The sequence below is a fragment of the Methylocaldum sp. RMAD-M genome, assembly GCF_017832375.1.
In the GTDB taxonomy this organism is placed as follows: domain Bacteria; phylum Pseudomonadota; class Gammaproteobacteria; order Methylococcales; family Methylococcaceae; genus Methylocaldum.
Map to the genome: position 1 here is coordinate 1 of NZ_JAFIBZ010000030.1, position 57,671 is coordinate 57,671.

The following is a 57,671-nucleotide window of genomic DNA, read 5'->3' on the forward strand; positions in this document are numbered from 1 at the left end:
TCCGCCCGCCGAAAACGCGAGCCAATCCGCGCATGCAGTGCGGTCAGCTCCGCGTCCCACTGTCGTATCGAGTCTTGCATGGCAGTCTCCTCAGTCGATTACCATGCTTGTTAGACCTAAATAAATGCGGCTGTAGTACTAAGCCATGGCAGGTTCCGCGGTAGATTTTGGCTGAGAGACTTCCTTGAGCACTTCCGCCGTCTGCTGGGTCGGGGCACGCCGGGCGATATCCGCCTGGGAAACCATTCCGCAGCAGCGCCCGCTTCGATCGGCTACCGGCACACGCCGGATTCGATGTTCTTCCATCACCTTGCAGCAGTCTTCCAGCGAAGTTTCGGGTGTAACCGTCACGCACGGGGTGGACATGCATTCCCGTGCGGTCATGCCCATTGGATTCTTGCCCTGAGCCAAGCTGCGGCAGACGATATCGCGATCGGTGACGACGCCGACCAGCCGCATCGATTCCTCGTTCTCGACGACCGGTATCTCGCCGCAGTCGTGCCGTACCATCAGTCGTGCGATAGCTTCCAAATGGGTGTCCGGGGTACAGCAGACTGGGTTGGGGGTCATGATTTCTCTTACTTCCATGGGGTTTCCCTCCGTTCTCGGATTTTCATCATGCTGACGATCAAGAACCGCCTGCTTGCGGTCCGTAACAGTGGGACAGGGCGAGCCGACGAAGGTTCGGCACGCGTCGGCAGTTTGGGAGCGATCGGCCCCTCACGAGTGAAAGGGTTTTGAGGCGCGTCTCCGGCGCCCGACGGCCTCTTCCAATTGCTCGGGCGAGGACGGTTCGGCGCCGTTCGAGCATTCGGCATTCATCGGTGGGTTGAACGGAGCAGACCTGGAACGGGAAGCGGAGCCGAAATGATAATGACGAGGGGGCGTGATCAGCGGATTTCTACCCTGCAATCTTTCGACGAGACCTAGGAGACGGTTAAGTCTGGCGCGGTTTCCCTGGGGATCGAGATAGATCATGTCGGCTGCATCCAATAAGCGTTGAATCAATTCCGGATGGTGGCACAGGCGATATTTTCTAGTCGCCATCGTTTCCCTCTGATTTCAAGATCTCATGTAAAAAACTGGCACCTAGTCTCTAGGTGCCGTCGATATTCGGAATTTCGGCTAGAAGGAGACCCACTCTGGTCGGAGGGGCTAGGAAAAGTTAAGGAAGCTCTGAACAAGTGGATTCCGTTCATGCCCTTCGACTTGGCTCAGGACAGGCCTGTCGAAGGACTTAATCAGAGCTTCCTTAACCTCTGCGGGGCTCCGACTTTCCGCCGAAGAACACTTGTGTGAGGAAGGTTCCCACGCCGGCATATTCGGGATAGCGACCGCGCCATGGGGGCTGCACCGGATGGTCAACCGTCACTGTCGATCTAGGCGTGAACCAACAGTAACACTTTCAATTTGAAATGAATTTGACATCAGTCACGAAATCTCCGTTTGACCGCCGCCATTAGCGGAGATCTACGTAAGAGCTCGCACGTATTTTTTTCGGCCGAAGCTCGGCGCTTAAATAAATCGCACTCGAAAGGGCGGTAGGGAAGCGGCATTCGAGCACAGAAATAGGGATGTCGCGTCGCCCCCCAGGAAGGGATAGGCCGACATCCCGCTAATTCATGTTACCACTGGCAACTGACCCGGCTAGCGGAAAAGCGAAGGGTTAAGGTTTTTATATTTCGATGGCAAAAAAGGCCGGCGGCGCGATGGCGCAGATCGGCCTTTTTTATGCGTTGATCTTTGTCGGCCGGGATAACGGCCGGCTTCCAGGCCGAAGCGGTTTTTAGTACCGGCGTCCACCCCCGAAACCACCGCGACCACCGCCAAAGCCGCCGCCGGATCTTTCCTCTCGCGGACGCGCTTCGTTGACGGTCAGACTGCGCCCGTCGACATCTTTGCCGTTCAGGGCGGAAATGGCGGCCTGAGCCTCTTGGTCGTTGCTCATTTCAACGAATCCGAAGCCTTTGGAGCGGCCGGTGTCGCGGTCCATGATGACATTCGCGGAGTCCACCGCGCCGTGCGTGGCGAACATCTCTTCGAGATCGCGGCTGCTCACGGTGTAGCTCAGATTGCCGACGTACAATTTCTTGCTCATAAAAAACTCCTAAAAGGAAAAATAAAAAATCAAAAGGATGGCTGCCGATACGGTCGATCAGCCGTTAAACGACGCCTTTTGCCGCCGCTTCGCCCACGGGGACGCTCTTCGCTGATACGAAGACAGTTGCCGCGCTGGGCGTACCTTTTCAGGACACTGATCGCGGCGCGGGCCTCGCGGCCCTTGATTTCAACGAGGCCGAAACCGGGGCAGCGGCCGCCGGAAGTGAGCCTTGCCAGTTCCATAGCCCGCACTCGGCGGTGCTGGCCGAACAAACCGGTGAATTCGTTTTCGGTGAAGTCGGACGGCGAATCGCCGGCATAGATTCCCTGCATTAATCGGTCTCCTCTCGGTAGCGCTCAGCGAGGTATCAAAGTGCGCGGCGAGGCGGGTTTGCAGTGCGATGGCGCGTATTCGCGCGGGCATTTGGACGCGGCATGGGCTTCGGCGGCGTGCGCGGAACCGCCTGCTCTGTCGTCATGGTCGACAGGATTTCTTCCGGCACCGGGTGGGCGGGCAATCGCCGACCGAGCAGGCGCTCGATGTCCCGCAACTGCGGAGCCTCATCCCTGCATACGAGCGAAACCGCGGCGCCGTCCGCGCCCGCACGGCCGGTGCGGCCAATGCGGTGCACGTAATCCTCGGGAACGTGCGGGAGTTCGTAGTTGACCACATGGGGAAGCTGCTGAATGTCCAGGCCGCGGGCGGCGATGTCGGTGGCCACCAGAATCTGCACGCGGTCCGCCTTGAAATCGGCCAGAGCCTGGGTCCTCGCGGACTGGCTCTTGTTTCCGTGAATCACCGCGACGCGAAAACCATCCCGGTCGAGCTGCTCCGCCAACTTGTTGGCGCCGTGCTTGGTTCGAGTGAAGACCAGGGTCTGACCCCAGCGCCCGCTGGTGAGAAGATGAGCGAGCAATACCTGCTTTCCCGTCTTCGGCACGTGATAGATCGACTGACTGACCATCTCGGCCGGCGCATTGCGCGGTGCCACCTCGATGCTCAGAGGCTGATGCAGGAGCCTCGCCGCAAGCGTGCGGATGTCATCGGAGAAAGTTGCGGAAAACAAGAGGTTCTGGCGGACTTTCGGCAGTAATCCCAGGATACGCCTGATGTCATGGATGAACCCCATGTCGAGCATGCGGTCGGCCTCGTCCAGCACGAGATACTCGATTCCGGCGAGGTTTGCGTGTTGCTGAGCTATGAGGTCCAGCAGACGTCCGGGGGTAGCGATCAGAAGATCGGCGCCCCGGCGCAGAGCGGCCACCTGCGGCTGAAACCCTACGCCGCCGAAAATTACCGCCGTCCGGATCCCGGTGTATCGGCCATAGATGCGCACGCTTTCGCTGACCTGCGCGGCCAATTCGCGGGTAGGCACCAGAACCAGCGCTCTAGGGGAGCGGTCCGGTCGATGATGGGTTCCGCTGCTTTCCGTCAAACGCTGCAGCAAAGGCAGGGTGAAGGCGGCAGTCTTGCCGGTTCCGGTTTGGGCCGCGGCGAGCAAGTCCCGGCCGTCGAGTACGGCGGGAATCGCCTGGGCTTGAATAGGCGTGGGGGCCGCATAGCCTTGTTCGGCCACGGCGCGCAAAAGGGCCTTGGAAAGCCCCAGAGAAGTAAAAGCCATTATCTTTTTTTCCTGGCTCTGGCCTGCCGCGTGAAACGCACGGCACCGGTTGAGCGTGAGCGATTGGGTTGAGGTGACCACAGGGTCGTCCGAAACGGACGCACCGCGTGCGGTTTGCAGGAGGAGGCGGGATTAACAGGTGCCTCGCGGCATGGACTGAGTGGGAAATTCCGTATCCTCGTGGCGAAGACCGGTCTTCAGCCGCGACAAACTAGCGTCAGGATACGCGCATTCTTCGGAATAACCTAATTAAATTTATTTCGCCCGTCTTCTGGACATTTCTCCGCCGAAAGCGCACTGTTCTAAGACCAAGGACAATTCGTACAGGAATGCTAGGGATCATTCGGAATGCCTTGGGCAAGCCTCCTCGGGCAGGCTGATGGCGAACCAAACTTCAGAGGTCGAGATGCTATCCACGAGTTCAACACCCTGCGATTCTTCTCTCACGGCCAGCAACTTCCAACAAACCTGCGGGTTTTGCGGCTGCGTGTTCCGTGTGGAAATCACGTGGCGAATATCCTATTCATATTCCTCCAAGGCCCTTCAGGACACACAAACTTATTCCTGCCCGGAGTGCCGGAGGGATTCCCAAATCAAAACGTCTACGGAGCCGCGTGTGAGCTTGATTTCAAGACGCACCGATGGCCGCAAGGGTCCCTGTCCGCTTAAATAAGGAGCTCAGCGCAAGACCGATGTATCTTTCGGCGGGTATCGGCGCCGGTTCCAGAGTGAAAACCCCATGAAGTTCTACGACTTGAGCCGACGCATGTGCGAGTGGGAGCGTCTCGACGAATGGCGCGGAAAGATACGAGCCATCCTCGCGAAAAGCGAGACAGGGATGATTTCGCCGTTTCACTTGCTGTCCCTGCCCGGCATGAGCGCGGGCGAGCAGCGCGCGTGTGCCGATCTCTGGATGAAGACGCGCATCGAGGCGTCCGCTGCGGAGCGGGCCGATCTGGCGTTTACGTTCCGCTCGGCGGCGAGGCCGAAAATACGTTTGGGGTACCTGTCCTGCGATTTTCACGAGCATGCCACGTCGCTGCTGCTGGTGGAGTTGCTCGAATCCCACGACCGGGAGCGCTTCGAGGTATTCGCCTATTCATACGGCCCGGACGACGGCAAGGGCATGCGGGAGCGCCTCAAGAAAAGCTTCGACCGATTCGTCGACATCCAGACTTTGTCCACGTCCGAGGCCGCCCAGGCGATTCATCAGGACGAAGTGGACATTCTCATCGATCTCAAGGGCTATACCCAGGCTACCCGCACCGCCATTCTTACCTTCCGCCCGGCGCCCATCCAGGTGAATTACCTGGGGTATCCCGGAACCTTGGGCGGCGAATTCTGCGACTACATCATCACCGATCCGTTTCTGACGCCGCCCGGCAGCGCGGACGACTACAGCGAAGCCTTCGCGTACCTGCCCAACACCTATCAGCCTCACGGCCGCCAAAGCCCGATAGGGGTTCGGCCCACGCGCGCCGAGGCCGGATTGGCAGAACAGGGATTCGTGTTTTGCTGTTTCAACCAGGCTTACAAAATAACGCCGGACGTTTTCGACATCTGGTGCAGGCTGCTTGCCGACGTGCCCGGAAGCGTGCTCTGGCTGCTTAAGAGCACACTGGCGGAAGGCAATCTCAGAAATGAAGCCTATCAACGCGGGATCTCGCCGGATAGGCTCGTTTTTGCGGATGACAAGCCGCAGGTCGAACACCTGGGCCGCCTGGGGCTCGCTGACCTGGTGCTGGACACGCTGCCCTACAATGCGCACACGACGGCCAGCGACGCACTGTGGGCCGGCGTCCCCCTGGTGACCTGCGCGGGCGAAACCTTTCCTTCGCGGGTGGCGGGGAGTCTCTTGCACGCGATCGGTTTGCCCGAGCTGATCGCCGACGATCTCGAAAGTTACTACGACCTGGCGTTCGATCTGGCCACCCGCCCGGAGCATCTATCCCGAATCAAACACAAACTTGCCGCGAATCGGCTTAGCGCGCCGCTGTTCGATATCCGGGCTTATACGGGCCATCTGGAAGGCTTGTTCGAAGCGATGTGGCAGCGGTATCGCGATGGCGAGACGCCGGCGCTCATAGGGGAGACAACCGATTGGCATGGCTGGTCATTCCGGCCTCACGGAGAGACGACGCCGTCGGAATGCGAAAGGGCGTGAAGCTCACGCAATATTCCACTTAAATTTCTCAAGAAGTATGTTCATGAAAAAGCAAGAGAAAACCTATCTTCAGTCTTCCAAGTACCGATGTCCTTTGTGCAAGCAAATGGTTTTGTCATCCGACTACCTATTCTTGCGTCGGCGGTCCGCAAGCGGTGCCTGGACCATCGTCGAGTGTTGCCGGAAGTGCAAGGATTCCGGTTGTTAGGAGGTTTCGGCATCTGAAACGGGGCGGCGTGAAACCGATTAGGCTTTTATCGTTTGCCTTGCGGTCCTTTCGTGTCGGTGGGCGTCGGTCTTTCGCTTAAGGAAAACTAAAGCAAATAACCAAAGCCCGATGCCTCCGCCGTCCCTCTTCAATGCTTTCCGCCGGGTACGCGATAACGTCGATTTTCCGGCTTTCGGATTCTTTTCTGAAGCGACAAAATAAGCTCGGAGACAGTCGCAGACTGTCCGAGGGGGCTGATTCACGAGGCTTTCCGATTTTCGCTTCATGCGGCGGTACATGGGACACGTCGATTTGACACCCTTTTGGATATCCCGCGCTATGTCCTGCTCGGATCGGCAATGATGCGCAAAGACTTTGTCGGCTGAATCGGCGGATTGCACGCAACCGGTGGGTTGTAGACTGGCTGGAGTCGGCCAATCTGAGCCCAGGACATGAAACGTCGCACTCCCGTAGAATCTACCGCGGACCCCATTGGCATCGAATGGAAACTTGTCTTGCAATCGCGGCGCACGCACGATATTCGCGGCGCCCTGTTTGGGGCTATTATTTTGGTTAATTCGGGGCAGGGTTTCCTTAGCGCGGCGACAAGCCGCGTGAGCCAAGGTCGGGCCTGTACCGGCCTTGGCGGCGGCCCGTAAATACCAGGAGGGTATGTACGGGCCTGATTGATAAATTCTTGGCGGGCGGGAGGACCTTTAGCTTATATGAGCCAACGCAGCGGCGCACTGTTCAGGATCACCGTTTGGAGCACGGCCGGGGCATTGCTGGCGCTCACTGCCATTTACATCTTCCAGGAAATCAAGACATCGGATTTCCAATCACGCTATTTCTCTTCGATCGACGAGCATCTGCGCTTCCAGGTGGAGCCGGGAGGTAGCGCCGCCATCCGCTATCCGAGCGCCGGGCCCTACGATGAACGGCTCGGGTACACGGCCCTTCCGAGCTTTCAGCAGCGTCTCCGGAACCTCGGCTTCTCCATAACCGCGCAGGCACGGTTTTCGCCGGAATTGCTGCGTGTGGTCGACAAGGGCTTTTATGCCACCTATTTCGAGAAGATCCAGGCCGGTCTCACGATCTTCGATCGCGATAGCGAAGTCCTGTTCAGTAAAACCTACCCCACCCGAATTTATCCCGATTTCGACGCCATACCGCCATTGGTGATCAAAACCTTACTCTTCATCGAGAACCGGGAATTGCTCGATGACCGTTATCCGCACCTCAATCCTGCGATCGAGTGGGACCGCTTCGCGCGGGCGACCATGGAGCTGATCGCACGCAAGCTCGGAGCCGACATCAACGTGGCCGGCGGCAGCACACTCGCCACCCAGATGGAGAAATACCGCCATTCCCCCGGCGGCCGTACGGACAACCCCATGGAAAAGCTGCGGCAGATGAGCAGCGCCTCGCTGCGCGCTTACCTCTTAGGCCCCGACACCCGGAAGGCACGGCGCGGCATCGTTCAGGCCTACCTGAATTCCATGCCGCTCGCCGCCGTACCGGATTCCGGCGAAGTGCACGGACTCGGCGATGGTTTGCAGGCATGGTTCGGATCGGATTTTGCTGCGGTGAACCAGTTACTCGGCGCCGCGAACCTGTCCACCGGCGAGGGGATCACCGCGGAACAGGCGCTGGCCTATCGCCAGGTGTTGTGCCTCCTGCTGGCGCAACGTCGCCCCGCGTATTATCTCCTGGCAGGGCGTGCCGACCTGGAGAACCTGGCCGACAGCCATCTGCGCGTGCTGGCCGCGCAGGGGGTCATCCCAACGGCGCTGCGCGATGCCGCGCTGAGCGTGTCAGGCGCTACGAGCGTCCAGGCCAATCTGACGCCCGCGGCACCCCTCATCGATCGGAAGACCGAAAGCGTATTGCGCGCCCGGCTTGCCACCGCCTTGGGTGTGAGCCGGATCTACGACCTTGACCGGCTCGATCTGACCGCCCGCTCGACCATCGATTACGACATTCAGCAGGCGGTAGCCCAGGCTTTGCGCAGATTGCGCGAGCCCGAGCAGGCGCGTGCCGCAGGGGTTTTGGGTTTTCGGCTCCTCAGCACCGACAGTGATTTTGGCGAGATCGTTTACAGCTTCGTTCTGTACGAGCGCAGCAGCCAAGGAAACCTGTTGCGGGTGCAGGCCGACAACAACGAGCAGCCGCTCGATGTGAACGAGGGCATCCGGCTGGACCTCGGTTCGACCGCCAAGCTGCGCACCCTGGTGCATTACCTGGAAATCATCGCGGAACTTTATGACCAGTATGCCGGCCAACCGAGCGAGACCCTGCGCCGGGCCGAGATTCACCCGCGCGATCATCTGTCGCGGTGGGTTGTCGATCAGCTTCTTGCGAACCGCAAGATCGGGTTATCAGCCATGCTCGAGGCGGCGCTGGAGCGCCGCTACTCGGCCAGCCCGGGAGAGGCTTTTTTTACCGGCGGCGGGCTACACACTTTCGCCAATTTCAATAAGGACGATAATTCCAAGATTATGTCCCTGCGCGTGGCACTGCAGGAATCGGTGAACTTGGTCTTCATCCGGCTCATGCGCGACGTGGTCTACTACCACCTGTATAAGCCCGATGGCGTGGCACGCTGGATGGACGCGAAGGACAGCGAAAAGCGGCAGCAGTATCTGGAGCGCTTCGCGGACCAGGAAGGGAAAGCGTATCTGCGCCGCTTTTATGCCAAGTACCGGAACAAAACCCCTCAGGAAGCCCTGGATATCCTAACCGGGAGCGTGCACCCCGTTCCCAAACGGCTGGCCACCGTATATCGCTCGGTCTACCCGCGTCGCGACGTTGCCGCTCTTCGGGATTATTTGCAGGCGCACCACGTGGGCCAAGGCCTATCCGCCGAAGACATCACGGACCTTTACGAAAAATACTCCACGGAGCGCTTCGACCTGCAGGATCGCGGGTATATCGCGCGTATCCATCCCCTTGAGCTTTGGTTGGTGAGCTATCTGGTCGAGCATCCGAACGCCACCCTTGGCGAGGTCGTCGGCGCCAGCGCACAGGAGCGTCAACAGGTGTATCGCTGGCTATTCAAGACCAGCCGCCGTTACGCGCAAGACAAGCGCATTCGCACCTTGCTGGAGAACGAGGCTTTTGCCCAAATCCACCGGGCGTGGAAACGGCTCGGTTACCCGTTCGGGGCTCTGACGCCTTCCTATGCCAGCTCCATCGGCGCCTCGGGAGACCGTCCGGCCGCACTCGCCGAATTGATGGGCATCCTGTTGAACGACGGCGTGCGCCTCCCGATGGTACGCTTCGACGCCTTCCACTTCGCAGCGGATACGCCTTACGAGACACTCATGCAGCTGACGCAGGCACAAGGCCGACGGGTGTTGTCGCCGGAGGTGGCGGCGGCTGCGCGCAGCGCCCTGATCGATGTCGTCGAGCGCGGCACTGCGATACGGGTCAAAGGCGTGTACAAGGGCCCCACGGGTACGCCCCTCGTCATGGCCGGCAAAACCGGGACGGGGGATCATCAACGCGAGATTTTCGGACCCGGCGGACGGCTGATCGCAACACAGGTCATCAGTCGTACGGCGACATTTGCCTTCATGCTGGGTGATCGCCACTTCGGAACAGTGACTGCGTACGTGACCGGACCCGCCGCCGCGCGTTATCGCTTCACGAGCGCCTTGCCGGTGCAAGTGCTCAAATCCCTCGAGCCAACGCTGACGCCGCTGATCGCGCGTGCCTATTCCGAGCCGCCGGAGTCTCGTCCTCACACTGTCACTGCCGCCACCGCCAAAGGCTTCGAGCCGGCGCCGATGACACAGCGATAGACCGTTTCCCCGAGGCTTTGGCTATACGGTTCCGAGCAGCACTTTAGAAGAACGAGCGTCCGCTCACGGCCGCCAGTCCGCGAACCAGCCACCGGTAGCGCCGGACGGCTGTCCAGTCGTCCCGCTCAAGGTGATCGTTCGGTCCGAAAGCGACGATTATCCGTCCTTCTTCGTCGCGGCTAGGGCGGCCCTCATCGTCGCGCGCGATGCGGTATTCGTAGGCGGTCGGCGGGCCCGCGGCGATAAGTTGTCGTCCCGTTTCCAGCAGTTTTTCGGCGAACCGGGCAGACCATACGGCGGCAACCAGTTCGCTGTTGAGGGCCATGCTGAGGGGGTCGAGGTTGTAAGTCCCCAACAGGCCGAGCTGATCGTCGATCACGGCGAACTTGCCGTGCAGATTATGGCGGTCCCCGGCGACGAACAGCCGCAGCGTCGGAACCCGCGCCAGGAGTTTCGGCCATTGCTCGAGGAAAAAAGCCTGGCTGAGGGGATTATCGCTGGACACGGGGCTGTTGGTGAGTACCGTGATTTCTACGCCGCGCCGAGCCGCATCTTCCAATACACTTACGGCTTGCTCCGAAAGCACCAAATACGGGTTGGCGACGAAAATCGATTTCTTGGCGCCGCGCACCAGCCGGCCAAGGCTGACTGTAATGGGATCGTCGGTTCTGATCAGGCGAGTGCGGCTGTCGAGAAAACGAACGGGCGCCTGCACCGATTCAGGGGCCGGTCTGGCCAGAGCGCCGTGGAGCATGGGACGAGCCTGAAGCTCGTCGATCCAGGGCAACCGGCGATCGCGAATCCGGGCTGACACGGCTTCGGGTATGGGTTCGCCCCGCAGCCAGTAATCCATAGCCTGGTAGGCGAGCAGCAAGTCACTGGTCGAATCGAGCAAGTCCACTGTTTCGCGGGTGACAGCATGAGCCTCTCCACCGTCGTATTGCGATTCGAACACGGCTTCGAGCACGGCTCCGGCCTCTCGTCCGGTCAATACCGCGTCCGCATCGCGAAACGCCTTGGGATCGAAGTTCAGGTCGGCAAAATACTCGGTCGCGATGTTCCGTCCTCCGATCAGGCCGTGAACGCCGTCCGCCAGGAGAATCTTGTCGTGGTCGCTGGCAACGATTGCCGCGGGATTCAGGGTGAGAAAGGCATCCTGGAAGCGATAGCGCAGCGGGCGGTACAGCTTTACGGTGACATTGGCCGTCTGTACCACTGTATCGAGGTAATCGTTCCCCTGGACGTCGCGCGACATCGTGGTGCCTATGGCGTCGAGCAGCACCCGGACCGTAAGGCCTTGACCGGCCTTGTGGACGAGATGGCCGAGAAAAGCGATGCCGAAGACATCCTGTTCCAGAATGAAATAGCTGATGTCGAGACGCTTTCGAGCGTTAGCCAACAGGCGCCAGCGTTCGACCCAGGCCATCACGTTATCGTCCAACAGGGTCACCTGGGACACGGTGGCGCCCTCGGCGGGCAAGGATTCGAAGATTTCGCGCATTGATCGATCCTCATCGTCGGGTCGCCCGGCATCCGTCGATGTAACGAGCGGATCGGGGAACTGGACGTCGAGCAGCAGATGACCGACCAGCCAGATCGCTATCACGCCGGCCAGAACAATTAAAACGATGCGGCCGAATCGATGGGTTCGGCGTCCATATCGATTCATGGTCATCCTTGCATTTTGCAGCGTATACCTCGTTGTTCCAATGAAACGGCGAAAAGGCGGGTTACGCGGGTATGCTAACCCGCCCTACCATCGTACTTCGAATGGCAAACGGGCGTTTTGCATATTATTAACCCGGCCTATAAATATAGGCCGGGTTAATCCGGGGCAGGGATGCCCCGGCGCGGCGACAAGCCGCGTGAGCCCAGGCCGGGCGTGTACCGGCCTGGGCGGCGGCCCGAAATACCAGGAGGGTATTTACGGGCCTGATTAATAGGATGCGATGCACGAAGGGACAAATCGGCAGGGCAAGACGCAACGCGACGAGGCCGATTTACTCGTCTCATCCATGAGACTCGCCCTTCGGGCCGTGCTTCCCACGTTCCAGTTCGCTCCCGGCGAACTGGTGCACGGTAAGTCCGCCCGTAGGGTGCCGGACCGGGATTGTCCGGCATGAGCCGCATCGATCGCGAACTTTTCGACATCCTCAAACCGGGGAGAAGGCAGACGATGCAACAACTTAGCCCCCGTCCTGAGGAGTATCCTTTGATCCTCCGCCGATGCCCGAGAGGATACTCACGAACCCGGTGTTCGTTTTCAGCCATTCGAGAACGCGGTGCTTGTCCGGAATGCGCTTCGGGACGTCGCAGTCGACGAGACGTGCCAGTTGGTGCTGACGCACGGCATCGTGCCAGCGGATGAAGGTCGACTTCGCTTCGGGCGTCAGCCAGCCGTAGGTGACCGACAGTCCGCGGTGATCGGATTCGTCGGCGCCGATCACCTGAACGGCTTGAGGTATCAGATCGGGTGTGGCGAACGATCCGTCCAGAGGCCATACCGGTGCAAGGGCCGGGAAGGTTGCCCAACCCGAAAAATCGTTGACGCCCTCGCGCGCTGCGACGACAACCCGCGCATCCGCGAGGTCGCCGCTGGTCAACACGTCGTGAGTGCGGTCGGCGGCGAAGTGAGGACGTTGGTATGTCAGGGCGGTCGGAACCGTGTTCATGTCGCCGAGGAGAATCGAAGTCCGGCCGGACTCGACGAACCGCTGCAGGAGATCGGCCGCCTGCGCTTCCCGGCGCGCGGGGTTGAAGGCCTCGAGGTGGGTAACCAGGAAGTCCACCGGCTGGCCGAAGAACCGAATGCGTAGGTGAAGCGCTCCGCGCGGCTCGTTCAAGATCCGGTCCAGAGCGCTCACCGGGAAAGCCGAGGCATAACTCGTCTTTTGCGTCTTTTCCAGAATCCGGGCATCCACGGCAAGCGCCGAGTGCCGGAACAGTACGGCGTTGCCGAAGCGGACCTCCAGGCCGGGTGTATCCCGGCGCCAGGTTTCGCCGCGTGCCACCGCGTAGGCATGGCCGGTGCGACGCTCGAGTTCGTCCGCCAGAAATGCGGCTTGATCGATCCAGCCGCTACGGCGCGAGCCGAAGTCCACTTCGTTAAGCGCGACGACGTCTATGGGCATTTCCGGTGATGCTCCCGCGATCCGGTCGGCAATGCCGGTGAGATTGCTTTCGACCTCCCGGCGGTCGGCAAAAACGCGCCAGCGAGGCCCGAGTCCGGAATGGAGGTTATACGTGACGACCCGGAGTTCAGGGAGGTCGCTACGGGTTTCCAGTTGCGGAAACGGGGCGGCATGCTCCCAGTCGGTCGACGGGACCGTGCAGGAAGACGGTGCGTCCGGACGCCCGAGTGTGCTGGCCAACTGATAGCCGTCCCAGAAATCGGTCAAGGTCGTCATGGTCAAAGCGCCGGACACGGCGGTCAATAGAGCGATTCGAAGAAGTCGGAACACGTATGGTTAGATAGCAAGAATGGACTGATTGCGCTGCCAGATCGCAGCATTCGACATCCGCGATGAACCGGGTATTCGGTCGATCATGCGGATTTATTCTTTGACATCGATGGCGGCCGTCCAGTGGGCAATGTTTTCGTGGGTCATTCGCCCCTTGGGTTGCAGGCGGGCGTCCTGGTAACCCCAGCGCATGATGTCGGTCAGATATTGTTCCCGTGAGAGCAGCGTACCCTGGCAGAGGCGCTCGGAAGGCGGTGCGCTGCGAAGCTCGTCGGCCAAAAGGGCCAGCAGCCGCTGCATCACCCAATCGGGAATGCGGCTTCTTTCGGCCGGGTAGATGAAGCCGAAAAGAACGAGATGGCTGAGCAGTACCCGCCAGTGGGCGCCGAAGCGGTCCATCAGCCTAGTCCAATTCAATCGGTCGGAACAGACACGGAGGATATGGGCGATGTCTGCGCCGTCGTAACGCTCCCGCTCCAGTACGAAGGATTTCGACCAGATGATTTCCTCTATCGGGCAAAGCAATACCGGCACGCCCAGTATGTCCCGTCGGGGGGCGTGCTCGAACCACGCTTCGTCGACGGCGCAAATGCCGTTTCCGGAACTGAAGATGATATCGATGAAGTATTCCCCGTAGTACGCCTTGGCGAGCCAGTGAGGATACGTGACGTCGGCTTGATAGCCCGCGCTTGCAAGAATTTCGATGATGCGATCCCGATCGTCGGGCCGCACGAAGATATCCAGATCCTTGGTGTGGCGCGAGATTCCGGTGTAGCACTCCAGTGCGTAGGCTCCTCCGACGAGAAACGGAACCCGGGCGTCGATTAAAAGCGTCAGCCCATGACAATAGAATGACCGCCCGGTCGGGTCGATCGGCGGTGGGCTGGTATCGGGCGCGGAAAACGGTGTGTCCATAAATATTGCTAGCCCTGTACGGGGTATGGTTTCTGGTTGAACGAGTGATGTTCCGTCTCGGCAGATGCTTCGACCGGAAGCTCGATCAGCCGGACCGGAGGTCGATCCGGAAAGGCGCGCCGCAGAAGCGGCAGGGCGACGTTGTAAACCGGAATATTGCCGCCGGTTTTTCCCGTGGGGTGTCCGCGATGGGCGTGCCCGTGAAACACCGCGGTTACCGAGTAACGATTCAAAGGTTCCTCGAGTCGGCTGGACCCCAGAAACGGATAGATTTCGACGGGTTCGCCCACAACCGTGGCTTTGACCGGAGCATAGTGAAGCAGGGCGATCCGATGCGGCATGCGCAATTTGGCGAGCGCCGACTCCAGCTTCAGTGATTCCTCCACGGTCTCGTGCACGAATCGCTTCAGCGTGCTTTCGCCCCATGGTTGCAGGGCATGCTCGCCGAAACCGCCGGCGAAGCCTTTGACACCGGCGAAGCCGATGCCATGCACTTCATGAGCGTCGCCATCGAGCAGGACGATTCCGGCATCGGAGAAAATATGCTGCACCTCGTGCACTTGGCCTGCTTCGTACTCGTGATTGCCGAGCACGCCGAGGATGGGAATCTTTACGCCGGCGGTCAGCTCCTTGACGAACAGCCGAGCCTCTTCCGCCCGTCCGTAGTCCACGATATCGCCGCAAAGCAACAAAATATCGGCGTTCTCGGAAACATAAGCACAAATGGTTTGAAGTATTCCCTGCGAGGACAGGGTGTAGTGAATATCGCCGACGGCCGCAATGCGGACCGTTTGTCTGTTCGAGGGCATGGCTGCTTATAGGTCTTGATTGCCGGAAGCCGGTGTCAATAAACCAAAGACAGCGATGCAGGGCAAAAGTGCCCACGCGAAGCAGGTTTGGCCCGCCTGATTTGGGAGGGGATTTCCGAGCTACTCGCCGGCGCAGGTCGGTAGGTCGGCAATCCTTTGCCGACGGATCTGCACGCCAACTCGTTTGTCGGGAAGGGATTCCCGACCTACTTGGCTAAGTCCTACTGCCGTGACGAATCGGCCGCGGCTGCGGCTTGTTCCGACGCAGGCGCTAAAGCGAGCGGTAGCTCGACGACGAACTCGCTGCCCTTGCCTGGACCGGCACTGAAAGCCTCTATGCGCCCGCCATGCAGTTCGACCAGGCGCCGAACCAAAGTGAGCCCGATGCCGAGGCCCCCTTGACTCCGGTCGAGAGAGCGCTCGCCCTGGATGAAGAGCTCGAAGACATGGGGCAATAGCTCGGGAGCGATGCCAAGGCCGGTGTCTCTGATACGGATGAGTGCCCGCTCTCCCTTGGCCTCGGTGCGGACCGAAATCGAGCCGCCTTCTTCGGTGTATTTCGCGGCGTTGTTCAAGAGATTGGCCACGACCTGGATCAGGCGGGTCGCATCCCCGACGATCAAGAGGGGTGCTGGTGCGACATCGACCGTTAGCCTGTGGCGCCGGGATTCGATCAAGGGCCGCGTCGCCTCGATCGCTCGCTCGACGACGGTATTGAGAGGTATGGGTTCCTTTCTCAGCGTCACCTTGCCCTGGGTGATGCGGGAAACGTCCAGCAAGTCGTCGACCAGGCGCGAGAGGTGAATGACCTGGCGGTCTATGATCTCCCTCGCACCCTGAAGCCTAGGCTCGTCGGCAGCGAGTTTTCGAATCAGCTGAGCGGCATTGCGTATCGGTGCCAGAGGATTGCGGAGCTCGTGGGCCAGCATGGCGAGAAACTCGTTTTTCCGTCGATCGGCATCGCGCAGCGCAGCCATGGCGCGGGCGCGCTCCCAAGCCATGGCGGTAAATAGGCAAAGCGTCCGCAGGAATTCGATTTCCTCCGGATCGAAATGCTCGCGCCGCGTACTCGCGAAGGAAAGCGTCCCGAGCGTACGGCCATCGCCCGCCATGAGCGGGTGGCAGGCATAGGCGCGCAAGCCCATGTTGCGAAGAAGGATGCTCTTGGGGTCGTTTTCGATGCGAGCGGTATCGGCGATCAGGGGAGTGCCCGTAGCGGCGACCGTGCCGCACATGGTGTCGCCGAGATCTAGCCTCTCCATGGCGGGAAGCAGCGCCTCGGAAATACCGTACGCAGCGATCAGGCGAAGGCTTCGGCCGTTCTCGTCAACCCGGTAGTTGAAACCTACGTCGGCATCGAGCAGGGCGTGTACTTTCTCGAAGACCATCCGGCTTAGTTCGACGTCGGTGGTTTGGCTGTCCAGCGCCGCACGGCTGATGGCCAGCAGCTCCGCCTGCCGTTCGTTATGGCGGCGCAAAGCCAATTCGGCCCTTTTGAGCTCGGTGATGTCTTGAGTGGTTCCGAATGCGCTCAGCACCTCACCTCGGTGGAATTCCAGCTCGGCTTTTTCGTGGACCCAGCGGATGTCCTTGCCGACCACGATGCGGTGTTCGATGTCGTAAGGCGTGCCACGGAGTGCCGCCTTCCATTGCCGGTCGACATATTTCCGATCGTCCGGATGGACGCAGCGGAGGAACGTCTGATAAGTCAGTGGCGTACCCTCGGGTATGCCGAAAATCCGATGGTTTTCGGCCGACCAGAGCAATTCGTTGCGCTGAACATTGAGCCGCCAGCTCCCGATCTTGCCGACCGCCTGGGCGCGGTTCAAATCGTGTTGGCTCCGCTGCAGCGCCTTTTCGGCCTCCTTGCGCACCGTGATGTCGTTGGCGATGCCGAGATAGCCGGTGATCGCCCCCTTTTCGTCGCGCATGACCGAAATCGAGACTTGGGCCGGAAACCGGCTGCCGTCCTTGCGGATCAGACTCCACTCCGTTTCGGTCGATCCGCAGGCTTCGATCAGCGTCGGCAAGAATTTGATGGACGATGTAGCGGGACGGCCTAGCGTATCGGCGAGCGCTTTCGCATGGGCCTCGAGCTCGGCGGGATCATGAAAGATCGCCGGCGTCTCCTTGCCGACGAGTTCTTCGGCGGAATAGCCGAGCGCTTTCGCCGCGGCTTTGTTGATGGTCTGGATGATGCCTTGCCTATTGACCGAGACGATGCAGTAATTGGCCCCGTCCAGAATCGCCTGCTGCAATCGGAGCGTGTCGCGCAAGGTTGCCGTGCGTTCGTCGACTTCCTTCTCGAGATGATTGCGGGCATCCTGCAACGCCGCCAGCGCTTGCCGCCACTGGTTCGCCAGGGCACCCAGCACAAGTACCGATATCGAGAACAGCACGACCAGGGACTGTACCAGGAGAGCCTGGACGGAAATCTCGAACTGCGCTCCCGCGAAAGCGCCTTGCCCCAGTGCCGTGTATCGCGCGGCGATGATTCCCAGGACGAGAATCGCGAACGAAACGCCGGGAATGCCGAAACGCACGCCTATCCAAAGCAGGGGTGGCATGATGACGTAGGTGAACGGAATGCGGTCGGTGAAAACAGCGAAGGTCAGTCCCGCGACCGACGCCAGGGCGGCTAGCGCTTCGATCCGCCTAGCGGGCGGCAGCTTGCGCCAATACGAGCGGGTAGCCGGCAGTGCGAGGCAAAGAGGAGCCGTCACCATGATCCCGGCGATGTCGCCGGTCCACCATGTGAGCCAGGCCGCAGCGAACGGTTCGCGGTCGACCAAAGCGATCGGCGCAGTCCCCGCCGTGGCGGCTATGGTCGCACTCAGCAAGGCTCCCAGTATGGTCAGCGCCACCACATCCTGTACCGTTTCCAGGCGTAATGGCATGCCGACCGTGCGTCCCAATAGCCATGCGCCCGTCAACGCTTCCATGGTGTTGCCGAGAGAAAAAGCGGCGGCAATTGCATAAGGCTGGTCGAATACCCATAGATTGACGCCGAAATTGACTGCGAGCGCCGTCATAACGAATGCCGGCCAAAGGGTCCGAGGACGGGTAGCGAGCGTAGATAGGTAAAACCCGCTAGGCAGCCAAAACGCGACAAAGTGGTAAGGCTTCGGGGAGATCCAGTGGCTGAGCAGAGCCAGACCGAAAAAGCAGACCGCAAACCCGAGCAGCGATCGGAACGACGGCCACCGCAGGGATGTTTCACAGCCTGATGAAAACCTTTCGCTTTGCATACTTACAGTAGTGTCCATACAATTCGACCAGTTCCATGGCGGTTTCTCTCAGGTCTCGATCGTTTTGGCGCGTCCCTTTCATCCTACGGATACCTTACGGCTTGCGCAATCCGCTGCTTACCGGAATCCGGCTAGAGCATTTTCCGATTCGGTGTCAGAGGGCCCGATAGTAGGTCGGCAATCCCTTCCCAATCGCAAACGGGCCTTTAATCGGCCCCTTCCAATCGCAAACGGTCGCTTTAGTCGCGACCCTTCCAATCGCAAACGGTCATCCGGGGAGCGCCCGAATGACCCTTCCAATCGCAAACGGCCGTCCTGGGAGCGCCAGGACGCCCCTTCCGGCAAGATCCTTTGCCGAGCCGATAAGACGGCAAGGGATTGCCGACCTACGTTCTTCCTGCCCGACACGAAGCCGTACACCGGGATGAAAAACGCTCTAGCCTTTCGGTCGACATCGCCGGTACATTGCCGGTAGCATGGTTTCGGTCGAATTTCCGGAAACATAGACAACTATCGAGACTCGGACAGGAGGGTCATATGGCGAAGATTACGGTAAAGAAGCTTACCGAATCCACTTTCGAGGTGACAGTGGAGGCGCAGGCCACGACGACGCACACGGTTACCGTGGATCCGGGATATGCCGCCAGGTTGACGGACGGAAGAGCGCCGGTCGAGCGACTGGTAAGCCGCTCGTTCGATTTCTTGCTGGAGCGGGAGCCCAATACCAGCATCCTGCGTCGCTTCGACCTGCCGGTGATCGGCCATTATTTCCCGGAATACGAGCGGACGATCAAGAACATGCTGGCCTGATCCGATTTACTCCAAATCGCTTTCAATCAGGCATTCATTTTGTAGATGGGTAGAGCGAAGCGAAACCCATCGATGGCGGGTTAGGCCGCGCGGCCGTAACCCACCGAGCGGCCTCGGACCTGTCCTGAGCCCAGTCGAAGGGTCGGTGGGTTATGCGGAGCCTGTCCTGAGCCCTTCGACGATGCTCAGGACAGGCTTGTCGAAGGGCCTGCCCCGAGCGGAGCCGAGGGGCTAACCCACCCATTAATGCTCACTCGAATGCCGAATGGAATTAGGCTGTCGCCGTCATTTTTTTAGGCCCAGCGGCTCGGGAGACGGCGGTAAAACCGTATCCAGCTCGTCCTTGAGCGCGACCCCGGAAATCCGGCGGCGCATGGCTTCCTCGGTCAGGTAGAGCAGTTTCGCGGCGGCGGCTTCGTAGCTCAATCCCTCCGGCGGACGGATATTGGAGATGCAGTTGCGCTGGGCGTCGGTACTGCCCGGCCGTGGCGCGTAGGTGAGATAGATGCCGAGGCTGTCGGCGGCGCTGAGCCCCGGTCGTTCGCCGACGACGATGACGGCCGCACGCGCGCCGAGGGTAAAACCGATTTCGTCCGACAGGGCCACCCGGCCGTTCTCGACCAGACTGATAGGCCCGACCCGGATGCGCCGTGACCGATATCGACCGATCACCGCCTCCAGCAGGGGCAGACCGTGCCGTTCGACGGCGGTGGATGACAGCCCGTTGGTGACGATCAATGCCACATCCATACCGCCGCCGTCCATGTCATCCAGCCGCGTGCGGGAACCGGAATCGAGAACGCGACCCCGATCGGGGCGACGGAGGTATTCGGCGCGACTTCGGATCGGCGTTCGCAAAATCAGACAATCTTCGCCCATTTCGCGCAAGCTTTCGGCGAACCCCTCGATGTCCCAAGGGAAGTGCACGGCATCCCGTGCTTGAGCGTGGGCGAGCTGAAAGTCGAGCAGGGCTTCGGTCGGAACGGCATGGCCCGCGCGTCCCAAGCCTATGCGGGCCTGGGTGAAACGCTTGAGGGCGAACCAGGGATCGGTCATGGGCTGTCCTCCGTCAGTGCGTCCATCGCATTGAGCAGGCGAGGGGGCATGGGACCGAGGCTCAGCGCATTGCGGCCGTCGAAAATGCCCATGCGGTCGAGCCATTCCTCGAATTCCGGGGCGGGCCGGAGCCCCAAAACCTTGCGAAGGTAAAGGGCGTCGTGAAACGAGGTGCTCTGATAGGCCAGCATGACGTCGTCGGCGCCGGGCACGCCCATGATATAGGTACAGCCGGCCACCGCCAGCAGCGTGATCAGATTGTCCATGTCGTTCTGGTCGGCTTCGGCGTGATTGGTGTAACACACGTCGCAGCCCATGGGCAGGCCCAGCAGTTTTCCGCAGAAATGATCCTCGAGCCCCGCGCGGATGATCTGTTTTCCGTCGTACAGATATTCCGGCCCGATGAAGCCCACCACGGTGTTTATCAACAGCGGCGAAAACGCGCGGGCGACGGCGTAGGCCCGCGCCTCGCAGGTCTGCGCATCGATGCCGTGGTGAGCGTCCGCAGACAGGGCGCTGCCTTGGCCCGTCTCGAAATACATCAGATTGTCGCCCAGCGTGCCGCGTTTCAGCGACAGCGCCATTTCGCGCGCCTCGCGCAGGAGGGAAAGATCGATGCCGAAGCTCCGGTTCGCGGCTTCGGTCCCGGCGATGGACTGGAACACCAGGTCCACCGGCGAACCGCGCCGCATCAAGTCCATGGTCGTCGTGACATGGGCGAGCACGCAGGACTGGGTGGGGATGTCGTGCTCGACGATGATCTCGTCCAGCAGGCGGAGCAGGGTGTCGATGTTCTTCGGACTATCTGTCGCGGGATTGATGCCGATAACGGCATCTCCGTTGCCGTAGAGCAGCCCATCCAAAATGCTGGCTGCGATGCCGCGCGGGTCGTCGGTCGGATGGTTCGGCTGCAATCGCGTGGAAAGCCGTCCCGAGAGGCCGATGGTGTTCCGGAACCGCGTGGTGACCGTGCAGCGCTTGGCGACGGCGATCAAATCCTGGTTGCGCATGATCTTAGATACCGCGGCGGCCATTTCCGGCATCAGGCCCGTGCGAATCCTCGCGATGGCTTCGTCGGCGGTGGTGTCGGAAAGAAGCCATTCTCGAAACTCGCCGACCGTCAGCGCCGAGATGGGCGCGAACGCGGCATTATCGTGCGTCTCGAAGATCAACCGGCTGACCTCGTCCTCTTCAGGCGGAATCAGCGGTTCTTCGAGGAAGCGGCACATGGGAACCTCGGCCAATACCCGTTGCGCGACGGCACGCTCCTCCTCCGACTCGGCCGCAATTCCGGCCAGTTCGTCCGCTGAGCGTAGGGGCGACGCCTTCGCCAGCAAAGTCTTCAGATCGGCGAAGGCATAGCCGCGTCCTTGGATGCTTGCGGTGTATTTCATGGTGGTTCCAATTTCCTTCTCGTTTCCATCCTAATCCTTAATGCTGTTAAGACACCTTTGTCGGCAAGGGATTGCCGACCTACCAAGCTTGCACGCACCACGCCGGAGTAGGTCGGGAATCCCTTCCCGACGCCTTCTGCCGCCTCACGTGGCAGACGATTTCGTCGGCACAGGATTGCCGACCTTCAACTGGCTTTCGATAGTTCCGCTGCCTTGCCTGGTGGGTTACGGCGCGCGGAAACACCATGGGAACTTTCCAGACTCGGTGCGATGCGCGCCTAACCCACCCTACAGCCGCGATAATGTCGTAGGGTGGGCAAAGGCCGATAGGCCGTGTCCACCGGAATTTGCTGGGCGTTGCCTCTACAGCGCCACGGTAACGGTCTTGACCTCGGTATAGTTCTCCAGGGCATAACTGCCGAGTTCGCGCCCGATGCCGGACATCTTGAACCCGCCGAAAGGAGCGGCCGTGTCGAAGATATCGTAGCAATTGATCCATACCGTTCCCGCCTTCAGTTCGGCCGCCAGGCGATGCGCCTTGCTGATGTCCTTGGTCCACACCGCCGCCGCCAGTCCATACATGGTGCGGTTGCCGTGTCCGATGACCTCGTCCACGTCCTTGAACGGAATCATCGACAGCACCGGCCCGAAGATTTCCTCGCGCGCGATTTTCATGTCCTCGCCGACATCGGCGAAAATCGTGGGCTCTATGAAAAAGCCCCGGCTGCCGATGCGGTTGCCGCCGGTCAGAAGCTTGGCGCCTTGTTCCTTGCCGGAGCGGATATAGCCCATGATCTGATCGAACTGCTCCTGGCTGACCTGCGGTCCCTGGGTAGTTTTCGGATCGAACGGATCGCCCACGACCTGCTTGCGGGTGCGCTCGACCAGCCTTGCGGCGAAGTCGTCGTAAATCTTTTTCTCGACGAAAACGCGGGAGCCGGCGCAGCAGCACTGACCCTGATTGAAGAAGAGTCCCAGGAATACGCCCTCGAGCGCCGCGTCCAGATCGGAATCGGCGAACACGATGTTCGGGCTTTTCCCGCCGAGTTCCAGCGTGACGCGCTTCAGATTGGAACGGCCGGCGGCCTGCATGATGAGCTTGCCCACTTCGGTCGATCCGGTGAAAGCCACCTTGTCGATGTCCATGTGCTCGGCGACCGCGGCTCCGGCGGTTTCGCCGAATCCCGGCACGATGTTGATGACGCCTTCCGGAATGCCGGCTTCGAGAGCCAGTTCGCCCACCCTGAGCGCGGTCAGCGGCGTCTGCTCGGCGGGCTTGAGCACGATGGTGCAGCCGGCCGCGAGAGCCGGGCCCCACTTCCAGGCCTGCATCAGCAGCGGAAAATTCCACGGAATGATTTGCCCCACCACGCCGACCGGCTCATGACGGGTGTAGGTGAAGAAGGGGCCGTTGATCGGAATGGTCTTGCCCTCGATCTTGTCCGCCCAGCCCGCGTAGTAGCGGTAACACTCGATGGTCAGCGGCAGGTCGGCCGATTTGCTTTCGGTGATCGGTTTGCCGTTGTTGAGCGTTTCCAGCGCCGCCAGTTCGTCGAAGTGCTTCTCGATCAGGTCCGCCAGGCGGTACAGGCAACGTCCCCGTTCGCGCGCGTTCATCTTCCGCCAGGGGCCTTCCTCGAACGCCTTGCGGGCGGCGCGAACGGCCTTGTCCACGTCCTCGCGGTCGCCTTCCGCGACGCGGGCGATCACCTCGCCGGTCGCCGGGTTGAGCGTTTCGAAGGTCTTTCCGCTGGCCGAATCGATCCACTTGCCGTCGATCAGCATTTTCGTTTGAGAGATCTTGATCTGGGACGGGTTGATCTGTTTTGGTTCCGCACTCATCTGCATTCCCTCGTCGGTTGAATTGAAACGGGTCCCGGTTCGACCCTGATTCTGACCACAGGTGTGCCGCCGCCTGCACCCATGGCTTTGACAGACGGCGCCGCTCCAAAAATCCGCGTTATCCGATTCCGGATGGCGCCCGCTTAGATTACACCCCTGGCCGGAAAAATCCTGCATCCGGCCTTTACAAGCGATTTTTTCGACGATCGAAAACCAGGGGCACCGTCGATTTGTTGTAGAACCGTAGGATGCGGTGAGGAACGAACCGCCCTTCGACTACGCTCAGGACAGGCATCGTTCGCGATTGGTGCGGTTCCTGTCGTCACCGCATCCTACAGGCTGGCATCTGTCGCGGACGCTGGCGACCCAAACCGGGATGACCAATCAATGGCTGAAACGCGGTAGGGCGCAATAGCGTTCCCGCGTATTGCGCCGCGTGGCGGCCAAATCCATCCGGCGGAAGGGTCGCGACTAAAGCGACCGTTTGCGATTGGAAGGGCGGCTTCGGCGCTCCCGAAGACGCCGTTTGCGATTGGAATACGGGAGTACCCTATTTCGCCCTACGCGAGCTGGAAATATTTCCAGTCCAATGGGCGGTTGCCGCCTTGACGTGTTGTTCTTTGAGTCCTTGGAGCCTGATCCATGCCTCGATAAAACTTTCCGCGACGTAGATTGCCTTTTCGGCATCTTTCGGGGTAAGGGAATCGAACACTGTACTGTCTACAAGACCCTTAATCGTGACATTCTCACACTGGTAAGTGTGGTAGTCGGAAGTGAAGTGCATAAGACGATTTCGCTTCTCGACGAGCGCCAAGAACTCCTGTCCAGCCCCTTGTGATAAATCAAGACCTTTTCCAAAAAATAGCTGTGGCCAAGTCTTAATCTTGTAAGTGATGAATTTTTTGTTCTTGATGTCATCTCGTATCTGGGTCGCATGGCTGAAATCGGTATCCTGCTCCACCCACATTCTCCCAAAGATGTTTATGTATGCTTCGACTGCCGCTACCGCCATAAGGAACACTACAGCAGATTTTGAACGTTTCACGCTGTCAGAGGATGACGTTTCCGCCTCATGAGCGATTAACCTGGCAATGTCAAAGTAGCTCCAGACAATATGATTATGTGACCCCAGTGAATTCATCGGTATCGAAGCCTGATGCAATCTAACGAGGCTGTAGAAAAACCCTATTTTTGGCCAAAATAGGGCCTTCAAGTGATTGATTTTTCATGAGTTGGTTTTTCGAATTGAGGGTTTTTCTACACCCTCAACGTTTGAGGTAACCGGCCATTGGAGCGCGAAGCGCGGAGGATACCCACCGGCACGCCGGTGGGCGGTCCCCTCGAGCCACGGGTTAGGCGCCTGCATGCTTTGCGACCGCAATAATATATGAGGCGTGATAGGTAATTGATTGATAATGCCCTGGCGACCATACATTTGACCTCGACAGTTCAGCTAAAACTCTCTCCGTCTTCTCGCAGTTCGCCCGGCGCCGCTTCCCGGACGATTGAGGCACAAAGAAGACCGTATTGCCTTCGACCTCAACACGAAACGGTTTGGACTGTGCTCCCGTGTGGAGGACAGTTCCATGGAGAGATTTGCAGTAGCTGACAAACGAGGCAAAAGATCTCAGCATAAGTTTTCCTTCTGGCGTTTCTTGGGAGTGGGTGACCCCGAAATGGCACCTAACGTAAAGGTGAGGGGCGCGAGCAGCTTTGCCCCGACGCGTCCCTCTCGACCGAAATGTTAGGTTTAGTGTTGAAGCTTAAGAAATGGTGAAAACATTTCATCAAGGACCTCATATTGCGCCATGAACCATTCCTTGATCTCAGCCTGAGCACGGACATTCTTTCTGCGTTCTTCGCCAACGGGTACGCCTTCCAGCTCAGCATCGAGTGTTTGTAAATCAATGGCCTTGTGGTAAAGCTGTTTGTCGAGATACTCGGCGACAGACTCGTTGAAAAGCCACTTGGCCTCGCGTGTTGCGACCATAAACTTGAAAACCTCTCCATCCTTGGCTTTACCGGTTGCCATAATGGAGGAGAGAAGTGTTCTTGCTGCTTCATAGACGGTGAGTCGGCGTTCAAAGAGATCCAATTTCAGTTTATTCTGCGCCAATCGCCATTGCCTGTAGGCAATAAAAGAACCTAGCACTGCAACAGTTGGGGTTAGCAGCGCCGAAAGGTATGTAGTCCAATGTGGATCTGGAGTCATAGGAACCTAATCAAAAGTCGACCTCAAAAATGAAATCGAATCCAAAATTCACCAATATCCAACGTTTTCTTTGCGTCATTCCTGAAATCTAATTCGGCCCGAGTAGGGCAGAATCGGGTGCTTCCTTATTCCAATCGCAAACGGCGTCTTCGGGAGCGCCGAAGCCCCCCTTCCAATCGCAAACGGTCGCTTTAGTCGCAACCCTTCCGACGCATGAAAACAATCCATTCGGCATGCCGCGCCAAGAGCTATGCACCCTGCGCGAATCGGTATGAATTCAAGAACATTAAAGAATCCCCGCCAAAGATAGCGCCCATTCATTCCCGTGTGTTCCGTAGTCGGAATCTCCGTCCAAGTTGAGCCGGACGTAAAACGGGCACGTTTTTCGACCTGAGGGGCGTCTTGACTCATGAGGCGGAGATACTTGAACGATAAAGCAGGAGCGTTGACTGAGTTACGGATAAATAACCCTAGCACAACCCACCGTATTTGCCGTTCTTATCAACCTGGAAATGCCGTTGGACGCGCCGGAATGCGCGCCGCACCTATTCGCATGTAAAGAAAGAAATGTCCGTTTTATCCGTCATTTACAAGCGGTTTTCGATGACCACAAACCAGGGTCTTCGAGCGACCGGTTGCAGATGGCCGTTCTTGTCGAGTTTCAAAATGTTCTTGGAAACGGAGTTTCTGACGTTTCCGCCGATGGCTTCCAAGGTCCGACCGTGTTTTTCGACGACGATGTCGCAGTGGAGTTTGGTGTGCTCTATGGTTTCGAGGAAAGGGGATTGTACGAAAGGAGGAGTGATCGAGGACCCCCGGCTTGCGCAAATCAGATCGCCGGGGCGCGGCGCGTAGTCGTGTATGCGTCTGGGCACGAAAACGGCGTTCGGCGACTCGGCGTTGCGAATAATCCGTGAAAGGTACATCCAGTGGGCTTCCGAAGGCGGAAACCGCTCTTTCGGAACGCCCGCAGTGGCCATGACCCAGCTGACGAAAGCCGCCGACCACGGTTGTTCGCAATTTCGGCCGGTACGTTCCGGCATGCCGACCGCTCGCCAATACTGGTTGATTCGTTGAGCGTAGGGGGATTCGTCCTCCCAGAACCCGACCAGCGGGATGCTTTCCTTGTCGCCGTCGTAAATGACCGATTGCCGACCGAAGTAGAACCATTCGCTGATGGCTAGCGCGAGAATTCGGTCTTTTGTGGGCGGAAGTTCGATGCCGGTGCTTAAGCGAGGGCTGATTTCAGCGTCGTGCGCCTGCTTTTTGGGCAGCCATCCGCAGGCCGATAAAGCGAGAAAAATAAGAACCAGTACGATTTTCATGGTTGCCGATCTTGGGCGATTTTCGGTAGGCTGGCGTACCGGGAACACGCTGCTCGTTTCGGGTTACGCCGACGATTTCACGGCAGGCCGTTATGAGTCCGTGTGGGCAGCTACGGGGCGGCAGCCGTTCCCGGCAAAGACTCTCATTCTCACGGATACGTACCAATGATTCACCATATTTCTATCGCCGCCAGGCACCCCGAGCACGCAGCGGCGGTTCTTGCGGAGTTGCTGGGGGGACGGTCATTTCCATTTCCCGTATTCTCCGGCAGCTACATTGCACTGACCGATGATCCGCACCGTACAGCGATCGAGGTTTATCCGCTCGGCACGGAGCTCAAGCCCGGCCTGGAGCACGAAGAGGTAAGCTCAATGAATAACGAGGCATCCTCGCCGTTCACCGCCACCCACGCCGCCGTCTCGGTCGATCTCACCGAACAACAGATCAAGAGCATCGCCGCCCGCGAGAGCTGGCGCGCCGTGACGTGCAACAGAGGGGGGCTTTTCGATGTCGTCGAATTGTGGGTGGAGAACCGCGTTCTGATCGAATTGCTCACTCCGGAAATGGCAAAAGCTTATCTGAATTCGATGTCTTCAAGACAATGGGCGGACTTTTTGAAGCAGAATGCGGGCACGGATTAGCCGGTGAGTTCATCCGGTGAAAGGCAGTGTTACACAATCGACCTAAAGCCGCCGGTCCGGCGCTGCTCTATTTTCACGATCCCATGTGCAGCTGGTGCTGGGCGTTTCGACCTGTATGGCAGAGTGTACGGACCCGGTTGCCGGATGCCGTGGAGATCGAACAGTTTCTGGGCGGTCTGGCGCCGGACAGCGCGGTGCCCATGCCGGCCGAGATGCGCGAAAACATTCAGGACATTTGGCGAACGATAGAACGTTCGGTGCCGGGCACCCGGTTCAATTTCGATTTCTGGACGAAATGCGTTCCAAGGCGTTCCACCTACCCGGCCTGCCGCGCCGTGATCGCCGCGCGCCGGCAGGGCGCCGGCTTCGAGGACGCCATGATCTTCGCGATTCAACAGGCCTATTACCTGCAAGCGCGAAATCCGTCGAACGACTCGACTTTGATCGAGCTGGCGGAAGAGATCGGTTTGGACAGAGGCCGCTTCGCGGCGGATCTCCGGCATCCCGATACTCACGTGGAATTGCTCGAAGAAATCCGCTGGGCGCGAGAGCTCGGGGTCCGCAGTTTTCCGACCTTGCTCCTGTCTCATGACGAAGGATACTCGGAAATGCCCGTGGATTACGGCGACGCAAATCGGATTTTGTCGGCTATTGCCGCCCATTTATAGTGCCGCCACATCCAAGTGATGTGAGCGTTTGTGGGAGCGAGCCTTTCGACATCGCTCAAGACAGGCTTTAGAGCGTTTTTCACCAGGGTTTAGCGATGTGGATCGGGAAATGGTAGCCGCTTTCTCGACCGTTGTGTCGGGAAAGGATTCCCGACCTACAAACTATCGCCGCGCGTTTATAGTGCCGCCACGCTCAAGTAGCGCGATTAATAGTAGGTCGGCAATCCCTTGCCGACAAACCCGCTTAGCAAGTTGTTAACGTCGGGAAGGGATTCCCGACCTACAACACTCTAACCGCGCCGAAGCCGTTGTCGCACATCGTTTTCCAAGTGCCGCCATTGCCCGCCGTTCAGCCATTTCTCGCACCAGTACGCCAATTGCGCCGGGTTGGAGCTCATGATCTTGTACTCCTGTTTGGCCTGATCCGGTCCTTCCGTCGGCCACCACGAAAGCGTGTCGAATTGCTGCTGAATATGGGCCTTGGCCGCTTCGAACGTGTCCGCATCGATTTGCAGGTGTCGTGTCGTCACAATGGATCTCCCGTAAAGTCAGTCATGAAATCGCGGTTTCAACTATTTTGACGCTCCATCTTAAATAAAATCGTTTTTCGCATTCACTCATCGAACAAAGGAGATGTCCATGAAAGCCATGCAATACACGGGCTACGGCGATCCGTCGAAAATTCATCCGGCCGAAGTGCCCGCGCCGAAACCGTCGTCCGACCAACTGCTCGTCAAAGTGGCCGCGAGTTCCGTCAATCCGATCGACTGGAAGCTGCATAACGGCAGTTTACGCTTTATCCTTCCGGTCCGGTTTCCGTCCATACCCGGCATGGACCTCGCCGGCGAAGTCGTGGAGATCGGCGCGAAGGTCACGCGTTTTCGGCCCGGCGACCGGGTGATGGCGTGTTTGCGCTCACGGGGTTTCGGAACGTCAGCCGAGTTTGCCGCGGTGGATGAACGCTTGGCCGCCTTGGCGCCGAAGACGATGAACGACCATGAAGCCGCGGCCTTGCCCTTGGCGGGGCTGACCGCTCTCCAGGCTCTGCGCGATCTCGGCCGCCTGAAGGAGGGCGGCAGGGTGTTGGTCGTTGGCGCTTCCGGCGGTGTCGGGCATTACGCCGTACAGATCGCCAAGGTGCTCGGAGCGGACGTTTCCGCGGTATGCAGCGGCGCCAACGCGCCCTGGGTACGTGAGCTCGGGGCGGACGAGATCATCGACTATACTCAGACGACCGAGTTCGGTCCCTTGGCCTCTTTCGATCTGATTTTCGATACCGTGGTTTCGGAGCCTTTCGGGCGTTATCAGGGTTTACTGAAACCGGACGGCATCTATGTATCCACTCTGCCCGCGATCGGTCTGATGGTTCGCTCAGTGTTGTTCCGGCTTTTTTCGAAGAAGAGGATCAAGACCGTCATGCTCAAGTCTAACGGGGAAGATTTGGCGTTCTTGAGCACACTGGCGGAACAGGGGCGGTTGCGTTCCGTCATCGACAGTGTGTTCCCGCTGTCCCAGTTGGATCTTGCGCATCGTCGGAGCCAATCGGGACACGCACGGGGCAAGATCGTCATCGACATACTCGGCGCATCTGCGGGATCGACCTGACACCTTCAACATCCGGGGATCGGTCCGCCGGGAATTATCGGAAAGACCCTATTCACTTCAATCGTTTTGGCTACAGATCTATGCGCATCGATTCATACGGCAACATGGAATTAACGGCGGAAGAAAACCAAGACCTCATGGATCGGCTGGACATACCGGAGAGCGATTACGACGATCCGCCCGTCGAAATCGAGTGTGTCGGAATAGAGAACGAGGTCGCCACGTTCAAGGCCACGAACACGAAAACGGGAAAGTCGGTTCAGATGGTATTCGACTTGATGGACGAGGAAGATTAGGTTTTTCGTCGCGTATAAGTCGGCCGAAATCGATATGAATCAGTAGCCGCCGGGCTGATGTCGCACCTCCTTCGCGGAACGCCCGGCGTTTGCCGCTTTCGCGGTATCGCAGCCGCGCTATGGCTTGCGTTGGGCCAAACGGCGGCTTATGCCGACTTCGTTCCTTTCGCCGATCAGATCGCGACTAACTTCTATTCCCTGCAATTGCGGGGCATTTCTTTCGAATCGGAAGGACAGCTTGCCGAGGTTTACGTGGCCGAGGGGACCATGGACCCCGCCTCGTTCGGTCACATCCGGATCACCGATTTAAGCGCCAACTCGATTCTTTTCGAGCAAACCTACGGAGATCTGGGGGGCATTTGCTGCAGTCCGCAGATCCGGGGCAGCTTTGCTCAGCAGCTCGTATTGCCCTATGCCACACCGCTCCAGATCGACATGAACGGCCAGGAGTTCAGCGGGATGTCGGTCCTCTACGGCAATACGGTGGTTGCATCGGGAAGAACATTTGACAATCAGTTCCCTTCCTTTTCGACAAGCTTGACGATTAATACCAACGTGCCGCCGACGGCAACCGACGATAGCATCGCCATCCCGCGCGACCAGGCGACGGCGATCGGGGTGCTGAACAACGATGGCGGAGCACAGCTCCAGCTCGCCGGCGTTTCGGCGCCGGCCCACGGCACCGCTGTTCCGAGTGGCTCGTCGGTGATCTATACCCCCGACGCGGGATACGTGGGTACGGATTCGTTCGTCTATACGGTGACCAACCCGGCAGGAAGCGCCAACGCGACCGTGACCATCACGGTCAATCCGCTCCCGCCGACCGCCGCCAGCCACAAAACCAGCACCACGACCGGGCAGCCGGTAACCGTCACGGTGGTGGAAAGCAATCCGGATCAGGTGGTCGTGACCTCGGTGTCCCAGCCCGCCAACGGCACCGCGACGGTGAGCGGAACCACCCGGGTGGTGTATACGCCGAGAGCGGATTTCGTGGGGGAGGACCGATTCACGTACACCGTCGCCAACTCGATCGGCGAGAGTACCGGCACGGTGACCGTGGTGGTCGGGGCCACTCTGAACACGGCCGGGGACCTGGTGCAGCAGGAATCCTTGGCCGGTACGCTTCAGAGCATCGTCAGTAGCAACAGCGCGTCCGAAGCCTTGCGGGAGCGCATTCGAGGGCTCACCGAATTGCTGAATCGACCCGGCGGGCTGGAACGGGTGGCGGAAGCCCTCAGCAGCATCAGTCCGGAAGAAACCGCCGCGCAGGCCCTCGGCGGCGGGCGGATCTCGCAGATTCAGGTCGGCAACGTCAACCAGCGGCTGGTGGAACTGAGAGCCGGAAGTTCGGGTTTCAGCGTGAACGGATTGACCCTGAATCTCGACGGGCAGACGCTGCCCGGCAATCTGCTGGCCGCTATGCTTCCTTTCGGCAGCTCCGGCGGAGCCAGCGGAGACGAGGACAGCGGATTCAGCAGGCTGGGCGTCTTCGTGAACGGCCAGTTCGAGTCGGGGGACCGAAACACCACGCGCTTGCAGCGGGGATTCAATTCCAAGGTTTACGGGTTCACGGCGGGCGTCGATTATTGGTTCACCCGGCGGTTCCTGATGGGCGTGTCCGCTGGTTACGGCTATACCGAATCGAATACCGTCCGAAAAGGAGGCGACCTCGAAATCGACGGTACGACGTTTTCCCTGTTCGGCAGCTATCAGCTCACCGACCGCTGGTATCTGGACCTGGTGGCCAACGGTACCTACAACCAGTACAGTTCGACCCGGAACATCGCCTATATCGACGCTTTCGGGCCGGTGCGAATGACCGCCAAGAGCGACACGGAAGGCTGGCAGCAGCGCTACAGCGTCAACAGCGGCTACGATTTTCCTCTTGGCGCGTGGACACTGGGTTTGCGCGGGCGCACGGAATACGGACGGACCACCATCGACGGCTATACGGAGCGGGGCGCGGACCCGCTCAATCTGGCGATCGACGCGCAGACGGTGGATTCGGTAACCACGGCCTTGGGCGGAATGGTGTCTTATACCGCCGGCACGGCCGTCGGTGTGTTCGTATCGCAGCTCGGTGTGGAATGGGAGCACGAATTCGCGAAAGACAGCCGTCTGATCGGCGCCCGTTTCGCCGACGACGCCGGCGGGCATCGATTCACCGTGAGCACCGACAGTCCGGACCGGGACTATGTCAATCTCAGAACCTCGGTTTCGGCGGTTCTCCCCCACGGCGGATCGGCATTCGTCCAGTACGAGACCCTGGTCGACAACCGCTTCGAAACACGCCATTCCGTCAATGCCGGCGTGCGGTTGGAGTTTTAGAGCATTTTCCGGTTGGGTGCGGAGGATGCGTCGGCAAGGGATTGCCGACCTACGCATCGGTGCCGCCAAGTAGGTCGGGAATCCTTTCCCGACACAGCCCATGGTAGGGCGGGTTAGGTGCGCACCATACCTTCCGCGCGTAACCACACGAGTCATGCGCGCACCGTAACCCGCCAAAGGACGGCGTGGCGGGTAACGGCGCACGCAAAGCGTAGTGGTCGATAGCTAGCTTGTGTTGGAGTGCGCCTAACCCGCCCCACGAAATCCGGTTTCGGTAAGCCATCGAAACGGGCGGGGCTCGGTTCGTTAACCTATTCAAACTCCAAAATCTTTTCTTCGATCGCTCGCCGGGAGATGCCGTGCCGATCCAGCAGTTCTTCCATCGTTCCCGATCGGGGCTCTTTGCTTACGGCGAGACGATGTACGGGTACCGTGGAATTCAAGGCCGCCGCGACCGCATCGCCGAGTCCCCCGTCGCGCCAGTGGTCCTCGACCACCACGACGCCTTGTGTTTCCCGCGCCGCCTGCTCCAGGGTCGCCACGTCCAGCGGCTTGACCGAATAGGCATCGATGACGCGCACCGATATTCCTCGCTGCTTCAGGCTGTCATGGGCTGCGAGCGCCTCGTGCACGGTGATGCCGGCCGCGACGACCGTGAATCGGTCGTCCCCGCCGGAGCGCAGGGCCTTGCTGCCGCCGATCGGAAAATCTTCATCTTCGGAATAGATGACCGGGGTTGAAGGGCGCGTGGTGCGGAGATAGACGATGCCCGGCGTCTTCACCGCCAGTTCGGTCAGGCGTTCGGCGCTGACGGCGTCGCACGGGTACAGCACGGTGCTGCCGGCCAGGGCGCGGAACATGGCCAGATCCTCCAGCCCCATCTGCGAAGGGCCGTCCTCGCCTATGGACACGCCGGCATGGCTGCCGCAGAACACGAGATGCGGCGGACGGCTGTGGCCCGCCATGCGGATGAAGTCGTAAGCACGCGAGAGAAAACAGGCGAAGCTGGCGGCGACCGGAATTTTGCCGGAAACGGCCAGGCCGAGCGCGGTTCCGACCAGGTTCTGCTCGGCGATATAGCTTTGGAAGAAGCGTTTCGGATAGCTTCGGGCGAAAAATTCGGTATACGTCGAGTTGCTCACGTCGCCGTCGAGCACCACGATTTCCGGCATGAGTCCCCCGAGCTTCTTGAGCGCATTCCCGAATCCCTTGCGCGTGGCGACTTTTTCGCCCGGCTGGTAGCCGATCTCGAGGGGCGGCGCCGGTTCGGGGTCGGAGCGCCGGATCTGGCCGACCCGCCGCGATTCCACCGTCATGTGCACGCCCGTATCGCCCAGTTCCTTGAGCGCCCTGTCCATCTCCTCCCGGCTCAGGGCCTTGCCATGCCAGCCGTGAGCGCCCTCCAGGAAGGGAACGCCGTGGCCTTTTTCGGTTCGGGCGATGATCGCCGTCGGACCGCCTTTTCGAGCCCGATACAAGGCGTCGAGAATGGCTTCCATGTCATGCCCGTCGATTTCGATGGTCGACCATCCGAAGGACTGAAAGCGGCGTGCGAATACCTCTGTGCGGTGGCCGTAAGGCGTGGGTCCGGTCTGGCCCAAACCGTTGACGTCGACGATCGCGACCAGCCCCGACAGCTTGTTGAGAGACGCGAACTGCGCCGCTTCCCACACCGAGCCCTCGGAGCACTCGCCGTCCCCCACGAGGCAGAAGACCCGGCTGGCGATGCCGTCCAGGCGGTTGGCCAGCGCGATCCCGTTGGCGGCGGCCAGCCCCTGACCCAGCGAGCCGGTCGCCACTTTGACCCAGGGATTGGTCGGCGTCGGATGGCCCTCGAAGGTGCTGTCGATTTTGCGCAGCGAACCCAAGTCCTCGTGACTCGCGCCGGACTCGTGGAGCGCGGCCCATAAGATCGGGGCCGCATGGCCCTTGGATAAGATGAAGGAGTCCACGTTGCGGGCGCTCGGGTCGCTCGGGTCCCAGCGCATTTCGTGAAAGAAGAGGGCGGCGACGATATCGGCGCAGGACAGGCTCGAGGTCGGATGGCCCGATCCCGCTTCGGTCGTCATCATGACGACGTCGCGGCGGAGTTGGCGCGCCATTTTCTGCAGGAGGGCGATGCCGCGGCGATTCGAGTATTTCTGGCACTTGTCCGCCAGGCTGTTCATCAGGGCGTCGTACGGTTCGATGAATTTCTGTACGCCCTCGTTTTCGAGCTGGGCGGTAACCAGGCCGAAATCGATTCCGAGCTTCGAAAGCCCCTCCATCACCCCTCGCGCCTCGTCCGAGCCTTCCTCGATCGTGTCGCGCACCGCGCCGTGATCGGCGAAGGCGTCGATGGTCGTTTCCGGCATGGTGTTGACCGTGTGGGGCCCGATCAGCGGTTCCACGTACATGACATCCGGGTAGTCCGGATTTTTCGTGCTGGTGCTGGCCCATAGCATGCGCTGCATACGCGCGCCCTTGTTTTCCAGAGCTTTCCATCGATCGCTCGCGATGATTCGCTTGAAGCTACGGTAAGCCAGCTTGGCGTTGGCGATCGCCGTCTTTCCCAGCAGCGTTTTCGGGTCCGGCTCGAGGTCGCGGGCAATCTCCGGGGAGATTCGCTGACTCAGGAGCTGATCCGCCAATACATCGATCCGGCTCAGAAAAAAGCTGGCCACGGAGGCGATGTTTTCCAGCGGGAGACCGGCCTCGGTCCTCCGTTCGAGCGCTCGGAGATAGGCCTCGGCGACGGCTTGGTAACGCTCGACGGAAAAGAGGAGGGTGATGTTGACGTTGATGCCCTCGAATAGAAGCTGCTCGATGGCCGGCAGGCCGGCGACGGTGCCCGGAATCTTGATGAACAGATTGGGCCGGTCCACGATGCGGGACAAATGCCGTGCCTGTTCGATCGAGGCCTCGGGGTAATGCGCGATGTGCGGAGACACTTCGAGACTGACGTAGCCGTCCAGTCCGGAGGTTTCGTCGTAAACGGGACGCAGGATGTCGCAGGCGTCTCGAATGTCGGTGGTCACCAGCGCTTCGTAGATCTCGCGCACGTCGGGGCATGGACGGCCGCCGCAGGTGAGGCTTTCGATTTGCTCGTCGTAATCCTTGGTTCCGGCGATGGCTTTCTGGAAGGTCTGCGGATTGGAAGTCACCCCGCGCAGGCCTTCGCGGCGGACGCGGCATTCGAGTTCGCCGCTGGTGATCATGCGCCGCGTGAGATTGTCGATCCAATAGCTTTGGCCGTGCTCGATGAGTTTTAGTAGAGCGTTCATTATGTCTTCCGTCCTATAAGGATAACGGCGCCGGATACTGCCGAAACGTTCTGGGGCGTGAGGCCGAAACAAGCTGTGGTCGGTCGGCAAATCCCTTGCCGACAAAGAGGCGGTGCGTCGGGCAGTTGTAGGTCGGCAATCCGTTGCCGACGAAGCGGTGCGTCGGGAAGGGATTCCCGACCTACTCCCGAGCTGTGGTAGGTCGGCAATCCCTTGCCGACGAAGGCGTCTCATCAAAGCCTTCCCTTCAGGCTGCGAGGGTCGATCGGGCCGGGTTCGGCAATCAGCTCGCGGGCTAAGTCGACGCGTTCCCAGACGTTCCATAACAGCACGCCTCTGACCCGACCGTCCCGCAGGTAATAGACGACGCCTTTTCGGTTCGGCTCCGACCAATCGGCGACTGTTTCGAGGCGGGAGTCGGTTTCTCCGACGGCTTCGTATCCCAGCTCGAACAGATCCGAATAGAAAAACGGAAGATGGTGATACGGAACGGTTTCCCCGGCCATGTTTCGACCGGCGTGCTTGCCCATGGTATTGGCATTGTCTTCATGTTCGACCCGCAAGCGTGTGTCCAGGGCCGGATTGTAGAAATTGGCGACGTCTCCGCTGGCATACACGTCCGGAGTACCGGCTTGCAGGAGGCCGTTCACCACGATGCCGTTTTCCACTCGAAGGCCCGCGCCTTTCGCGAGCTCGATGTTGGGGACGATACCGATGCCGGCCACCGCGGCATCCACGGAAATCGCCCGTTCGTTGGTGGTCTTCCCGTCGCGTAAGGTCAAGACGAGCTGGTTGTCCGACTTTTGAAGATCGGTGACCTGCTGTCCGGGCAGCACCTCGACGCCCTGCTGTCGATAGTAGTCGTTCAGGAACAGGCTGAGGTCGGGCGGGAACAGTCGCGCCCCTATCCCTTCTTCGGGAAAGACCATGACCACTTCCTTGCCGTTTATCGCCAGAGCGGCCGCGATCTCGGAACCTATGAATCCGCCGCCGATGACGGCAAAGCGCTGTTTTTCCTCGCTCAGCGCGCGAAGACGCTGATAGTCGTCGAGGGTTCGAAAATAAATGATGTCGTCGCCGCCGAAGGGGAGTCGCCGCGGGGTTCCGCCCGTCGCCAGCAGCAATTTATCGAAGGTGTAGGCGGTCCCTTGATCGTCGTCGATGCGCTTGGCCGCGAGATCCAGCGTGCTGGCGATCCGGCCGAGATGCAGAGCGACATTCCGTTCGACGTTCTTCCGCCAGATGCGCTCGAGCGGTTTTCCTTTCCAGAGTCCTTTGGAGAGGGGCGGGCGGTTGTAGGGAGGGTGCGCCTCCGCGCCGATCAGTCCGATCGTTCCCCCGGTATCGATCTCGCGTATGCCCCGAATCGCGGCGTCCGCCGTCATTCCGCCGCCGATGATGAGATAGTTGTAGTGCGGCATATCATTCGCCTCCGTCGGCGCCCTCGTCCGTCAAAGGTTTCGGCCGCGAGCGCCTTGAACTGTTTGGGCGCTAAACGAGCTTCGCCCTGAGCTTGATTTCGGCACCGGTGAGAAGCCGGGAGACCGGGCAATTCCGTTTCGCGTCGTCGGCGAACGTCTGGAATGTCGCTGCGTCGATTCCGGGTACGTCGCCCTCGGTATCCAACTCGATCGCGGTGATCTTGAACCCTTCGCCCACCTTTTCGAGGTGGACTTTCGCCGTCGTCGCAATGCGCTTGGGCGTGTGCCCGGACTGCGCCAAGCCGTGTGCCAGCGCCATGGAAAAGCAACCCGCATGCGCCGCGCCGATGAGCTCTTCGGGATTGGTGCCTTGCCCCTCTTGAAAACGCGACGAAAACGAATAGCTCCCGGTGAAGGCGCCGCTGCCCAATCGCATGCTTCCTTTTCCCTGAGCGAGATTGCCTTCCCACTCGGCCGATGCGCTTCGTACCGCCATGTTCCCTCCTTAAGATCTAGCTCTAAGACGGTGCGTGGGAAGCTACTGCGCGTCCCGATGGCGGCCCTTCGACTAAGCTCGGGATGAACTTATCCTCGGACCACTCGTGACGCTCCCCGCGCACCGTTTAAGGTATGAGACTTTTCTCCGAAAAGAGAGTTGCACGTTTGTTTTTCCGCATCCTTCCGGGGAGGGGCTATCATAAAGAACGCCACCGAGCCGCGATGCCTTTGCAAAACAATCTTCCCTGATAAGAAAAATGACAGATATTCAGCAAACGTCTGGTGATGATGCACTCGACAAAACCAGGATCTTGCCCTCGTCCGCCGGCAATCGTCCGGGTCCGGCCGCGGTTGCCGCAGACGACGATGCGGAAAAGACGCGGCTGGCGACCCTCGCCCCTGGGGTGCCGGAGGCGCCGCGTCCCGTCGCGGCTTCCGCGCCGAGCGATGATGGCGATTCGACTCGGCTGAGCACCCGGACCGGCCACAGTGTCCCGCCGCCGGTCGAATCCGCGTTAACGGTAAGGCCTTTGCAAATCGGCGACGTCCTCAAGGACCGGTTCGTGCTGGAGCAGGTGCTGGGCGAGGGCGGAATGGGCGTAGTGTTCAAGGCACTGGACCTGCGCAAGAAAGAGGCCAACGACAAAGAGCCCTATGTTGCTTTGAAGGTCCTCAACGAGGATTTTCAGCAAAATCCCGTTTCCCTGATCGCGCTCCAGAGGGAGACCAAACGGGCTCAGACGCTTTCCCATCCGAACATCATCAACGTATATGACTTCGACAGGGACGACCGGCACGTCTTCATGTCGATGGAATACCTCGAAGGCCAGCCCCTCAACCGATTGATCCGAGAGCTTCCCGAGGGGGGCATGCCGTTCAAGAAGGCCTGGCCGATCATACAGGGCATGGCGGAAGCGCTGGCCCACGCCCACAAGAAGAACATCGTCCATTCGGATTTCAAGCCGGGCAACGTCTTCATCGACGAGAACGGCGAAGTCAAGGTGCTCGACTTCGGCATCGCCTGCGCCGCGGGCCGAACGGACAAGAAGGGCGGCGACGCGACCGTATTCAATGCCCGCGATCTGGGGGCGCTGACGCCGGCTTATGCGAGTTACGAGATGCTCAAGGACGAGGAGCCGGACCCGCGCGACGATATTTACGCCCTGGCCTGCGTGACTTACGAACTTTTGGCGGGGAAACATCCGTACGCAAAAATTTCGGCGGACGTCGCGGTCGAACTGAAATTGCAGCCCAAGCCCATCTCCGGCTTGAACGGCAGGCAATGGAGAGGTCTCAAGAGAGCCCTCGCCCTCAAGCGCGAGGACCGTACCCCGACGGCCGAGGATTTCATCGGCGATCTGCAGAAGCGGTCGCCGGTGTTCTACGGAAGCTGGGCCGCCGCCACGGTTGTCGTCCTGGCCATCGGCAGCAATGTTTACATGGGCCTGCATAAAGCCAAGGAGCCGCCCAAGATCGCGACCACGCTCACCGCCGAGCAGCACGCGAAAGTCGCGGATCTGCTGGAACTGGCGGACATTCACTTCGAGGTCGGCTATTTGACCGCCCCGACCGGCGCCAATGCTTTGTGGGCCTACCGCGAGGCGCTCAAGATCGATCCCTACAACGAAAAGGCGGCCAGCGGCATACAAAAGATCGCGAACGCCCTGGAGCTGGAGGCATGGAAAGCGTTCGAGCAAGGCAACCGCGTCGATAGCCTGAAGAAAGTATTGGAGGGGCTGGAAGCCGTCCCGAATCACGATGGTCTGCTCAAACTCAAGGGCAAGCTTGAACGTTGACAATGGAGCGTCCCGCGTTTCCGCTCCGTTTCCGGATACGCGGTTCGGGCTCGCACGCTGAGCGCCGGTCCCGAGGGACGGCAAGTCTAGGCATTTGTCATCCCGTCTTTCCGCCATCTCCCGCTATTCCTTGACAGCATTTCAGAAAAATCCGGTCTATGCGCGGAAATGCCGGAGCTCTGTACGAACTATTGCGTATTTTTGGATAGAACGAAGGGCGGCCTGATCGAAATTATTGGATACGGAGACGTAAGTCCTCGTGTAGCGTCCTGGTAGCTTATCGGATTGGAGTGCCGTAACAAGAGCGGTCCGAGATAGGCGCGCAACTCCGAAAGTACGGAGTACCCTGAATCGAAGGAACGCAGAGGGTCGTCCCGCATGAATGACCGATGTTTTCGCCGAAAATTGCCGCTGGGGGCGCTGGCTCTGTCGGGCGTTTTCGGTTTGGGTCTTGTTGCCGGCTGCCGGGAAGAACGGGGCATAGGCGAGTTCAGGCAGGCGCCGCCGGCAGGGGGAACGCCCACCGGCGCGCCCATGGTTGATTTGCGCCCCGGCCCCGAGATGCCGGAGCTGCCGCGATTCCGAAATCCTTTCGCGGGGGACCGGCAGGCCATCGCCGAAGGCAAGGAGCTCTGGGACTGGTTTAACTGCTCCGGCTGTCATGCCAGCGGCGGCGGGGCAATCGGTCCGCCGTTGATGGACGACGAGTGGATCTACGGTCCTCACGACGACAACCTGTTCGCCAGCATCGTCGAGGGCCGGCCCAAGGGTATGCCTGCCTACGGCGGGCGGATTACCGATGTACAGGTCTGGCAGATCATCGCTTACATCCGCACGCTGCAACCCGAGTACGCGGCGACCGGCGCGCCTGAACCCAGGCGCCGGGAATCGGCGGATGAAAGCGGGAAATCGCCCGGCGAGCCGAAACGATGAACCAAGGCGCATGGAATCCGGGCCGGAGCGGGGGAGCGCGATGCCGGGTGAAGCGGGTCGTCCTTCCGGTTTTCGTCTTGCTGTTCGGCGGCTGTTCCGGGGTTCAGGACGCCACCAATCCGATGAGCCCGCAGGCACAGATGCTGGCCAACCTGTGGTGGGCCATGTGCATCGTGGCCACGCTGATTCTGCTGGCGGTCATGGTTGCGCTTCTGACCGGCGTGTGGCGCTCGCGGGGCCGGCGCGGGGAAGCGCCTCTGAATCGGCGCCAGAGCCGCAATCTGGTGCTCGCCGGCGGCGTGATACTGCCGGCTATCGTACTCCCGATCGTTTTGATTTCCAGCGTGTCGATTCACCGAGAACTTTCGGAGGAGCCGCCGGAAAATGCGCTGACCGTGGAGGTGATCGGACGCCGCTGGTGGTGGGAGATCCGTTACCTCGACGAACAGGATAGGGCGGTCGCGGTTACCGCCAACGAAATCCACATCCCGGTCGGCCGGCCGGTGAAATTCCTGCTCAAATCCAGAGACGTCATCCACAGCTTTTGGGTGCCCAATCTGAGCGGCAAGATGGATCTGATTCCAGGTCAGACCAACACCGCTTGGCTCACCGCCGACCGGGCCGGGGAATTTCGCGGCCAGTGCGCCGAGTTCTGCGGCATACAGCATGCGAACATGGCTTTTTGGGTGGTTGCGGAGCCGTCCGAAGTCTTTTCGAACTGGCTGGCTCGGGAGCGCGCTCCGGCGGTCGAACCCGCCGATCCGGTTCTCGCCAGGGGACAGCAGGTCTTTCTTTCATCGCCGTGCGTACTCTGTCACTCGATCCGCGGGACCGCCGCGCTCGGACGGGTCGCGCCCGATTTGACCCACCTGGCCAGCCGGCGGACTCTCGCGGCCGGAACCCTGCCCAATAATCGCGGCAACCTCGCGGGCTGGATTCTCGATCCTCAGCACGTCAAACCGGGCAACAAGATGCCTCCCGTCAATTATGACGCCGAGAGCCTGCATCCCTTGCTGAGTTATCTGGAGAGCCTGAAATGAAGGAGAAATTTTACACGCAGTCGCCGGCAAGGGATTGCCGGCCTACAAAGGCTGGCGCTTGTTTCGGCCTACATGCTCGCGCCCGAGGTAGGTCGGGAATCCTTTCCCGACAGCTTCGTCGGCAATGGATTGCCGACCTACGATCTTCCCGACTGCCTCGGGACAGGCTCCGTGTTCCCGGCATGGTGGCCTTCCCGCCGTTGATTGCCGGAAACGCTGACGCTTATTCCGGCCTACCAGCTTGCGCCCCAAGCAGGTCGGGAATCCCTTCCAATCGCAAACGGTCATCCGGGGAAGGGGCTGGCCGGCGCTCCCGGCCAGGCCGTTTGCGATTGGAGCACCCGAATGACCGTTTGCGATTGGAGCGCCGAAGCCCCCCTTCCCGACGCCACGTCCCGGCCGCGCGTGTTCGTCGGCAATGGATTGCCGACCTACGATCGAGAAGTTTACGGACAGGGGCATCCTACATAGGCCGAGATAAGCCCCTTGGCTCCAGTCGGGACAGGCTTCGCGTTCGCGACAAAACGAAAAGGGCATGCCCATGACCGCGAGCACCGAAACGGATCGGCCGGGAGTCGGGGAGCAGGCGTCGGAGCGCCCGGCGATTTCCCGTAAGGCGGAGGAACTCGACCGGACCTGGTATTCCGCGTCAGGCTTCGTCGGCTGGTTCACCCAAGTGAACCACCGCATGATCGGCAAGCGCTTCATTGTCACTTCCTTCATCTTCTTCCTGATGGCAGGAATCGAATCGCTGCTTCTGAGAACCCAGCTCGCGGTGCCGGAAAATTCGTTCCTCACGCCGGATCACTTCAACCAGCTTTTCACCATGCACGGCTCGACCATGATGTTTTTCTTCGCCGTGCCCATGATGGAAGGGCTGGGCATCTATGTCGTCCCGCTCATGATCGGGACCCGCGACATGGCTTTTCCCCGCCTGAACGCTTTCGGCTATTACGTATACCTGATCGCCGGAGTGACGCTCTACGCCGCGGGTTTTCTGGGCCATGCGCCGGACGGGGGCTGGTTCGCCTACGTGCCGCTGACGCTGACCCAGTATTCGCCCGGACTCGGTCTGGACTTCTGGGCGACGATGATCACGTTCATCGAAATCTCCGCGCTGGTGGCGGCGGTGGAGCTGATCGTGACCATATTCAAGCAGCGTGCGCCCGGCATGTCGCTCAACCGCATGCCGCTGTTCGTGTGGGCCATGCTGGTGACCATGTTCATGATCGTGTTCGCGATGCCGCCCCTGATGGTGGGCAGCGTCATGCTGGCTCTCGACCGCACGGTGAGCACCCATTTTTTCATGACTTCGGGAGGCGGCGAGCCGCTGCTCTGGCAGCATCTCTTCTGGTTCTTCGGCCATCCGGAGGTCTACATCATCCTGGTGCCGGCGCTCGGCGTCATCTCGTCCATCGTCGTGACCTTCGCGCGGCGGCCCATCTTCGGCTACACCGCCATGGTGCTCTCGGTGGTGGCCATCGGCTTCGTCGCCTTCGGGCTGTGGGTGCACCACATGTTCACGACCGGCCTTCCGGCGCTGGGCGTGAGCTTCTTCACGGCCGCGAGCGTGATGATCGCCGTGCCGAGCGGCGTGCAGATATTCTGCTGGATCGCGACGCTTTGGGGAGCGAGGCTGCGGTTCGCGACGCCGCTTCTGTTCGTGCTGGGTTTCTTCTTCATCTTCGTGCTCGGCGGGCTGACCGGCGTAATGGTGGCCTCGGTGCCGTTCGATACGCAGGTTCACGACACTTACTTTTTGGTCGCGCACTTCCACTACGTGCTGATCGGCGGGGCGGTGTTCCCGGTGTTCGGCGCGATCTACTACTGGTTCCCCAAAGTCTTCGGGCGCATGCTGAACGAGACCGCCGGCAAGTGGAGCTTCGTCCTGATGTTCGTCGGTTTCAACATGAGCTTTTTCCCGATGCACCAGCTCGGCTTGCAGGGCATGCCGCGCCGGGTCTACACCTATCTGTCCGAATCGGGGTGGTTCGAATTGAGCCTGCTGGCGACCATAGGCGCGTACGTCTTCGCCCTCGGCGTGCTCGTCACCGCGGTCGACGCCCTGCTGAGTTTCCTGCGAAAACCCGACGCACCGGACAACCCCTGGGGCGGGGATACTCTGGAATGGGCGACAAGTTCGCCGCCGCCCAATTACAACTTCGAGGATATCCCTGTGGTGCGCGGCCGTTGGGCGCTGTGGGAGCGCGGCGAGGAGCCGGCGGGAACGGTGGTGGGACTCCGCTCCGGGCGGCGCGAAGTGCTGGTCACGACGCTGCTCGATGCCGAGCCGCACGCCGTGGCGATTCTGCCGGGACCTACGATCTGGCCTTTTCTTTCCGCCGTCGCGGTGGCGGCGGGTTTTCTCGGCTTCATCCGTCATCCGATCTGGTTCCCGATCGGCTTGCTGCTGACCTTCGTCGGATTCGTCGGATGGCTCTGGCCGCGCGCGGTCGGAGGTTCCGCCGAGGAGGAGCAAGCCCGATGAACGCCGAAACCCGCTTCGATGCCGGCGAGCTTCCGCGTCTGCCCGCCGACTACAGAGCACCCTTGTGGTGGGGCATCGTCGGTCTCATCCTGGTCGAATCGGTGGTGTTCGCCACCCTCATCACCAGCTATTTCTATCTCGGCATCGATCAGCCGGAATGGCCGCCGGCGGGCACCAAGACGCCCGATCTGGTCAAGCCGACCCTGGGCACGCTGGTGCTGATGGCCAGCAGCCTGCCGATGCACTGGGCCGACCGCGGCATCACCCGAGGCAACCAAACGGCCCTGCGCTGGGGGCTGTTGCTGAGTATCGCGCTGGCGGTGACGTTCTTGGTGCTGAAATACATCGAGTACAGCGAAATGGGGTACCGATGGTATACCCATTCCTACGGCTCCATTTCCTGGACCATCATCGGCTTTCACAGCACCCATGTGGTTGCGCTGATCCTGAAGACGGTCGTGGTCAGCGCTCTCGCATGGATAGGCTACTTCAGCGAGCGGCGCAGTCTGGCGGTGAAGGTCAACGGGATTTACTGGCACTTCGTGGTGGCGGTCTGGGTACCGCTGTACGTCACGCTGTACTGGATGCCGCGCGTTTTAAAGTGAGGGAAGAAAGGTGTTGCAGGCCGATGCGGAACGGTATTTCTCGGAGCGTAGCGGTATCGCCGCGCTATGGGCCGGTTTGCTGGCGGGTCCCGTCGCCTGGGCCTTGCACCTTCAAACCAGTTACAGCATCACGCCGTTCTTCCACGGCACCGGGTCGACTCTCGCCCTGTATCTGGTGACTTTGGCGGCCCTGGTGATCGCCGCGGCCGGCGGGTTGATCTCCTGGCGGAATTGGCAAAGGGCAGGGGCGGCGTGGCCGAGCGGAGAAGGCGGGGTGATCGCGCGGAGCCGCTTCATGGCGGTTTCCGGGATGATTGTCAGCGCCTATTTCTTCGTGACCATCCTGGCGCAGGCCGTTCCGATCATGATGCTGCGCTCGTGAGGCCTGCCATGGCACGAAATCGTATTGCGCGCCGAACCGTCATTCCCTCCTTGTCCGCTGCGTTCGGTGTTCCCGCATGCGGACATGCTCACGAAGGGAGTTCGGCGATTTCCGGCTTTCAGTGGACCGCCTGGAATTTCGAGCCCTGGGTCCTGTTTTGTCTTGCGCTGTCGGCCGGACTGTTCATGGCCGGATTGCGGCGGCTGTGGCCGAAAGTCGGCGCGGGCCGTCGGGTGCTCATCCAAAAGGCGCTGGCTTATGCCGGGGGATGGCTGCTCATCGCTCTGGCCCTGATTTCGCCCCTGGATCGGCTTTCGAACGAGCTTTTTTCGGCACACATGGTCCAGCACGAGATCCTGATACTGCTCGCCGCGCCGCTGCTGGTCTTGAGCCGTCCGATCGCCTTTGCCCTGTGGGCGTTTCCGCGCGGGTGGCGGAAGTCTCTGACAGGCTATTGCAAAACCGGCTGGGTCGGGCGTTTCTGGCGCAGAATGACCGTGCCCTTGGCGGCCTGGACGATACACGGGGCCGTCATATGGATCTGGCATGCGCCGGTCTTTTTTCAGGCGGCGCTGAGACATGAGGACGTGCACACGCTGCAGCATCTGAGCTTTTTCGTTTCGGCACTGGTGTTCTGGTGGGCGATCATCCGAGGCGGCGAAGGGGCGAGAGGGTACGGGGCCGGGGTGCTATACGTGTTCTCCACGACGGTGCATACCAGCCTGCTAGGTGCGTTGCTGACCTTCAGCAGCCAGCCGTGGTATCCGGCCTACGGCGGCTCGGCGGCGGCCGGACTGAGCGCGCTCGAGGATCAGCAGCTCGCGGGGCTCATCATGTGGGTTCCCGCCGGCGCTATCTATCTGGTCATCGCCCTCGGGATGTTCGCCGCCTGGCTGGAGGCGATCGGAAAAAACGCGGGCGGCGCGGCGGGGCACAGCGGGAGCCCGCTCCCGAGGGGACCATGATGTTGAGGGAGTTTTGAAAAAGTTATTTCCCTTTGGAGGGTGTCATAAAAATAGGATGTGCTGAACGCAGTGAAGCGCGGCAATCGCGAACTCTGTAGCTCTGTAGGATGGGTAGAGCGAAGCGAAACCCATCGATAGTGGGTTGGCGAAGCGTAACCCACCCTACGCGGAGTGTGTCCGAGCGGAACGGGGCGTTATACAAGGAGGATTCGACATGGAGCAGCCAAAAACCGGTCAGAGTCCTGTGGCCTATGCTTTGCCCGGCAAGATCGGAACGCGTCTCGGTGTGATGCTCGTCGCGCTCGGCGGTCTGGCCGGGTGGCCGGGAGTCGTGTCGAGTCAAGTTCCCGAATCCCGGGTCCAGGCACAAGCCGTTCCGCCTGCCGAGGCGGAGGACGGCCAATGGACCATGCCGGCCAAGAACCATGCGAGCACCCGCTATAGCGGACTCGACCAGATTACTCCCGAGAACGTCGGGAATCTCAAGCTCGCCTGGTCCTTTTCGACCGGCCTGAACAAGGGGCACGAGGCGGCGCCGCTGGTGATCGGCGATACGATGTACGTCGTCACGCCTTATCCCAATGTTCTCTACGCGCTGGACCTCAAGGAAAAACCGGGCGCGATGAAATGGAAATTCGAGCCGAAACCGGCTGCCGCCGCGCAAGGGGTCGCTTGCTGCGACGTGGTCAATCGTGGGGCGGCCTACGCCGACGGCAAGATTTTCTTCAACACCCTCGACAACCATACTTTCGCGGTGGATGCGAAGACCGGAAAACAGGTCTGGAAGACCAAGCTCGGCGACATCAATCGGGGCGAATCCATGACCATGGCGCCCCTGGTGGTGAAGGGCAAGGTGCTGGTGGGCAACAGCGGCGGCGAGTTCGGCGTGCGCGGCTGGCTCACGGCGCTGGACGCCAATACGGGAAAAATCGCGTGGCGGGCCTATACCACGGGTCCCGACAAGGACGTGCTGATCGGTCCCGAATTCAAGGCTTTTTATCCGGAGGACAACGGCAAGGATCTCGGCGTCACGACCTGGCCGCCCGATCAGTGGAAGATCGGCGGCGGCGCCGTGTGGGGCTGGATTTCGTACGACCCGGAGCTGGACCTGATTTATTACGGCACCAGCAATCCCAGCCCGTGGAACCCGGAAATGCGGCCCGGCGACAACAAATGGACCTGCGGCATCTTCGCCCGCCGCCCCGCGACAGGCGCGGCGGTATGGGCCTACCAGTGGAGCCCTCACGATCTCTACGACTACGACGGCGTCAACGAGAATATCCTGGTGGATCTGCCGGTTAATGACCGGATTCGGAAGCTTCTTCTGCGCGCGGAGCGCAACGGGTACGTCTACGTCATGGACCGGACGACCGGGGAAATCCTGTCGGCCGACCCGTTCGTGCCGACCAATGTCACCCGCGGCATCGATCTCGAGACCGGACGGCCCATTCACGTCGAGGAAAAGAAGCCGCAGACGGGAAAAACCGTCACCGACATCTGCCCGGCACCGCCCGGCGCCAAGGACTGGCAGCCGGCAGCCTGGTCGCCGCGGACCGGTCTACTTTACCTTCCGCACAACAACCTCTGCATGGACATGGAGGGATTGGAGGCCAACTATCTCGCCGGCACTCCCTACGTGGGGGCACGGGTGCACATGCACGCGGGACCCGGCGGGCATCGCGGCGAGTTCACCGCCTGGGACCCCCTGAAACGGCAGGCCGTATGGAAGATCAAGGAGCGCTTCCCGGTGTGGAGCGGCGCGGTGGCGACGGCGGGCGACGTTGTTTTTTACGGCACCATGGACCGCTGGTTCAAGGCGGTGCACGCCCGTACCGGAGACGTTCTGTGGCAGTTTCAGGTCGGTTCCGGAATCATCGGCCAGCCGGTGACTTATCGGGGACCCGACGGCAAGCAATATGTCGCGGTGCTTGCCGGAGTCGGCGGCTGGTCGGGCGCCATCGTGTCGGGCGGGCTGGACCCGCGCGACGGCACCGGCGCGCTCGGCTTCGTCAACGCCATGAAGGACTTGCCCGAACACACCAACCCCGGAGGGACGCTGTATGTATTCGCCCTCCCGTAATGCCGGACGGGCGCTACCGGGAGAGGGGACGTGTCCGGGAAGCGGGATCGCCATGGTTTTCGTGTTGTGCCTGCTCGGAGCTTGCGGGGGCGGGAAAGAGTCCGACGCCATCGCCCTGACCGGCGGCAATCCGGAGCGGGGTAAGGACGCCATCCGCGCCTACGGCTGCCCGTCCTGCCACACTATCCCCGGCGTGTTCGGCGCGGATGGCCTGGTGGGGCCTCCTCTCGGCGGAATCGCCAAGCGGGTCGCCATCGCGGGCATTCTGCCGAACACCCCGGAAAATATGATCCGGTGGCTGCAAAATCCTCCGGCCGTCAATCCGCAGACCCTGATGCCGAACATGAATGTTCCGGAATCCGACGCGCGTGACATCGCGAGCTATCTTTACACGCTGCTCGATTGAAACGCTTGCGTGGCGGTGTCGCCGGCTGTGGATCGCTCTTCTTTTGTGCGGATGCGCGGCCGAGTCCCGGTTAGCGGATGAATCCGGGGGAAGCGGCGTCCGTCCGGCGGCATCGCTTGGTCTGCAATTAGAGAATTTTCCGATTCGGTGTCAGAGCGCCCGACCTACGTGCTTCCCGCCCGACACGAAGCCGTGCACCGGGATGAAAAACGCTCCAGGCGAGGCCGGCCCGCTGCGGACGGCGGAAGGCTTGCGCTGGAGCGAGGTGCCGGACAAGTTATATGCCGGTCCTTTTTCGAAAGGCGCCCTGACCGGAGAGCGCTTCGGGCTGTTGCCGAGTTCCTCCTTTCGGCTCGCCACCGGGCGGTGCACGGATTGTCCGGTGCCCGAGGCGGCGCTCTGGTATTTTCGCGACGAACTCATCGCCGTTCCTGATGGACTTCGGCCGATCACCGGCACGGCGCTTTTCGAGCCGGAGCGGAGCGAAACGCCCCGTCCGCCGCTGGTCTGGATAGGCGCTCCCGAGATCGTCGAACACGCGACCTTGTCCGAAGACGGACAGTTTCTCCGCGCACCGGCGGGTGAGATCGCGTTTGCGGTCACCCCGGCGATTCCCACCAATCGGGCCTATCTCGATCGTTCCACCGTGGCTTTTCTTTCGAAACGGCCGCTGCGCATGCGAGGCGTCACGCTGAGCCATCGGGGGGCTCCGGTTTTCGTCGCCCGGACGATCTGGCCGGAAGATACCCGTATCGACATCGATGGAGCCCGATTTGAGCCGTTGAAAGAGCGGGAAACCTTGACGACCTTGATCCGGGCACAGACCGGCGGCGTGACGGGCATCTACGCCGCGCGGGTGTTATGGGAGCGTCATCCGGGACAGCCCCGCCGCTGGGCGAGCCGCCCGGTGCTCGCCTTCGTGCTCGACGGCGCCCAGGGCGACGATGACGGCGCGCACGGCGGCCATCTCGCGCCCGCCGCCGGGATATTGGGCCCGCAAGGCGAATGGAGCGATTGGCTGGCCGCCAACTTCTATCCCATAGACGACAAGAACGCAAAAGGCATTCTCTCGGCCATGGTGCCCATGGACAATTACCTCGCGGATCTCAACAGCGGACAGGCCTGGTACCGTCCGAACTACATGCTCGTCGCGGTCATGCGCGATTCCCGAATTCCGCGCCGGGTGCAAGCCACCTTGCAACAGGTGCTACACGGCTATTACTGCCATGTCATCGGTTACGACCGGGCCGCCAACAACAGCACCGCGCTGGTCATCGATCCCTTGCGCTGGCTGGGCTGGAACATTCCGGAGACCGGTCCGACCAGCTATCTCGCCGCCGTGGCCGCTTTCCCGGTGGCGGCCCTGGTTCAGATGAGCCTCGCCGGCGGCAGGGATGTGTTTCGCACGCTCGCTGCGGAGAAGACCCGGCTCGTGCCCAGAGAGGCCTTCGAGACGATAGGCCGAGACCTTCTCGATCTCGTCGAGGGGAGCGCTCCGACGCGAGAGCTGACCCCTTTCGAGCAGATGCTCGCGGCCGATACCGAGGCTGTACTTTTCGTCCGGATACCGCAGATTCCGTCCAGCCGCCGCTTCGGAACCTATCCGGCGGGTTCCCTGACCGAACTCGCCGGCCGGGTGCCGTGGAGCCGGAATGAATGGGAAACCGCCCCGGACCCCGGCGAACAGCCTTTTCCGGAACGGCTGGTAGGCTCGTGCAGATGAGCAGCGACCGATTTGCCGGCGCGCATCCAGGCACGGCGCCCGGGGGGGCTATGGTCTCCCCGGGCAGTGGAAAAGACGGAAATCGGTCGGACCGAGAACGCTGTAGCACAGCAGGACAATCAGATGGATCTACTGAACTGGAACTGGAGCGAATTTCTGTCTCACGTGCTCAAGCTTGCAGGAGCGTTCGTACTCGCTCTGCCGATCGCCCTGGAGCGCGAAAGAACGACCCGCACCTTGGGATTGCGGACTTTCCCTCTGGTTGCGCTAGCAAGTTGCGGTTATATCCTGGTCGGGGAGTCGGTCGTCGGTACCGCTCAGGATGCGCAGGCGCGCATCATCTCCGGATTGATGACGGGTATCGGCTTTATCGGCGGCGGAGCGATTTTGAAGACGTCGACAGGTGTCCGGGGAACGGCCACGGCGGCTAGCCTATGGTCGACCGGCGCAATCGGCGCTTCGGTCGCCCACGGCTTGTATGAGATCGCCGTGCTGATCAGTACGATCAATTTTCTGACTTTGCAGTTTCTGACGCCGATCGAGCGTCGAATGGGCAAAAAGGATCGGCCGGATTTGGAGGACTCTTGATGCGCAGATCGACGTTTTCGGTCAGCCGCCGCACATTCTGACGTTGCAGAGACCGCTGGTTTGTGAGGGGCGGCTGGTGCGGAAGCGCTCCCGACGGGAATCGAGCGAGTCGATGTTTCCGGACAGATCGGATTCGTGATGGAATAAGCTCACCGCTTGATCGCTCGCTGCCGCGGGTGAGGTTTCGCGGCGGCGATCACGAATTTTCAAAAAAGAAAGTGGGGGGAAAGTTATGTTCGTGTTCGACAGGAAGGAGTTTTTCGAGGGCTATCGTTCCGCGTTCGGACCCATGACGCAATACCGGGTCGACGCGCTGGAGTCTCTGCTTGGCGAAATCGAACAGGATATCCGTTTCGACGGGACGGACACGGACCGGCAACAGTTGGCCTACTGCCTGGCGACATTCAAATGGGAAACGGCAAACACGATGAGGCCGATCGACGAGCACGGCTCGGCGGCCTACTTTGAATCCCGCTATGGATCGCATACCTCGGTAGGCCGGCGGCTGGGCAATCTTTACCCGGGCGATGGCAATCTTTTTCACGGGCGCGGTTTTGTACAGCTGACAGGCCGAAACAACTACGAGAGAGCGGGAAGATTTCTGAACGTGGATCTGATCTCGAACCCCGATAAAGCAAAGGAGCCCAAGCTGGCTTATCAAATTGCCGTCCAGGGAATGAAGGAAGGATGGTTCACGGGCAAAAAGCTCGGACATTTCATAAAAGACGGAGTATCGCCCGATTATGAGAATGCTCGAACCATCATCAATGGCCACGACAAGGCTACAACGATCGCCGACATCGCACGCCGATTCGACGGTCTCTTGCGGGCGTCCGCCCTTCAGCGATCATAGCGAAGATGGCATCGGTCGATTTGGGATTCCGTCGGATCGACGGCGCTGCCGTATGAGTCCATTTCGGGAATGTCATGGAGCGCACAGGGAGTTGGGATCGCTATGAAATTGTTCGGGTTCGGCATCACCGCCGCTTTTGTAGGTCTGTTTCTGGTTGCTTCGGGAGTAAAGGCCGGAGGCGATCAAAACAAGTCCGATTTGACTCGAGAGGAGCGAAGCGCCTGGTATCAGAGACTGAAATGGCCCGCCGACTGCGAGGAGAGCTTCCAAAGCCAAGCCGAGGATATTCCCGATGCCGGCCTTACCTTTCATCGCCTGAAGGACAAGCAGTATCTCGTGGAGATACAGTGCTACCTGGGCGCTTATCAACCCGGTTTTGTCTTCATGTTTTATGACGAAGCCCGGGCGAAAACGGCATTGTTGAAATTCAAACGTTATGAGCGCGAGACGGATGGCCGCGTCTCCCGCTATCTTGAAACGGAGCTGAGCGGATTTCCCGAATTCGACGACAAAACGAAGGAACTGAAAGTCTGGTCGAAATCCCGCGGCATCGGAGACTGCGGCTCGATCGTCGTTTACACTTTTCGGAACGGCCAGCCGGTCGTCGAGGAAGCTCGGGCTCAAGCCTGTCAGGACGACCCCGACGCTCCATTTGCGGAGCCGGAAGCCTGGCCGAGAGTCAGAAATCCTTAAAGCCTTCGGGCAGGAGACTTGCGAAGAAGGTTGAAGCCGAACGCCGGTGTCGGTGAGACGATCGCCATGGTCGTTGACGCTAAGTACATTCCGCAAATATTTGCGGAATCTCGACAGATTGGCTTGATTGGCGGGGTTGTCCTGCAGGTTGCCTATGCCGCAAGACTTCCCTGAATGTACTTAGAGCATTTTCATGCCTACTGTACGGGCATTCGCGCGTAGGTCGGGAATCCTTTCCCGACACCACGTCCCGGCCGAGCGTCTTCGTCGGCAAAGGATTGCCGACCTACGAAAGCTTGAGTCGATCTACCCTGGCCGAAGGCGCCAACGACTCCTGCCAGGCCTGTTTTGCCGTACGAGCGAGATGAAAAAGCTCTAGCCGGCCTGGACAAAATAACAACAACCGGACTTACGCATTTTGCCCTTTTTCCTTCGAGAGACGGAAGAAGAGTCCATTTTCGTAAGTCCTGAACAACGTCGAGACTGGAGGGGTGCCATCATGCTGAAATCGATCGATATCCTAATCGGGCTTTCTGTCGTCATGCTGATCGTCAGCATGGCTGTGACTCTGATGACTCAGGCCATGCTGGCTCTGCGTCAAAGTCGCGGAAAGCACTTGCTGGCCGGACTCGTGGACCTGCTCGAGCAGCTCGATCCCGGCGTGGAGCGGCGCTGCGCCGAGGAGATAGCGAAGATGATTCTACGCAGTCCAATCCTCAATGGCGGCAAAATATTCGGTTTGATCCGGTATGGCGAGGTGATTCACCGCGAGGAGCTCACCAAGATGCTGCTCGACCTGGCATCGCGAGACCCGAAGGACGTGACGATGACCGAGCTGCAACAGACAGCGCTCAAGGGATTGAAGAAAGTGATGGCGGAAAACGGTATCTCCGACCCCGACCAAACGCTGAAGAATATCCATATGGCGGCCCTCCAACTGGAGAAATCCAACCCCGAACTCGCCCACGACGTCCGCCAGAATATTGCCCTGTTGCAGGAAGCCGCCAGCCAATTCTTGGCGAAAATCAACTTGCGGTTTGATTCGGTCATTGATCGCGTCAGCGAACGCTTCACCTTCGGTGCCCGCGTTTGGACTTTCGTCAGCGCTACGGTGGTAGCCGTCGTGCTGCAACTGGACACGGTGACGCTGGTGAACCGATTTGCCATGGACGACGCCATGCGAACCGCTTTTGTCGAGGAGGCGATGAAGATCGATCAGGCACAGTATGTCGTAGCCAGCTTGGAGGCTCAATCCGCCACGCCGTTGCCCGTGTCGGACAAAATCGAGAGGCAGTATTTCACGTTCCTGGCCAAGCAGGGCGTGATATTGCCGCCTACCTCTCTCGAGCTATGGTTTGACAACTGGAAAAATGTGAACCTTCCGGGGCTGATGATCTCCATCCTGCTGCTCAGCCTCGGCGCGCCTTTCTGGTACAGCGTACTGAACAGGTCATTGCAATTGCGATCGGTCCTCGCGCGAAAAGACGATATACAGCGCGTCATTCGGCACACCACTCAGCCTGCGGGAGAGGTCTCCGACGGCGGTGTCGGCGCAAGCGGCGGCAGCCGTTCGAGCGGTCTGTAAAGGCGACGATGTTATCCGGTGCCCGGAACCGGCCCGTCGCTTTGAATAGTCGGGTACATCCCTTTGGGAACACGGTGTCGTAACACGTGATCAGCCGATCACGCTTCGCTCCCCGACACCGTGTTCCGAGGCGCGTCACTTTAGGAATCTCTGACTAAAGTCCTTCGACAGGCTCAGGACGAACGGAATCAATACGTTATTCCAAATTGCTTTCAATAAGGAATTAATTTTTGTAGGGTGGGTTAGGCCGCGAGGCCGTAACCCACCAAGCGGCCTCGAATCGGTGGGTTACGCTTCGCTAACCCACCCTACAATTAATGTTCACTCGAATGCCGAATGGAATTACCGTTCGTCCTGAGCCTGTCGAAGTGCGTGAACGGAATCCACTTGTTCAGAGTTTCCTTTACTGTGCGATGGTGATGCTCGGAACGCCCGGTTTCGGAAGTTCGGTCACCGTCATCTGAAAAATCTGCGAGAGCACCCGAAAGGCCGTTTGGTTCCACGATGTCCCGCGGCTTGGACGCACGGCGAAGCATCTCCCTCGATACTTCACTACGAAGTCCGCATCCGCGGGCGGCCTGTTGGATTCGGAAATCTCGATGACCGAGACCGGATTTTCGCCGACCGGCGGTGTTCGCGGATCCTTGGGAACGTCCCTTTCGGGTTCTGCGGCGAGGGTTCGGCCAATGAAATACATGATGTTGCTAAAGCTTCGCAGCCTGAATTTGCCGTGCAGCGGATATTCGCCGCCCGGATAGCCGGGACGAATATCGACCAGGAGGTCGTTGGGTGCATTTTTTTCGGCCTCGTCATTCAGCCGTATTCGCTCCTCATTGCTCAAAAGGAGGGGATCGTAGTTCGTCAGAACCGTTCGACCGACGACTTGCTTGGTCAGATGATAAATCGGCGTCGTTGAATCCGGCGCAATGGAATACTCCTGCTCCAATGCCTGAAATTCCTTTCCGCTAATCGACTCGGAAGGCAGCGTCCAGTGACGCTCGAAGGTCAGGGGCTCCGCGTACAACTGGTCACGATCCTGAATCGATGACAGGTGCAGCACGATGCGCCGAAAAGCGGCGTAATCGCGCCGGTTTCGAGGCCGATTGTGAAATACCGCTTCTTCGCCTTGAGTGCGAAATTCCAGCGTCACCAAACGCAGCAGATCGACATCGATATTCTGACGCAGCAGCAAGGTCAGCTTGTCTTCGGATAATGGCGTCAGCAATCGCTGCGTAAATTGTTCGCCTTCCATGGGAACGATACTGATGGTCGGATTTTCCGACGCCGAGCCGCCGAAAATGGGCATCAGCGTGGTGCCGCTATTCCCCGTAAACGGCGGGGTGGCCCCCGCATTGACCTGGAAATTCAGCGTCGCGGCAATATTCGAAATCCCGGAAAAATATATCGGCTGATTGAAGCGGGCACGCGCGATATCGAGCAGGAGTTGCCTCGACATCACGTCCGCACTGGATTCGTTATAGGCGATCGCCAGATGATCAAGCGCCATGGGTGACAGACAGCTCGAAAGTCCGGCCGCGAAAAAGGCTAAAGCGAGCAGGCGAAATAGCGGTGCGGCGCTTCGCAGGCCGCGAACTGCTGAACAGTCTCGCAGCATGATGACCGGCACAGGCTATGGATTCGGGAATTCATCAAGCCAGGATACTGTACGGATACTCTGAATCGAGGCCATTGATATTCGTCAGGTTCCGGCCGGGAGTGACTTGGTTCCCAATTTAATGAAGCGCATCCGCTTTGCCGCGTGAACCAATCCTCCACGAACATATGCCGACCGGCAGGAGTCGGCCAACCACTGCCCCGTAGCTGACGTTCGGCTCGAGATCGTTTTTCGGGTGGGATAACCGGCACTTCCGTGCCGAATGTGGCGGCGGACTGTCCTGAACGGATAGTTAGGGCCACCGAAGTGAACTTCTGCTGTTCGGCCATTTCTGCCGTTCGCATTTAGTTTTCAGCCGGCTTCGAATGTCGGCTTTATGGAACCATGAGCGAATTGGTACTGTCCGCTAGTGCAGGCCGCTCGCGGCAAATATTCCGGGAGGCTACGAGAGAAATCTCCGAGTGTCCCGGTCTAATTTAGCCAATCTCTCTATTTTGCTGCGGGAAGAAAACGTCATGAAAGGAAAGAAGCCCATGGGGCTGCCCGGCTTGCTGGTCGGTTTGACTGCGGTGTTTGGCACAGTTACAACAGGTATATCTCATGCGCAAAGCGGCACCCCGGATCCCGCCTTTGGTGTCATCGGACGGGTGCTCACGACCTTCGAGACCGCTACTGATCAGGCGTTTGCTGTGGCCATCCAGCCCGACGGCAAGATCGTGGCGGCCGGATTCACTACTTCCCCCATTGCCAATGGCGACAACAACTTCGCCGTAGTCCGCTATAACCCCGATGGCACCATGGATCCGACCTTCGGCACGGGCGGCGGAGTCATCACGAATTTCCGGACTGACGTACCCACGGGTGACCCCGATAGCCCCAGCAGAAACAGCTCGGATACGGCGCGCGCCGTCCTGATTCAACCCGACGGCAAGATCGTGGTTGGAGGGTTTTCCGACGCGCCCAATGGCGACAACAACTTCGCCTTGGTTCGCTATAACCCCGACGGCAGCGTGGATCCGACCTTTGGGGATAATGCCATCTTCCCAGGCACGACACTCACGGATTTTCGTCAATTACCCGATGGGACTCGTTCGCTTGACCAACTCAGAGCCCTCGCCCTCCAGCCCGACGGCAAGATTGTGGCGGTAGGTTTTTCGAATGCGCCTAACGGCGAGGGTAATTTTGCCTTGGTCCGGTACAATCCCGATGGCATCATCGATCCGACCTTCGGCGATAATGCCATCTTCCCAGGCACCGTGCTCACCGATTTTGGCAATCGTAGCGTGGATGACGCCTTTGCTGTGGCCATGCAGTTCGACGGTCAGCTCGTGGTGGCAGGCAGCACGTCCCCCGCCCCCGATTGTCCGGCGGCCTTCGGCCTCGTTCGATACAACAATGGCGTTCCGAATACCAATTTCGGGCCCAATAACCGGGTAGCGACCTGTCTTCGTGGCACAAGCGCCCAGGCCAGCGCGCTCGTCGTCCAGCCCGATGGCCGGATCGTGGCGGTCGGAACGACCAACGGTCCCAACGGGGATCTTAACTTCGGTTTGGCGCGGTACAATCTGGATGGCACCCTCGATCCGACCTTTAACGCCGACTCGATCAACCCTGGGCTCTCGATCACGGACTTTGATAACCGTGCGCTTGACGCTGGGACCGTCGAGCGCAGCGCTGACTTTGCGACTGCGGCCGCGATGCAGGCAGACGGCCGGATCGTGGTGGCAGGAACGTCCAACGCCCCCCTTGGCGTGGGCAATACCAACTTCGCCCTGGTCCGCTACGATCTGAATGGTGTCGCGATAACCGACTTCGGATCCAACAACCGGGTGCTGACCGATTTGGCCAACACGACCGGCGACCACGTCTTGAATAGCAGCACGGACCAGGTCCAGGCCATCGCCATTCAGCCCGATGGCCTGATCGTGGTGGCAGGCGGTTCTGACGCGCCTATCGCCGCTGTCGGCGGTCCCAGCTTCAACTTCGCCCTGGTGCGGTATCTCCCATAAGGGGCGTACGCTTGCGAGACAGCAACCGAGTGGCTGCCTATTGAGTAGTGTCCCGGAAGCCTAAGCTTTATCAGCTTACAGAAAGCGTCTATCGACCTTGCCGCAGTGCTGCAGCAGGCGATTGAAACCTGCCAGCCGCTCATTCGTAAGCGTCCGACGGTTACCGTCGTGACAGCCTCAAGCCGCCAACGGCTGGGTCAGTTCCGTCACCTGATCGGCC

General features: G+C 60.1%; 48 protein-coding genes. 26 read left to right on the top strand and 22 right to left on the bottom strand.

Going from position 1 to position 57,671, the window contains the following annotated elements:
• Positions 1-138: 138 nt before the first annotated feature.
• From JOD69_RS20410 to JOD69_RS20430, 5 genes are all read right to left on the bottom strand, one after another.
• Positions 139-588, bottom strand: a complete 450-nt coding sequence (locus JOD69_RS20410; protein WP_139840994.1) for a CBS domain-containing protein — start codon at positions 586-588, stop codon at positions 139-141.
• A 132-nt stretch (positions 589-720) separates the two neighbouring features.
• Complete coding sequence (locus tag JOD69_RS20415; RefSeq protein ID WP_077731107.1) at positions 721-1,047, bottom strand: hypothetical protein; 327 nt, start codon at positions 1,045-1,047, stop codon at positions 721-723.
• Between the two features lie 739 nt (positions 1,048-1,786).
• Positions 1,787-2,098: an RNA-binding protein gene (locus JOD69_RS20420; RefSeq protein WP_077731106.1), complete on the bottom strand. Its 312-nt coding sequence runs from the start codon at positions 2,096-2,098 to the stop codon at positions 1,787-1,789.
• A gap of 29 nt (positions 2,099-2,127) precedes the next feature.
• Positions 2,128-2,433 (bottom strand): hypothetical protein, encoded by a 306-nt coding sequence (locus tag JOD69_RS20425; protein ID WP_086133287.1) that lies wholly within the window; start codon positions 2,431-2,433, stop codon positions 2,128-2,130.
• Between the two features lie 35 nt (positions 2,434-2,468).
• Entirely contained in the window at positions 2,469-3,722 is a 1,254-nt protein-coding gene (locus JOD69_RS20430) for a DEAD/DEAH box helicase (protein WP_086133288.1), read from the bottom strand.
• Between the two features lie 739 nt (positions 3,723-4,461).
• On the opposite strand from JOD69_RS20430, the gene JOD69_RS20435 reads away from it, so the two are divergent.
• Both JOD69_RS20435 and JOD69_RS20440 read left to right on the top strand, forming a co-directional pair.
• Positions 4,462-5,886 carry a UDP-N-acetylglucosamine-peptide N-acetylglucosaminyltransferase gene (locus JOD69_RS20435; RefSeq protein WP_086133289.1) on the top strand — a complete coding sequence of 475 codons (1,425 nt, stop codon included), beginning with the start codon at positions 4,462-4,464 and terminating at the stop codon, positions 5,884-5,886.
• Between the two features lie 933 nt (positions 5,887-6,819).
• A complete protein-coding gene (locus JOD69_RS20440) occupies positions 6,820-9,897 on the top strand; it encodes a transglycosylase domain-containing protein (RefSeq protein ID WP_086133290.1) in 3,078 nt (1,025 codons plus the stop codon).
• 43 nt (positions 9,898-9,940) lie between these two features.
• On the opposite strand, the gene JOD69_RS20445 is transcribed toward JOD69_RS20440, so the two are convergent.
• Entirely contained in the window at positions 9,941-11,566 is a 1,626-nt protein-coding gene (locus JOD69_RS20445; RefSeq protein WP_168183733.1) for a phosphatidylserine/phosphatidylglycerophosphate/cardiolipin synthase family protein, read from the bottom strand.
• Between the two features lie 280 nt (positions 11,567-11,846).
• Between JOD69_RS20445 and JOD69_RS20450 the strand changes: the two genes are divergently transcribed.
• Positions 11,847-12,020: a hypothetical protein gene (locus JOD69_RS20450; protein WP_168183734.1), complete on the top strand. Its 174-nt coding sequence runs from the start codon at positions 11,847-11,849 to the stop codon at positions 12,018-12,020.
• A 63-nt stretch (positions 12,021-12,083) separates the two neighbouring features.
• Here JOD69_RS20450 and JOD69_RS20455 read toward each other — a convergent pair whose 3' ends face one another.
• The 4 genes from JOD69_RS20455 to JOD69_RS20470 form a co-directional block, all read right to left on the bottom strand.
• A complete protein-coding gene (locus JOD69_RS20455) occupies positions 12,084-13,358 on the bottom strand; it encodes an endonuclease/exonuclease/phosphatase family protein (protein WP_210024189.1) in 1,275 nt (424 codons plus the stop codon).
• Between the two features lie 93 nt (positions 13,359-13,451).
• A complete protein-coding gene (locus JOD69_RS20460; protein WP_077731099.1) occupies positions 13,452-14,273 on the bottom strand; it encodes a nucleotidyltransferase family protein in 822 nt (273 codons plus the stop codon).
• A gap of 8 nt (positions 14,274-14,281) precedes the next feature.
• Positions 14,282-15,082 (bottom strand): metallophosphoesterase, encoded by an 801-nt coding sequence (locus JOD69_RS20465; RefSeq protein ID WP_077731098.1) that lies wholly within the window; start codon positions 15,080-15,082, stop codon positions 14,282-14,284.
• 221 nt (positions 15,083-15,303) lie between these two features.
• Positions 15,304-18,348, bottom strand: coding sequence for an MASE1 domain-containing protein (locus tag JOD69_RS20470; RefSeq protein ID WP_077731097.1), 3,045 nt, complete (start codon positions 18,346-18,348; stop codon positions 15,304-15,306).
• Between the two features lie 519 nt (positions 18,349-18,867).
• Between JOD69_RS20470 and JOD69_RS20475 the strand changes: the two genes are divergently transcribed.
• Complete coding sequence (locus JOD69_RS20475; RefSeq protein WP_086133294.1) at positions 18,868-19,140, top strand: hypothetical protein; 273 nt, start codon at positions 18,868-18,870, stop codon at positions 19,138-19,140.
• 285 nt (positions 19,141-19,425) lie between these two features.
• On the opposite strand, the gene eutC is transcribed toward JOD69_RS20475, so the two are convergent.
• The 6 genes from eutC to JOD69_RS20505 all read right to left on the bottom strand — a co-directional run bounded on the left by eutC (position 19,426) and on the right by JOD69_RS20505 (position 26,969).
• Positions 19,426-20,196 (bottom strand): ethanolamine ammonia-lyase subunit EutC, encoded by a 771-nt coding sequence (eutC, locus tag JOD69_RS20480; protein ID WP_210024190.1) that lies wholly within the window; start codon positions 20,194-20,196, stop codon positions 19,426-19,428.
• The gene (locus JOD69_RS20485; RefSeq protein WP_210024191.1) at positions 20,193-21,590 is read right to left on the bottom strand and encodes an ethanolamine ammonia-lyase subunit EutB; all 1,398 of its coding nucleotides are present in this window, start codon (positions 21,588-21,590) and stop codon (positions 20,193-20,195) included. The genes eutC and JOD69_RS20485 overlap by 4 nt, the downstream gene beginning before the upstream one ends.
• Positions 21,591-21,953: 363 nt before the next feature.
• Positions 21,954-23,432 (bottom strand): aldehyde dehydrogenase family protein, encoded by a 1,479-nt coding sequence (locus JOD69_RS20490; protein ID WP_245245709.1) that lies wholly within the window; start codon positions 23,430-23,432, stop codon positions 21,954-21,956.
• 550 nt (positions 23,433-23,982) lie between these two features.
• On the bottom strand, positions 23,983-24,573 hold the full coding sequence (locus tag JOD69_RS20495; RefSeq protein ID WP_210024193.1) for a hypothetical protein: 591 nt from the start codon (positions 24,571-24,573) through the stop codon (positions 23,983-23,985).
• Positions 24,574-25,182: 609 nt separating this feature from the next.
• Entirely contained in the window at positions 25,183-25,644 is a 462-nt protein-coding gene (locus JOD69_RS20500) for a hypothetical protein (RefSeq protein WP_210024194.1), read from the bottom strand.
• Between the two features lie 587 nt (positions 25,645-26,231).
• Complete coding sequence (locus JOD69_RS20505) at positions 26,232-26,969, bottom strand: DUF2272 domain-containing protein (protein ID WP_210024195.1); 738 nt, start codon at positions 26,967-26,969, stop codon at positions 26,232-26,234.
• Between JOD69_RS20505 and JOD69_RS20510 the strand changes: the two genes are divergently transcribed.
• The 3 genes from JOD69_RS20510 to JOD69_RS20520 are packed head-to-tail and all read left to right on the top strand — an operon-like array spanning position 26,968 to position 28,279.
• Complete coding sequence (locus JOD69_RS20510; RefSeq protein ID WP_210024196.1) at positions 26,968-27,138, top strand: hypothetical protein; 171 nt, start codon at positions 26,968-26,970, stop codon at positions 27,136-27,138. The two genes, JOD69_RS20505 and JOD69_RS20510, sit on opposite strands and share 2 nt — an antisense overlap.
• Positions 27,135-27,611, top strand: a complete 477-nt coding sequence (locus JOD69_RS20515; RefSeq protein WP_077731089.1) for a hypothetical protein — start codon at positions 27,135-27,137, stop codon at positions 27,609-27,611. The genes JOD69_RS20510 and JOD69_RS20515 overlap by 4 nt, the downstream gene beginning before the upstream one ends.
• Before the next feature lie 26 nt (positions 27,612-27,637).
• Positions 27,638-28,279 carry a DsbA family protein gene (locus JOD69_RS20520; protein ID WP_240502566.1) on the top strand — a complete coding sequence of 214 codons (642 nt, stop codon included), beginning with the start codon at positions 27,638-27,640 and terminating at the stop codon, positions 28,277-28,279.
• Between the two features lie 290 nt (positions 28,280-28,569).
• Here JOD69_RS20520 and JOD69_RS20525 read toward each other — a convergent pair whose 3' ends face one another.
• Positions 28,570-28,809 (bottom strand): hypothetical protein, encoded by a 240-nt coding sequence (locus JOD69_RS20525; RefSeq protein ID WP_210024197.1) that lies wholly within the window; start codon positions 28,807-28,809, stop codon positions 28,570-28,572.
• 109 nt (positions 28,810-28,918) lie between these two features.
• Between JOD69_RS20525 and JOD69_RS20530 the strand changes: the two genes are divergently transcribed.
• The 3 genes from JOD69_RS20530 (at position 28,919) to JOD69_RS20540 (ending at position 32,508) form a co-directional block, all read left to right on the top strand.
• Positions 28,919-29,884: an NAD(P)-dependent alcohol dehydrogenase gene (locus JOD69_RS20530; protein ID WP_210024198.1), complete on the top strand. Its 966-nt coding sequence runs from the start codon at positions 28,919-28,921 to the stop codon at positions 29,882-29,884.
• An 80-nt stretch (positions 29,885-29,964) separates the two neighbouring features.
• Complete coding sequence (locus tag JOD69_RS20535; protein ID WP_077731086.1) at positions 29,965-30,180, top strand: hypothetical protein; 216 nt, start codon at positions 29,965-29,967, stop codon at positions 30,178-30,180.
• Positions 30,181-30,237: 57 nt separating this feature from the next.
• Positions 30,238-32,508 carry an autotransporter domain-containing protein gene (locus JOD69_RS20540; RefSeq protein ID WP_210024199.1) on the top strand — a complete coding sequence of 757 codons (2,271 nt, stop codon included), beginning with the start codon at positions 30,238-30,240 and terminating at the stop codon, positions 32,506-32,508.
• A 311-nt stretch (positions 32,509-32,819) separates the two neighbouring features.
• On the opposite strand, the gene JOD69_RS20545 is transcribed toward JOD69_RS20540, so the two are convergent.
• From JOD69_RS20545 to JOD69_RS20555, 3 genes are all read right to left on the bottom strand, one after another.
• The gene (locus JOD69_RS20545; RefSeq protein WP_210024200.1) at positions 32,820-35,771 is read right to left on the bottom strand and encodes a transketolase; all 2,952 of its coding nucleotides are present in this window, start codon (positions 35,769-35,771) and stop codon (positions 32,820-32,822) included.
• 233 nt (positions 35,772-36,004) lie between these two features.
• The gene (locus JOD69_RS20550; RefSeq protein WP_210024201.1) at positions 36,005-37,192 is read right to left on the bottom strand and encodes an FAD-dependent oxidoreductase; all 1,188 of its coding nucleotides are present in this window, start codon (positions 37,190-37,192) and stop codon (positions 36,005-36,007) included.
• A gap of 70 nt (positions 37,193-37,262) precedes the next feature.
• Positions 37,263-37,688 (bottom strand): OsmC family protein, encoded by a 426-nt coding sequence (locus JOD69_RS20555; RefSeq protein WP_077731082.1) that lies wholly within the window; start codon positions 37,686-37,688, stop codon positions 37,263-37,265.
• Positions 37,689-37,947: 259 nt separating this feature from the next.
• On the opposite strand from JOD69_RS20555, the gene JOD69_RS20560 reads away from it, so the two are divergent.
• The 12 genes from JOD69_RS20560 (at position 37,948) to JOD69_RS20610 (ending at position 50,696) form a co-directional block, all read left to right on the top strand.
• A complete protein-coding gene (locus JOD69_RS20560) occupies positions 37,948-39,486 on the top strand; it encodes a serine/threonine-protein kinase (RefSeq protein ID WP_210024202.1) in 1,539 nt (512 codons plus the stop codon).
• Positions 39,487-39,864: 378 nt separating this feature from the next.
• Positions 39,865-40,419, top strand: a complete 555-nt coding sequence (locus JOD69_RS20565) for a c-type cytochrome (protein ID WP_077731080.1) — start codon at positions 39,865-39,867, stop codon at positions 40,417-40,419.
• Positions 40,416-41,459 carry a cytochrome c oxidase subunit II gene (coxB, locus tag JOD69_RS20570; protein ID WP_245245710.1) on the top strand — a complete coding sequence of 348 codons (1,044 nt, stop codon included), beginning with the start codon at positions 40,416-40,418 and terminating at the stop codon, positions 41,457-41,459. Before JOD69_RS20565 ends, coxB begins: the two co-directional genes overlap by 4 nt.
• A gap of 345 nt (positions 41,460-41,804) precedes the next feature.
• Positions 41,805-41,930 (top strand): hypothetical protein, encoded by a 126-nt coding sequence (locus JOD69_RS25160; protein ID WP_276205403.1) that lies wholly within the window; start codon positions 41,805-41,807, stop codon positions 41,928-41,930.
• A 70-nt stretch (positions 41,931-42,000) separates the two neighbouring features.
• Positions 42,001-43,947, top strand: coding sequence for a cytochrome c oxidase subunit I (gene ctaD, locus JOD69_RS20575; protein WP_210024203.1), 1,947 nt, complete (start codon positions 42,001-42,003; stop codon positions 43,945-43,947).
• The gene (locus JOD69_RS20580; RefSeq protein ID WP_210024204.1) at positions 43,944-44,552 is read left to right on the top strand and encodes a cytochrome c oxidase subunit 3; all 609 of its coding nucleotides are present in this window, start codon (positions 43,944-43,946) and stop codon (positions 44,550-44,552) included. The genes ctaD and JOD69_RS20580 overlap by 4 nt, the downstream gene beginning before the upstream one ends.
• A 10-nt stretch (positions 44,553-44,562) precedes the next feature.
• Complete coding sequence (locus JOD69_RS20585; RefSeq protein ID WP_210024205.1) at positions 44,563-44,934, top strand: hypothetical protein; 372 nt, start codon at positions 44,563-44,565, stop codon at positions 44,932-44,934.
• An 8-nt stretch (positions 44,935-44,942) separates the two neighbouring features.
• A complete protein-coding gene (locus tag JOD69_RS20590; protein ID WP_210024206.1) occupies positions 44,943-45,899 on the top strand; it encodes a cytochrome c oxidase assembly protein in 957 nt (318 codons plus the stop codon).
• A gap of 214 nt (positions 45,900-46,113) precedes the next feature.
• Positions 46,114-47,979, top strand: a complete 1,866-nt coding sequence (locus JOD69_RS20595; protein WP_210024207.1) for a methanol/ethanol family PQQ-dependent dehydrogenase — start codon at positions 46,114-46,116, stop codon at positions 47,977-47,979.
• A complete protein-coding gene (locus tag JOD69_RS20600; protein ID WP_210024208.1) occupies positions 47,960-48,385 on the top strand; it encodes a c-type cytochrome in 426 nt (141 codons plus the stop codon). Before JOD69_RS20595 ends, JOD69_RS20600 begins: the two co-directional genes overlap by 20 nt.
• A 202-nt stretch (positions 48,386-48,587) precedes the next feature.
• Positions 48,588-50,108 carry a hypothetical protein gene (locus tag JOD69_RS20605; protein ID WP_210024209.1) on the top strand — a complete coding sequence of 507 codons (1,521 nt, stop codon included), beginning with the start codon at positions 48,588-48,590 and terminating at the stop codon, positions 50,106-50,108.
• A gap of 123 nt (positions 50,109-50,231) precedes the next feature.
• On the top strand, positions 50,232-50,696 hold the full coding sequence (locus JOD69_RS20610; protein ID WP_077731073.1) for an MgtC/SapB family protein: 465 nt from the start codon (positions 50,232-50,234) through the stop codon (positions 50,694-50,696).
• Positions 50,697-50,717: 21 nt separating this feature from the next.
• Here the strand turns inward: JOD69_RS20610 and JOD69_RS20615 are convergent, their stop codons facing one another.
• Complete coding sequence (locus tag JOD69_RS20615) at positions 50,718-50,906, bottom strand: hypothetical protein (protein WP_210024210.1); 189 nt, start codon at positions 50,904-50,906, stop codon at positions 50,718-50,720.
• Positions 50,907-50,928: 22 nt separating this feature from the next.
• Between JOD69_RS20615 and JOD69_RS20620 the strand changes: the two genes are divergently transcribed.
• The 3 genes from JOD69_RS20620 (at position 50,929) to JOD69_RS20630 (ending at position 53,827) form a co-directional block, all read left to right on the top strand.
• Positions 50,929-51,549, top strand: coding sequence for a glycoside hydrolase family 19 protein (locus JOD69_RS20620; protein WP_156879966.1), 621 nt, complete (start codon positions 50,929-50,931; stop codon positions 51,547-51,549).
• A 102-nt stretch (positions 51,550-51,651) separates the two neighbouring features.
• On the top strand, positions 51,652-52,242 hold the full coding sequence (locus tag JOD69_RS20625; RefSeq protein ID WP_210024211.1) for a DUF1176 domain-containing protein: 591 nt from the start codon (positions 51,652-51,654) through the stop codon (positions 52,240-52,242).
• A gap of 499 nt (positions 52,243-52,741) precedes the next feature.
• Positions 52,742-53,827, top strand: coding sequence for a hypothetical protein (locus JOD69_RS20630; protein WP_077731070.1), 1,086 nt, complete (start codon positions 52,742-52,744; stop codon positions 53,825-53,827).
• A 403-nt stretch (positions 53,828-54,230) separates the two neighbouring features.
• Here JOD69_RS20630 and JOD69_RS20635 read toward each other — a convergent pair whose 3' ends face one another.
• Positions 54,231-55,334 (bottom strand): hypothetical protein, encoded by a 1,104-nt coding sequence (locus JOD69_RS20635; protein WP_210024212.1) that lies wholly within the window; start codon positions 55,332-55,334, stop codon positions 54,231-54,233.
• A gap of 623 nt (positions 55,335-55,957) precedes the next feature.
• Here JOD69_RS20635 and JOD69_RS20640 point away from each other — a divergent pair.
• The gene (locus JOD69_RS20640) at positions 55,958-57,451 is read left to right on the top strand and encodes a delta-60 repeat domain-containing protein (protein WP_210024213.1); all 1,494 of its coding nucleotides are present in this window, start codon (positions 55,958-55,960) and stop codon (positions 57,449-57,451) included.
• The last annotated feature ends 220 nt before the right edge of the window (positions 57,452-57,671 follow it).

Excerpts from the sequence above, each read along its gene's own strand:
- JOD69_RS20640 (WP_210024213.1), top strand. The coding sequence starts at position 55,958 with ATGAAAGGAAAGAAGCCCATGGGGCTGCCCGGCTTGCTGGTCGGTTTG.
- JOD69_RS20470 (WP_077731097.1), bottom strand. The coding sequence starts at position 18,348 with ATGGACACTACTGTAAGTATGCAAAGCGAAAGGTTTTCATCAGGCTGT.
- JOD69_RS20485 (WP_210024191.1), bottom strand. The coding sequence starts at position 21,590 with ATGAAATACACCGCAAGCATCCAAGGACGCGGCTATGCCTTCGCCGAT.
- JOD69_RS20590 (WP_210024206.1), top strand. The coding sequence starts at position 44,943 with ATGGCACGAAATCGTATTGCGCGCCGAACCGTCATTCCCTCCTTGTCC.
- JOD69_RS20410 (WP_139840994.1), bottom strand. The coding sequence starts at position 588 with ATGGAAGTAAGAGAAATCATGACCCCCAACCCAGTCTGCTGTACCCCG.
- JOD69_RS20415 (WP_077731107.1), bottom strand. The coding sequence starts at position 1,047 with ATGGCGACTAGAAAATATCGCCTGTGCCACCATCCGGAATTGATTCAA.
- JOD69_RS20555 (WP_077731082.1), bottom strand. The coding sequence starts at position 37,688 with ATGGCGGTACGAAGCGCATCGGCCGAGTGGGAAGGCAATCTCGCTCAG.
- JOD69_RS20460 (WP_077731099.1), bottom strand. The coding sequence starts at position 14,273 with ATGGACACACCGTTTTCCGCGCCCGATACCAGCCCACCGCCGATCGAC.
- JOD69_RS20515 (WP_077731089.1), top strand. The coding sequence starts at position 27,135 with ATGATTCACCATATTTCTATCGCCGCCAGGCACCCCGAGCACGCAGCG.
- JOD69_RS20420 (WP_077731106.1), bottom strand. The coding sequence starts at position 2,098 with ATGAGCAAGAAATTGTACGTCGGCAATCTGAGCTACACCGTGAGCAGC.
- JOD69_RS20445 (WP_168183733.1), bottom strand. The coding sequence starts at position 11,566 with ATGAATCGATATGGACGCCGAACCCATCGATTCGGCCGCATCGTTTTA.
- JOD69_RS20450 (WP_168183734.1), top strand. The coding sequence starts at position 11,847 with ATGCACGAAGGGACAAATCGGCAGGGCAAGACGCAACGCGACGAGGCC.
- JOD69_RS20565 (WP_077731080.1), top strand. The coding sequence starts at position 39,865 with ATGAATGACCGATGTTTTCGCCGAAAATTGCCGCTGGGGGCGCTGGCT.
- JOD69_RS20535 (WP_077731086.1), top strand. The coding sequence starts at position 29,965 with ATGCGCATCGATTCATACGGCAACATGGAATTAACGGCGGAAGAAAAC.
- JOD69_RS20630 (WP_077731070.1), top strand. The coding sequence starts at position 52,742 with ATGCTGAAATCGATCGATATCCTAATCGGGCTTTCTGTCGTCATGCTG.
- JOD69_RS20620 (WP_156879966.1), top strand. The coding sequence starts at position 50,929 with ATGTTCGTGTTCGACAGGAAGGAGTTTTTCGAGGGCTATCGTTCCGCG.
- JOD69_RS20600 (WP_210024208.1), top strand. The coding sequence starts at position 47,960 with ATGTATTCGCCCTCCCGTAATGCCGGACGGGCGCTACCGGGAGAGGGG.
- JOD69_RS20465 (WP_077731098.1), bottom strand. The coding sequence starts at position 15,082 with ATGCCCTCGAACAGACAAACGGTCCGCATTGCGGCCGTCGGCGATATT.
- JOD69_RS20550 (WP_210024201.1), bottom strand. The coding sequence starts at position 37,192 with ATGCCGCACTACAACTATCTCATCATCGGCGGCGGAATGACGGCGGAC.
- JOD69_RS20635 (WP_210024212.1), bottom strand. The coding sequence starts at position 55,334 with ATGGCGCTTGATCATCTGGCGATCGCCTATAACGAATCCAGTGCGGAC.
- JOD69_RS20530 (WP_210024198.1), top strand. The coding sequence starts at position 28,919 with ATGAAAGCCATGCAATACACGGGCTACGGCGATCCGTCGAAAATTCAT.
- JOD69_RS20605 (WP_210024209.1), top strand. The coding sequence starts at position 48,588 with ATGAAAAACGCTCCAGGCGAGGCCGGCCCGCTGCGGACGGCGGAAGGC.
- JOD69_RS20440 (WP_086133290.1), top strand. The coding sequence starts at position 6,820 with ATGAGCCAACGCAGCGGCGCACTGTTCAGGATCACCGTTTGGAGCACG.
- JOD69_RS20580 (WP_210024204.1), top strand. The coding sequence starts at position 43,944 with ATGAACGCCGAAACCCGCTTCGATGCCGGCGAGCTTCCGCGTCTGCCC.
- JOD69_RS20560 (WP_210024202.1), top strand. The coding sequence starts at position 37,948 with ATGACAGATATTCAGCAAACGTCTGGTGATGATGCACTCGACAAAACC.
- JOD69_RS25160 (WP_276205403.1), top strand. The coding sequence starts at position 41,805 with ATGACCGTTTGCGATTGGAGCGCCGAAGCCCCCCTTCCCGACGCCACG.
- JOD69_RS20505 (WP_210024195.1), bottom strand. The coding sequence starts at position 26,969 with ATGAAAATCGTACTGGTTCTTATTTTTCTCGCTTTATCGGCCTGCGGA.
- JOD69_RS20500 (WP_210024194.1), bottom strand. The coding sequence starts at position 25,644 with ATGACTCCAGATCCACATTGGACTACATACCTTTCGGCGCTGCTAACC.
- JOD69_RS20435 (WP_086133289.1), top strand. The coding sequence starts at position 4,462 with ATGAAGTTCTACGACTTGAGCCGACGCATGTGCGAGTGGGAGCGTCTC.
- coxB (WP_245245710.1), top strand. The coding sequence starts at position 40,416 with ATGAACCAAGGCGCATGGAATCCGGGCCGGAGCGGGGGAGCGCGATGC.
- JOD69_RS20495 (WP_210024193.1), bottom strand. The coding sequence starts at position 24,573 with ATGAATTCACTGGGGTCACATAATCATATTGTCTGGAGCTACTTTGAC.
- JOD69_RS20595 (WP_210024207.1), top strand. The coding sequence starts at position 46,114 with ATGGAGCAGCCAAAAACCGGTCAGAGTCCTGTGGCCTATGCTTTGCCC.
- JOD69_RS20475 (WP_086133294.1), top strand. The coding sequence starts at position 18,868 with ATGGCGAAGATTACGGTAAAGAAGCTTACCGAATCCACTTTCGAGGTG.
- eutC (WP_210024190.1), bottom strand. The coding sequence starts at position 20,196 with ATGACCGATCCCTGGTTCGCCCTCAAGCGTTTCACCCAGGCCCGCATA.
- JOD69_RS20540 (WP_210024199.1), top strand. The coding sequence starts at position 30,238 with ATGTCGCACCTCCTTCGCGGAACGCCCGGCGTTTGCCGCTTTCGCGGT.
- JOD69_RS20625 (WP_210024211.1), top strand. The coding sequence starts at position 51,652 with ATGAAATTGTTCGGGTTCGGCATCACCGCCGCTTTTGTAGGTCTGTTT.
- ctaD (WP_210024203.1), top strand. The coding sequence starts at position 42,001 with ATGACCGCGAGCACCGAAACGGATCGGCCGGGAGTCGGGGAGCAGGCG.
- JOD69_RS20510 (WP_210024196.1), top strand. The coding sequence starts at position 26,968 with ATGGTTGCCGATCTTGGGCGATTTTCGGTAGGCTGGCGTACCGGGAAC.
- JOD69_RS20430 (WP_086133288.1), bottom strand. The coding sequence starts at position 3,722 with ATGGCTTTTACTTCTCTGGGGCTTTCCAAGGCCCTTTTGCGCGCCGTG.
- JOD69_RS20545 (WP_210024200.1), bottom strand. The coding sequence starts at position 35,771 with ATGAACGCTCTACTAAAACTCATCGAGCACGGCCAAAGCTATTGGATC.
- JOD69_RS20610 (WP_077731073.1), top strand. The coding sequence starts at position 50,232 with ATGGATCTACTGAACTGGAACTGGAGCGAATTTCTGTCTCACGTGCTC.
- JOD69_RS20490 (WP_245245709.1), bottom strand. The coding sequence starts at position 23,432 with ATGAGTGCGGAACCAAAACAGATCAACCCGTCCCAGATCAAGATCTCT.
- JOD69_RS20425 (WP_086133287.1), bottom strand. The coding sequence starts at position 2,433 with ATGCAGGGAATCTATGCCGGCGATTCGCCGTCCGACTTCACCGAAAAC.